We start from the raw sequence: 55,249 nt of genomic DNA, 5'->3' as shown, positions 1-55,249 counted from the left end.
TTGGTATGACGTGCGGCAGGGTGGCCGTCTGCGCGATGAGCGCGACGAGCCCGACGCCGGCGCCGAGGAAGAACACCCCGCGCCACCCCCAGACCTCTCCCAGCCATGCGCCGAGAGGAACAGCGACGACGGTCGCGACGGACACGCCTGCATTGATGATGGTCAGGGCGCGGCCGAGGTGGTCGCCGGGGACCAGCTTGGCCGCCATCGCGGTGGCCATGGCCCAGAAACCGCCGAGCGCCACGCCGAGGAGGACCCGCGCCAGAAGCAGCACGGGAAGACTGGGTGCCAGGGCCACGATGACATTGGACAGGATGGCCAGCGCGGTGAGGCCGATCATGACGAAGCGGCGGTCCATCCGTGGGAGCACCACGGCGATGAGCAGCGCGGCGAACGCGCCGGCGATGGCGGTCACGGTGACGCTTTGGCCCGCGGCACCGATTGATACCTCCAGGTCGTCGGCGATACGCGGGAGCAGGCTCGCCGGAAGGAATTCGGACATGACGATGGCGAAAATTCCGATGCCGAGCGAGATGACGCCTCCCCAGGAGGCAGGTCGGTGGTGTGTGGGTTCTTGTGTGGTTGTGCTGGTCAAAACTTCGTCTCTCTGGTGCGGAAAGTGTGTGCGTTGGGGAACATTGGAAACCGATGTCAGGACAAAGTACTGAGGTGAGCGCGGGCGCTCACCTCAGAACGTTGGGCCGGCTGCTACCAGGAAACGTGGCCGTTTTCGTCCTGCAGCGTGCCGGTGGGGCCGTCCGCGCCGAGGGTTGCGAGGCGAACCACGACGCGGGCGGATTCCTCCGCTGGTCGGCCCACCCCGAAGGCTGCTGTCAGGTCGGTGGCGGTCGTCCCGGGTTCGAGGGCATTGAACTTGATGCCTGGCTGGGATTTGGCGTACTGCAGGGTGAGCATGGTCGCCGCTGCTTTGGATGCCGAGTAGAGCGCCAGAGGCAGATTGAATTCGGGCCGCTCGGGATTGGTCACGGCCCAGAACGATCCCGCGGTGCTGGAGACAGTGACAACATTGGGGTTTTCCGAGTTGCGCAGCAGAGGGAGCGCGGCCTCCGTGACACGGACAATGCCGATGGCATTCGTGTCGAAGGCGTGAAGGGCGGTGGGTCCGTCCAGATCCGTAGGCAGAACTCCGGCATTGTGGATCAGGACGTCAAGGCGGCCTTCGCGCGCCTCAATCGTCGCGAGAGCGTCCCGGACCGAAGAATCATCGGTGACGTCAAGCTGGACAAAGCGGGCACCGATGGCCTCGGCCGCCATCTGGCCCCGCTCCGAATCGCGAGCGCCGATGTAGACGACGTGCCCGAGGTCCAGAAGCTGACGAGCGGTCTCGAAGCCGATGCCTTTGTTGGCCCCTGTGATCAAGGAGATAGTCATGATGTCCTGTCGAAATAGATTGTGTGAATGAGTCGTTGACGACCGTATGCGCACAAACCCGAACCAGCCAGAGCCCTCCCGAGACCGGGGTGTGGCAGGACCCCCCCTAACCCGATCCCGCAGCAACCCCGAACCGGGAGCTCGAACAACTTCAGGATCAGGGGCCGGGACCGACGGCCCGGCCAACGCGCTCGGCGCCTACCTGCGTGCCCGGCGGGAAATGATCACCCCTGCCCAGGCAGGCATCCCCGTCGTGGGCGTCCGTCGTGTCCCCGGACTCCGGCGCGAAGAGGTTGCCATGCTCGCCGGTATCAGCGCCGACTACTATCTGCGCCTTGAACGCGGCCGCGACCGGCATCCGTCGCTGCAGGTACTGGAAGCAATAGCCCGCGTCCTGCAGTTGGATGATGACCACTTCACGCACCTGCTGTCCCTGGTGGCCGAAGTTCCGCGCCAACGTCAGCGCCGCCCGCGCAGGGAGATCGTCCCGCCCGGGGCGTTGAAGCTCCTTGAGTCGCTGAATCAGCCGGCTTTCATCGAAGGGCGCTACTTCGACATCCTGGCGTCCAACCCGCTCGCCAAAGCGCTCTCGCCGAGACTGGACATCGGGAGGAACCAGCTCCTGGACATGTTCCTGGACCCGGCGGAGCAGGCGCTGCAGCCGGAGTGGAAAGACGTCGCAGAGTGCCTGATCGCCAATCTTCGCCAATCTGTCGGCACCGATATCGAGAATCCACGGTTCATCGAACTCGTCGGAGAGCTTTCCCTGACCAGTCCCCTCTTCGCAAAGCTCTGGGCCCGATATGAAGTGCGCGGGCAAAAGGGGACCATGCTCCGCTTCAATCATCCACAGGTCGGCGAACTGCTTCTCAATCGCGAAAGGCTGAGCATCGGCGGTGCCGAAGGTCTCATGCTTGTCGTGTACCACCCGGACGCGGCCTCCCAGGACGCAGACAAGCTGTCACTGCTCGCTTCCGCGGGCCTACCGGTCACCTCCGGGTCGCAGCCTTCCCACGCGACTCCTTCGACCAGCTGACCAGCCATCTGCCTGAGGGGAATGCTGAGATGGGTGGGCTCTTCGATGGATTTCATTCGTCCCAGGGCATGACGTTTCGGGCCCTGCAGTGTGGCTGGCCCTTGGCAGGCCACTGGTGTCCGAAGGATCTGTGGCACGGACAGCGCAGAGGGGTGCTGGGGCTTCGGATGACCCGGAAACGCGGGGGATTGATCCGGTCGCTGTAGTCCAGGGTCGCCCCTGCCAGAACGGCATGTGCGGCGGCGCTGACGAACGATTTCAACCCCCGGGCAGCCGAAGACACGATCGGTGCCATCAGGCTCGTCGGTGCTGAAGACATAGGCGGTGCCCGAGCAGCCTCCTTCTGCGAGGTCGCCTCGGATCTCAGGATGCAGAACTCATTGCCTTCAGGATCAGCAAGTACAACCCACCCCGTACCGGGCCCGTCCTTGCCGCGGAGGTCATCGACTGTCGTGGCTCCGTGAGCCAACAGCACCTCCAGCTCCTGGTCGCGGGTGTGTTCACGCGGCCGAAGGTCCAGATGAAGGCGATTCTTCCCGCACCGCCGCTTGGCCGCCGCGGCGTCCGGCACCTCGATAAACAACAGCCGAGGACCGGTTGCTGAGTCCTGGATCATGCACTCCTCATCGCCGGCCTCGTTGAAATTCCCCTCGATGTCGGTATAGCCGAGCACCGGTTTCCACCAGTCCGTCAGTCGGTGGGATCTAGGGCGCTGAAGGAGGTGTTGATCAGCGTCGAGAGGTCCTCCCTTCCTCTTGATTCCCTCCAGGCAGCTAGCGCCGCCGCAAAGCACTCCATCGCCGCCGCAACCCGGACCTGAGTGACGATTGACGCATCCGGCGCGGCATGGGTTTGTTGCAATTCGCGGACAATATTCGGCCGCCAGTCGAACTGCTTCTCCCGGAACCGGGCGCTGAGTGCCGGTGTCTCGTAGATCAAATCCAAAAATGCCATGACTTCGCCTGTGTCGCGCATGAGGAAGTCCACTACCGCATTCAAAGCGCGCCGCAGCGCATGCCAGTCGTCGTCTGACCGGGCATCGGCGGCCAGGGCTTCGACGATGGTGTCTCCGATCGGATCGAAGAGGAACAGGACGACGTCTTCCTTGTTCGTGAAGTACCGCAGGAACGTGCTTCGGGAGACTCCAGTAGCACCCGCGAGGTCAGCAAAAGTCACCTGATTGAAGCCGGTTGCGCAGAACTCGTTGAACGCAACGCGGGCGAGTTCTGCTCGGACTGCGTGCCTACTGATGGCTCGAACACTGACAGGACTGGGAGGCATGCCTTAACTCTACCCCGTGTCCCACGAGCAGTATTCAAGTGCTAAACTGATACTCAGTGTCACGAATGACGCCGGAGTGCCCAAGGTGCGGTGTCTCCACCCTTTGGCTGCGTGTGGCCCTTCCGAATCGAGATATTTTGACTTACGACAATCTGCCGGGACTCCACATCTCCATCGACGCGGGAATCGCCACGGTGACGCTGGATCATCCGCCGCTGAACCTGATGGATGGTGTCCTGCTGCCCTCACTGCGCGGATTCCTCTACCAGGTGCACGATGACGCCGCTGTCCGGGTCATCGTGTTCCAGTCGGCTGATCCGGACTTCTTCATCGCTCATGGGGACATGGCCTATCTGACAGATTCCGAGGCCCTTCCAGCGGCCACCAATGCGGCCATCGCGGCCGCACCCGGCTGGGAAATCCCGGAGGGCCTGAACATTCTTCAGGCTTTGAGTGAGGACGTGCGGAACCTGCCCCAGGTAACGATCGGCAAGCTCGCAGGTTTCGCCCGCGGCGCCGGCAATGAATTCCTGATGAGCCTTGACATGCGGTTCGCAGCGGTCGGCAAGTCCGGACAGGCCCAGCCCGAGGTTCAGATGGGCATTCTTCCCGGCGGCGGCGGCACCGTAAATATGACCCGCCTCATCGGCCGGGCCCGAACCCTGGAACTCATCCTGGGAGCTGAACTTGTCGACGCGGAGCTCGCCGAGCGGTACGGCCTCATCAACCGGGCACTGCCCGCCGATGAGATCGACGCACACGTTGATGCTCTTGCTCGTCGCATCGCGCGGCTTCGCCCGGAAACCATCGCTGCAGTCAAGACAACCGTCAACGCCATGGCACCGGCAGTGCCATTGGAGGCGTATGCCGTTGAAAACACCTCGCTGTACGCGGCATTCGGCGACGACGTTTTCGACCTGGCCGACAAGCTCCTCGCCGCCGGCGTCCAAACCCGCGAAGGCGAACTGGATTACGAGCGCATCTCCAATAGCATCTAAGCCTCGACCGGAGCTTAGTGCAGCGTGAGAAGGCCCTGCCCATAGCGGCGGGGCCTTTCTCGTGTTGTGACGAGCACACCCACGCTCAACTGTTCAAAACGCCGAGAAACGTGTTGCTCTAGGGGCGCAGGGTGTTCTGCTGTTCGGCTCGAGCAGTAAGGATAAGTTGCGCGGCTAAGACGGTCACTGTCTGCATCACCCCGTCCCCAGATCGGGTCGGCCTAGGCCGCCGACGTCCACTCCGGTGTCTGCGCAGTGCCCCTGAAAAGAGCAGACGGGATGCAACAGAGAAGCAGCTCGACAGTAAGTTGGGTGCTGTGCTCGAACGGGAGCAGTATGCGATTGCAATCAGAGAGCTCCGTCGCCGATAACAGCGCCAATGACAGGCGAGACTTCTTCCGCTCCGAGGCGCCGGAGCGAGCATAAGGCCCGCCCGCCCTGCACTTTGCCCAGCGTTGAGGGAACGCGGCTTCTACTGTGAGTCCCGGACAACTTCCGCCGGGGACCATCCGAGGGTTGGACCCAGGATGGTGGCGATGTCGGTGAGTATCTGGAGATAGTCCTCATGATCGAAACTGAACGGTAAGGCGAAAGCCACCTCATCGACCTCCTGGAAGCCGGCATGCGCGTACAGCTGTTCCGCGATCTGGTCGCTGGTGCCGATAAGGTCCGGGGCGAACAACATCCCTCTCGGCCCCTGCGGTGCCCGGGTACGTGGTAGGCGTTCATGCACGTACTGTTTGTACTTCTCCCGCTGGCTCGGCGACGCCGAATCGGTCGGGATTACCACCAGGCCCTGCGAGACCCGGCCCCCTCCGAGCGCTTCGGGTGATGCCGCCGCTGCTTCACGATAGGCATGGATCTGAGACTGCTGGATCCGGGCAAAGACGGGGTCCTGGTCCTCGTCGGGGAAGATCACGCTGCTGGAGAGCAGATTGAACCCATTCCGCGCGGCCCAGACGGCCGACCTCCTGCTCCCTGCCCCGTACCACAGGCGTTGCCGGAGCCCGGGGGAGTGCGGCTCGACACGGTCGGAAAACTCCTCGACCACGCCCTGCTTTCCGGAGAACGCCCGTATCGGTTCCCCAGCGATGAAGCGGGCAAACCGTTCCACGCGTGCGTAGCTGAAGTCCTCCGACGCCGACGAATTCGGGTACAGCTCGTCCTTCACGGTGTCGTAGTGCATCGGTTCCCCAACACTCAGGCCCGGATTGATCCGCCCGCCCGAAAGCAAATCCACGGTGGCCAGATCCTCAGCCAGGCGCAGCGGGTTTTCCCAGCCCATTGGTGTCACTGCCGTGCCAATCTCAATTCGGGAGGTGCGCTGGCTGGCGGCGGCCATCATCGCGACAGGCGAGGAGATTCCGAACTGCAGGTGGCGGTGGCGCAGCCAGGCGCTATCAAATCCCAGCCGCTCGCCGAGATCGATGATCTGCAGGGTCGACTCGTGCCCCGCGGCCGGATCCGCCGGATCGAACAAACCGATCGTAAGGAATCCGAGCTTGCGTAGCGGGCGCGGGGAGACGGGCATGAGCTTCCTTCGAAGGATCGGTGTACGACTGGTCCCAGACTATGCGCCGGGTCTCGCGACGCATGCGAAGAGGAAGGATAGTTAACTTCGCGTCATCGACGCCGCCCCTCACCACACCTACTGACCGGGGTGTGCATTGAGGGGACGGGAGAAACCACCGCGGGAAGCTTTCGTCTTCGGACGAGGCCGAACTCCTCCAACCAGGTCCGGTCTTGCAGAGCAAAGAATTTCCACCTGTCGCTGAGGCGCGGCCATTTTGACAAGACCGGGCAGGGAAAACTCAGGGCGTCGACAGTGTCCACACTTTAGGTCCTAACTGTGCCGTACCGGCCTAGGATCGGTCTTGATTGCGGATGTTTTCGGGGGAGCGGCGAGTATTCAAGGGCGGGAGTCCGGTTCGAGTCCGACTTCGGGCACAGTGTTTCCCAAGCCGGAGGTGGTATTGCTCGCTGGCTGCGGACAAACCGGCGCAATGTGTGCTGCCCGGGTGCCGGGTCTGGTGGCTGGGTTGCAGTTTTTTCTGGGGCGCGGTGCCTCCTTCCCCGTGCCCGCCCGGCCACACGCCCACACCGCCGACATATAGCGGGGCGTGGGACCGGGCGTTGGGGGGTGACTGAGCTCCGCCCCCGCCCTGACGGGAGAACAGGGTGTTTTGGATTACAACAGGACGAACTGAAAATCACCAAGGCCGGCGTACAGCTCACGGCCGTGGATATCGCCGTGGACCTCACTCGATGGAGGAGCCGCAGCGTTTGCTCTGCTAGTCATCCATCGGATATTCGTTGTTGAGGTATCAACCCGACACAAGGTCTTGGTTTTCTGCCCCGGCAATGGCGACCGCTTGTCAGGAAGTGCTGAGCGCCTCGGACGGGATGGTGCTCAGGTGTTTTCCATCGGTGCGGGTTTGGGTGCGGCAGAACCGCGGTAGGTGAGTTTGCGCAGTGCCAGCTCGGCCGGTCCGCGCAGGCCGCGGCGCTCCATGGCAACGGCGAGGACAACGGTGGACGCCCAGACCGCGACGGCGTAGGCGAGGACGGACCAGCTGGAGAGCTGGGCGCCGAGGCCCAGTCCCCAGGCCGCGAGTACCGGACCCCATGCGAGGGATTGGACGAGGTATCCGCTCATGGAGCGCCGGCCAAGGGCAGAGACCCAGCGGACGGGGCCGCTGGCTGGTGCGGACCTCCGGGACACGCGGTGCGCGATGAGGCCGAACAGTGCGGCGTAGCCGATGCCGGTGAAGGTTCCTGCAAAGAGGCTGATGTGTTGGACGACGGCGTCGGGGGCGATATCGATGACGCCGGTGTGCTGAAACGCCAGGGCGGCGCCCGTCGCCCAGCCGGCGGCGATGCCCCCTACGGCCAGCCGCCGCAGGAGCACAAGGTGTTCACCGGGGTTGTCCAGAATCCGGTGCCGTGAGGCAAGCACGCCCATAAGGAACGCCGCCGGCAGCGAAACGCCCGCAAGGCTGCCAATCAGGATAGCGATCCAGGCGGGGAGCCGTTCGAGCACCGAGATCAGGTAGTTCGGTTCAGCGATGCTGAGAAGCTGAATGTCTTGGGGATTGGTTGCTGGCTGCCCGGTGGTGACCGTGGACGCCAGTGCGCCCATGAGCCCAAGGACGGCGGTGAGTGCCAGCAGCACGCCGATCCAGATCTTTAAGGTGCGGTCGGTCCGGTCGAAGAACAGCGGAACCATGATCAGCCCGATCAGGCCGTACGAACCGATGATGTCTCCTTGCCACAGCAGGGCCGCATGGACGGCGCCGAAGGCGATCATCCACCAGTGGCGCCGGCGCAGGAGGTGCTTGGCATCGGCGGGGCTGGTGCCTTTGGCGGTCTGGCGGGCATACATCTGCCCGATCCCGTAGGCGAAGAGGAATCCGAACATGGTGTAGACGCGGGCATCGACCGCCATCAGGGTGAACCCCTGGGCGAGGCGATCCGCCAGGTTGCCGATGACGGGGTGGATGCCTATGGTCCCGATGGGCGCGGTGTAGAGAAAGTAGGGGGCGTGTGCCAGGGCGATGAGCAGCAGCATGACGCCACGTGCGAGGTCGGGCGCCAGAGACCTCTCCTTCAGCGGAGTGGGGCGCACCGTGACCAGCGTTTGATGCTCCTGCTCCTCACCCCCGGAATCTCGGGCAGTCTGATCGAACCGATTCGTCATGTTAGTTCCTTCATATGGGATTTATTGATGGGCACCGGTCAACTCGCCAGTCCCCTGAGCAGCCAGTGGATTCGAGTCGGAGCCCGCGGTCGATGCTTCCCAACGCGGCCGCAATCCAAGCGGAATGCTTGGCCGGAGCGGCAGCGGGATGGGAGGTTCGTAGGTGTCGAAGCGTTCCGTCAGAGGAGGGACTGCCAGGAACGGTTGCAATAGCTGCGGGACATTCAGGCCGACGCCAACGACCAAGACGGTCAGCGCCACAACTCCATTCCACTGGGGAGGCAGCGTGGGGGAAGCTTGCGGCGTCCACCGCGCGTGCACGACTTCGAGTAGAAACCATGTTCTTACAACCGAGTCAAACTTCAGATGCTTCGACACTTCCGGCAGGCCTGCCGCGCGCCATAGTTACTGCCGGCACGCCACCCGAGCACCGGCATCACAGGGTGGAGGGGCGCAGGATGCGGGTCCGCCCTCGCCCCGAGGCGCGCTGCAAAGGATCCTTCTCCTATGGGCTTTCTCACGCCCACGGGGACAACAGGATCCCCTCAGCCGGTTGCACACCGCCTCATCACGAACAGGTAAAGCTCAGCGCAGGTGTACAACCTCGTGAACGACGGCTGCGGAGCGGCACCGCTCCAATACCTGTCTTAGGCGTGCTGTTTTTTGTGTTCAGCGGGCAGGGACGGCGCTGAGTCCCATGTCGGCGATCGCGAGCAGCTCGGTGGTGGTTCCTCCGTCGCGCGCGCGTGCTGCCATGCCGTTGTGAATGGCCATGATGTAGTTGGCAATCTGCTCGGGGTCAGAACCTTCTGGTACTTCGCCCTCTTCGATGCCTTGGGCGACGCGCTCCGCGATGCGGCGCCGGAGTATTTCCCTGTGCTCAGCGAGGCGGGGTTCGAGCGCGAGGAAACAGCCGGGAGGTGTGTCTTCGCTGGTGTGTGAGAAGGCGCTGAGGTGAAGCATCTCGGTGACGCTTTCGCGAAGCGTCGGCAAGGACAAAGCTTTTTCGGACTGCCGACGCACGCCGGCGAAGTACAAGGCCGCGGCAGCTTCAAAGAGTTGATCCTTGTCTCCGAACGCGGCGTAGAGGCTTGGCGGGGTGATGCCGATGGCTTCGGTCAGTTTCGCGACGGTCGTTCCCTCGTAACCATTCCGCCAAAAATGTTCCATCGCGACAATCAGCGCCGCCTCACGGTCGAATGTTCTCGGTCTGCCTGCCACAGAACCATTATATAGTGTCCGCTAGGAAATGTGCTACGTTTGTGTGGATTTACTAGCGTCCACTACAGAAAGAAGTGTTTCCATGCAGATCAAGGGTTCAACAGTGCTCATCACGGGCGCCAATAGGGGGATCGGCGCCGAGTTCGTCCGTCAGCTCAAGGCCCGCGGAGCGGACAGAATTTACGCGACCGCCCGCGACACGGACTCCATCCAGCCCCCTGGTGGAGTCGAGGGTGTCGAAGTTCTCGAGCTGGATATCACCGATGACGATCAGATCGAGGCGGTGGCCGCACTGGCGGTCGATGTCGATCTGCTGATCAATAACGCAGGCGTGGCGTCGGGGGCTGATCTCCTAGCCGGGGACCTCGAAGTGATCCGGCGGGAGTTTGAGATCAACTTCTTCGGCGCCCTGAAGATGACGCGGGCATTCGCTCCGGTTCTTGGAGCCAACGGCGGCGGTGCAGTACTCAACGTATTGTCAGCTGCCGCGTGGTTCAGCGCTCCCGGAGCAACGTCCTACGCAGCGTCGAAAGCCGCGGCGTGGAGCCTGACCGACGCCACACGCGTTTTATTGGCCGCACAAGGCACCGAGGTGCTTGGTCTGCATATGGCTCTGGTCGACACCGATATGACGGCCGGGATCGATGCACCGAAGACCCGCCCCGCCGATGTTGTCGCCGCGGCTCTGGACGGCATCGAGCAGTCCAGGACAGAGGTACTCGCCGACCCCATCACGGTCGGGCTCAAGTCCGGTCTCCACCTCGATCCCGCCGCACGTTATGGGACCTTACCCAACTCGTGACCTCAACCTGGCTTCGACGGGGCTGGAATGGTGACGGTGGAACTTATCCGGCATACTAAGCCGCCGGTGAAACCGCCATCAGTGAGTTCGAAGCAGGACGCTGGCCGGGCTGAAACTCCGGGCACACCAGTATCTCTGGTAATTCGGGCTAGGGGTGAAAGCCTTCATCACATCGATCGTGTCTACTGAGTCGAGCGTGTTGAAGACTCTCACTGCTCACCGGACGATCGATGTGACGGTGTCGCCTTTGCTGTTCACGTCCAGGACAGGAAGCACGTGTACCGCTCCTACGGATGCTCCGGTTTTGCCTCAGCCATCGACTGGGTGGATGCCAAGGAGCGCCGCGCACAAACGCCCGTCCTTCCGTGGAGAAGGACGGGCGCTCCGGTTGATTGACGAAGAACTATTCAGTGCCGGAAAGTGCCTTGATTTCCCCGGGGGAGAGTTCCAGTTCCGATGCCTTCGCGGAGTCCGACCTCGCCGGAACGGAACGCGGGGGAGAACTGGTTCTGCACTGCGGCGATCTTGCCGTCCAAGATCTCGTGGCCCCCGCCCCCGGTCCCCGGCATGGCTCTGGTCCCTGGTGCTCTGAGTTGCTGTCAGGTCAGGGTGACGACGATCTTGCCGGCCCCGCCCGCGGAGAGCTCGTGCGCCTCCCGAATCGATGCGAGGGGCAGGACGTGGTCGACACGGGGGCTGTACAGGCCGAGCCGGCCGAGGGCGGCAGCGTGGTCGAGAAGGGAGGAGTCGTTCACGGCGTCCACCTTGCGGAGGCCCAGACGTGCGGCCCCCTCTGCGTCGATGACGGTGATGACACGGGAGGTGTCTCCGACAATGTCCACCAGGTCCGGCAGCGACGCCGACGGCGCCGAATGCAAGGCGGCATCGATCCCCTCGGGTGCCAGCGCTTTGACCCGGTCGGCAAGACCCGGCCCGTACGTCGTCGTTGCAACTCCGAGCTTGCCGAGGTGTTCATGGTTTTCAGGCCGCGCCGTGCCGATCACGCGGGCACCGGCGGCCAGCGCGAAGGCGGCGGCAGCGCTTCCCACGGCACCCGAAGCACCCTCGATCAGGAACGTCTTACCTGACAGGTCCCCGAGCGCGTTGAGCACCCCTGCAGCCGTGGCGGAGGCGAGCCCCGCGGCGGCCGCCTGTTCCACCGACCAGTTGGATGGAACCTCACTCCAGGCCGTGAGCACCGCGAACTCCGCAGTGGTATCACTCACGCCTCCAAGTCCGAAAACGAGGTCCCCGACACGTGCGTTCGAGACTCCCTCTCCGACCTCGTCGATGACTCCAACGGCATCGCGTCCAGGTATCGCAGGCAGCCCGATGGGAAGCACCTCCTGGATGACACCAGAACGCAGCAGGTAATCGATTGGATTGACGCTCACCGCCCGCACCTTGATCCGGATGGAACCCGCTGTGGCGTGGGGTTCGGTGGTTTCCTCGATGATCATCACGTTTGGGTTCCCGTACTCGTGATAGCGCGCAGCCCGCATGGGGTCTCCTCAACTTCCCGTGCAGGGCGTTTCCCTGCAGCAGCGCCAGCCTAGAACCTGACGCTAACGTCAGGTGCAAATGACTGCTGGGTGACCGGCCGAGTGCAGCACCGAGGTTGATACGCAGCAGCGGAGCAGCAAGGAGGAGGAATGTATTCAGCACGAGGTAAAGCACGATGGCATCGGATCGACGATGCACCAGGACCCCCATGTCGCGAACACGGGTCGGCCGGGTCGCGGGTACACCCTGCGTCCCGGGCTGCTGCTCGCGCTCGAGCCATGGGTGATGGCTGACACCGCCCGCATTATCACCGGCGCCGACGGGTAGACAGCCTAGAGGGAACGGGCGTTCGAGGCGGTGATGAGTTGATCGAGACGTGCACTCGCCTCGAGCAGTTCTGCGATGCGATGCGCCAGCGCCTCCCGCTCGGACTGCAGCATCGCCTGCTGTTCCTTGGTGGTGCCGCCTGTGTCGATGCAAGGCAACAATTCCGCGATGCGGCGGCTGCTCAGCCCCGCCGCGTACAACGTCTGGAAAAACCTGACACGGTCCACCGCGCTGCTTTCGAACTCGCGCTGGCCGCCGGAGGTGCGCGTGCTCACCAGCAGTCCCTGCTCCTCGTAGTACCGCAGCGCCCGTACACTCACACCGGACTGCCGGGCCAGTTCACCGATGCGCATCGACGCTCCCTTCGCGCGGCGTGTTCGACCATGACCGCCATAGATTTGCACCTGACGTTAGCGTCAGGTTCTAGCGTAATTGTATGACTTCTCTCTTCGATACTCTGCCCCTCAGCGAGCTGCACCTCCCCAACCGGATCGTCATGTCTCCCATGACTCGGGTACGTTCCGGTGTTGAGGGACTCGCCACGGCATCGATGGCAACCTACTATGCGCAGCGGGCGACCGCTGGATTGATCATTTCGGAAGGCATCCAACCGAGCCTGGAAGGACAGTCGAATCCACTCACGCCGGGTCTGTATGACGCCGCGCAAATTGACTCCTGGCGGCAGGTCACATCAGCCGTGCACGTCAACGGCGGCCGGATCTTCGCCCAGATCATGCACGCCGGCAGGATCAGTCACCCCGACACCACCGGCCACCAGGCTGTTGCGCCCTCGGCGGTTGCAGCCCGTGACGCATATGTCTTCACCCCCTCGGGCCCGCAGTTGGCGCCCGTGCCGCGGGCACTTGGGACCAGTGAAGTCCCCGGTGTGGCGGAGTCGTACGCGACGGCGGCGCGGGGGGCCATGGAGGCAGGGTTCGACGGCGTTGAGCTGCACGGCGCAAACGGATATCTGATCGGGCAGTTCCTGTCGAGCAACGCCAACCTCCGCACCGACCGCTACGGCGGAACCGTCACCGGGCGCATCCGCTTTGCCGTGGAAGCCGTGACCGCGACGGCCGATGCAATCGGGGCAGACCGCGTTGGGCTGCGGGTGTCGCCCGGCGCGGGGATCTGGGACGTGAGCGAGTCCGACATACCGGAGCTGTACGGGGCGCTGCTCGAAGAACTGGCCCCGCTTGGCCTGGCATACCTCCACGTGGCCGCAAGCCCGGAAGAAGACGTGATCCGCGGCCTGCGCCGGGCGTGGGCGGGCGCTCTAATCGTCAATCCGTCGAAGCCCGGCAGTGCCGTTCCATCTACGCGCGAAGATGCTGACCGTTGGCTTCTTGAGGGCGCAGATCTGATTTCCTTCGGGCGGGCATTCCTAGCCAATCCCGACCTTGTCGAACGCCTGCGCGCAGACCACCCTCTTGCCGTTGCGGATGTCGACACCTACTACCAAGGCGGCGACGAAGGCTACATCACCTACCAGCCCTTCTCCCATGCGCCATCCGCCCTGATCGCCGCGGAGGGCTAAGGAGACGCCCCCAGCCATGCCGACTCACGCCCATCACCGCAATGTCGCATTGGCTTGCGGTGAGAAAGCGTGTTCGCGCGGCAGGTCGGCTCGGAAGACCGGAATTCCGAGGTTGTGAATCGAACGGAATAGAACCCCCGGCTAGGTGGTCCCCCCAACCATCACGACGAGCGGAAGGAGGTTGCGGCGACCTCCGGTCTCCTCACTGGCGGCTACAGAGACACAGAAAGCGTCCTGGTGGGATCCGGGCGCCGACCATCAGGCCCCGTCACATGGCCATTAGCCCCAGCTGGCTCTTCCTAGTCAGGAGTCAAGCGAACCCCGGGGCCAGCCCCGATTGCCGCCGGCTGGTTCGGGCAGGAGGCAACACTGGAGAGCGTCGGCTGGGACGACTTCCGCACGACAACCTCCGCAGAGTTCGCCGAGTCGAGCTGGGGTCACCTGCACCGTAGCCAGTAATTCGGATCGAGAAGGCCGTCGCTCGCCTGGGCTACGCGCCCAGTTGCGAACGCGAAGCGGCCGTGCTCGAATCCGTTCGAAACCCCATCGAGCGCGGCGAACTCACCGTCCCAAGAGCTCTCAACGTCTAATCACCCGGCAATTCATAGCGAGCCTGAGATCCCCATCCAAGCGAACGCTCACAGCGGCTTGCAGCGCGTTCGAGACACTCTCGCGAGAAATGACGCACTTCCAGAGCCTCAGCTACTGGCCGGAAACGAAGCTTGTGTGGGTGGCAATCGGCTCCCCCACACGCAAGCGGATCGCCCTAAAGTTGGTGGGATCGGGGCACCGATGAGAAATGGCGCCCGCGGTCGTCCCGGTACCGGTCCGGCGAACTCGGAGCGCGCATCAAAGGAGAGCAACGAGATGAGACCACTTCGATACTCGATCAACGTCACGCTCGACGGCTGCTGCCATCACGAGGCGGGTCTCCCCCCGGACGAGGAGTCGATGCTCTACTGGACGGCCGAGATGGAGCGAGCCGATGCCCTGCTATTCGGCCGGGTGACCTACGAGATGATGGAGTCGGCGTGGCGGAAGCCGGTCACCGGCACGTGGCCTGACTGGATGGATGAGTCGCAGATCTCGTTCGCCGAGACCATCGACCGGGCCAAAAAGTACGTCGTGTCGAGCACGCTGAGTGGGGTCGATTGGAATGCCGACCCGGTGCGAGACGACTTGGGGCCAGCGGTGCAGCGGCTCAAGCAGGAGTCGGGCGAGGGACTGTGGGTGGGTGGCGTGACGCTCCCGCTGGCGTTGGCAGATCTGGGACTGATCGACGAGTACGAGTTCCTTGTGCAGCCGGTGCTTGCCGGACACGGACCGACGTTGCTCGCCGGTCTGCGCGAGCGCATCCAGCTCGAGCTCGTGGACCGCCATGAGTTCCGGTCGGGGGCGGTCGCCCTGCGATACCGGCCCACGCGAGTTGCGGCCTGACGTGATTGTCCTGGCACGTTGGCCGCTCCCTCGCGACGGAACGACGGCTCGGGGTCGCGTTGCCCCGCGCTGCGAATAGTGTGAAAACGGATAACGGTCTTCACCAGTATTCAGCGGAGCCTGTCTTACTGATCGCTTTTCGACCAAACTGACTCAACGCCTCAGCATGTGCGGCGGTGGAAACACCGCATCTGCCACCGTCCTTATGCAGACCCGCGGTTGACGGCCCACAAGCATTGTGCGTCGTGAGGTGACCCGTGCAGGCCAACCGTGTCCTCCCCGTCGAGTTGGCTTAAGGCTGCACGCTGAATCGGCCGTCTGTTCGGTGTTCGGGGGGTCGTCGCGATCGTTACGGTGCCGGCCCGTTGTTCTGTCGAGGTGGATGCCACTGGTTGGCGACAGAAAAACCGACCTCACTGCCAATGGTCGGGCTAAGGCCAATTTCCCGTACCTGCGATTCGGATGGAAGGTCGGGCCCCATAAGGATCGCGACCTCGACCGAACCCGTTGTTGCGCTAAGGGCTGCTGTGATTGTGCCCGGGTTGGCCCTCCAGGGGCGCCTCCCTCCAGAGTCGTCTTGTGCCCCAGACAGACGGGCACTTCACGGTCCGAGTACGGCGCCAACACGAACGAACTCGATGCAGTTTCTAGACAACGCAGTACGGAGCAAGCGGTCATGCCCGCGATCGTACCGCTAAACCCGGATAGGGAACCTTCCACTCGATGAGGGTCGAGGAGCGCGAGTAGGCCAGTCCTTCAGCGGACACTTTTGCGGGCGGCTCCGATGCAGCAGTGAGGCGCTCCGCGCGGGAAAAGTGGTGGGTCAGCTCAGGGGGCGAAAGTACTGCCCGTGCGGTCCGGTAAGGGTGACCGCCTGGCCATTCCCGGCCAGGACGACGGCTCCGCCTTGTGGCGCGGTCCCTGCGGGGATTTGGGCGGTGATTTAGGACGTGGATGGGCCGAGCAAACGGGGTCGAACACGACAGACATTTTGAGTCTTCCCCCCACCGTCAAGCATGTAGTTCACGGAGGTTTGTGTTCTACCGGGACCCAACCTGGCAAGTGGATATACTGGCCAGAACTAGCGTCGATCTGTGAGGGTAAGCCCATGAGCATCGATCTTGAGGAGCTCTACCGCGACCTGCATGCCAATCCGGAGCTTTCGTTTCAGGAAGTCCGGACCGCTGAAATTGCTGCAGGGCATCTGGTTGATCTCGGCTTCAAAGTACACCGTAACGTGGGCAAGACGGGCGTTGTTGGCGTCCTGGCAAACGGGCCTGGACCCGTTGTCCTTCTCCGGGCAGATATGGATGCCCTTCCCGTCAAGGAAGCCACAGGTCTGGACTACGCAAGCGAGGCAGTCGGCGTGGACCATGAGGGCAGGGAGGTGCCGGTGATGCATGCTTGCGGACACGATGTTCACGTCACCTGCTTGGTTGGAGCGGTGGAAACCATGGCCGGCAATCGTCAGGAATGGCAGGGCACCCTTATCGCAGTGTTCCAACCGGCCGAAGAATGGGGTGGTGGCGCACAAGCAATGGTGGCGGACGGGCTCTACGATCTGGTACCCAAGCCTGACGTAGTTTTGGGCCAGCACGTGGCACCGTTTCCGGCCGGGTGGTTTGGCATTCGCCCCGGGGTCGTCATGGCCTCGGCCGATTCCCTCAGCATCACGTTGCATGGCAAGGGTGGTCACGGCTCACGTCCCGAAACCACCGTGGACCCGGTCCTCTTGGCCGCTGCCGCCACCGTTCGGTTGCAGGGGATCGTCTCTCGCGAACTGGCCTCCAGCGACGAAGCTGTGGTCACCGTCGGGCAGATTCACTCCGGAACCAAGAACAACATCATCCCTGAGACTGCCTCTTTGGGTCTTAGCATCCGCTCCTTCAGCGATGTCACCAGAGACAAGGTCCTGGGTTCCGTTGAGCGCATTGTGCGCAGCGAAGCAAGAGCCTCAAATGCTCCCAGGGAGGCGGAATTCCATTATGAAGAGCACTTCCCACTTACGGTCAATGACGAAGCAGCAGCAGCCAGGGTCGTTGCCGCACTCGAGCAGAAGTTCGGGCCCGGGAAGGTCATTGACCCGGGTGCCGTATCAGCCAGCGAAGATGTTGGAGTGCTGGCACAGGCTGCCGGTGCGCCACTTGTCTTTTGGTTCCTTGGCGGAGTTGACGCTTCCTCCTCCAAGGACTGGGCCGAAAACGGCCGTATGCCGGAGGACATTCCGTCAAACCACTCGCCCTACTTTGCCCCAGAGATCCAACCTACGCTGAGCCTGGGTACGGAGGCGCTCGTGACGGCTGCCTGCGAATATCTGGATACATCCGCGTCTACAGAGCAGTAGCTGAGATGGAGTCGGCAGGACGGGGAGCTTCTATGGTTTCTGTCAAGCTGCTGATGGAAGGTTCCGTGATTGAGGGTCTCGGTTGAGGACTCCGTCGCGGAGCATGGCGAAGAGTACGTCGGAGCGGCGGTGGGCGAGTGCGATGAGGCACGGTTGTGGCGTTCCCCCGGGCATCGACGTCAGGATCTTGTGAAGAGCATGGACCTCCACGAGGTCTTCAATCTGGGCCGCGACGGCTTCGCGCTGGTGTCGCAGGCACAGAGCTGCTCGGCAAGTTTCGGCAACACGACACCGGCCGCGCTCATGCCCACGACGACACGGTATGTTCCCCCAGGGTGGAGAAAATTGCCTCAGCCGCCCGCCGCGGGCGCTTTTCCAAGCCGGGCATCAACGTGTGCTCGGCCAGCAGTTCGCAGTGCGGTCGGTATCGGAGAGCGGGTCGGCAATTCCGCCGCGGCGGGGTCCAGGATGCCGGCTGATCCGCCACGAGCGAAATTCGTCTTCGCCCGCTCAGGCCGGCCAGGATTACGCGGAGTCTGACCTTGTCGTTGGGTTGTGCCTTACCGAAAAGCTTCTTCCGGGAACGATTCAGGGCCACGGCACGATGGCCGGATTCGCCAACCTCCCTCGTCCAACCCTCACTGTTTGTGCTGGCTGGTCAACGGCGGCAGATGTCACATCCACGATACAAAGGACCCGTCGTCGTGCCTCAATCACTGATTGACTGCCGCCAAGCTGGCCCGGTGACGACACCCCCGAGTCATCAATGACCAAGGACAGAATCGTGCCGGAACCGACCGGCCAGCACACCCTCCAATACTGCAACAGGGCCCGGCGACGAAGGTACCGTTCAGCACCAAAAGTGGTCAGAAGCCGGTCGTGAGTTCCGGAAAAGCCCCATCCGATTCCGGGAGTGGCTTACCTCTGCGAATCAGGCGGGAGCTACTAGGAGAATGGCAGGCCGCTTCCGATAGTTTGCAAGAGTGCGATGCGGTGAAGAGCGATGGGCCGCGTGCGTCGGGCAATCGAAAGCGGCAAATGGGCCTACTGTGTAACAGCTAACCCGTTGTAAGCTGACAGCCTGGAGCGCTGAGCATGTCCAGTGCATCCCTAGACGATTTGTGTTTCCCATAACCTGCTTTCGAATAGTTCAAAAAGTTCGCTGAAACCTATTCTAGGAGGGATTTATGAGCTTTTGGGAATCGCTTTGGAGCATTATTGTTGCTTTCTTGCTCATCGCTTACCTGCTCTTACTCTATCAAATCATTTCCGATCTTTTGCGTGATAAAGATGCTGGCGGCGGTGTAAAAGCACTGTGGCTCCTGTGCCTTTTTGCTGCTCCGTTCGCTTCCGCGCTTATATACGTGATTATACGAGGTAAAGGCATGGCCTTGCGGAGTGAAGTACGCGTACGGCAATCCGTTGAGGACACGGAAAAATACATTCGCGATGTTGCCGGGGCTCCGTCCCCCACGCAGCAGATCGAGGCAGCAAAATCGCTGCTCGCCGCAGGAGATATAACTGAGGCAGAGTACGCCCGCCTGAAGGCCCTTGCCTTAGCGTGACCCCCACCTGTGGGGGCGCGGGGGCACTTGCCCCGGCTCTGAAAGCAAGGTCGGCCGATAAACACTTCGAGCCGGGAGGATGACGCTACTGAGGCAATCCCGCTGTTGGAGGGTGGTCGTTTCGATTCGGTTTGTTTGCGGCCTTCGGCGTTTTGGTGGCCTTGGGTCCTGCGATTAATCAAATTGCGGTTCCCTCTAAGGCTGAACATCGCGGCACTGGTCACATTATCCGGACCTTTACCTGCTCGTGCGCTGCCAGGGCCGCCGCTACCTGTCTTTCCCGACGCCCCGGTTACCCGGCTGCCCCGGCAGAGGGTTGAAGCGCAGTGGAAGGCAGGGCCCATGGGGCCTGCCCCGGGGGCTCGCGGGTGCAGTGGCTCAGTGCCGCTTGCGCTTTGACCGCTGCTCCTCCTCCCGCTCTGATCTGGCGCGCTCTGCAGAACGCTGGGATTTCCCTCCTCCGGCCACTTTTTGGTGCCACTCACGCTGGTACGCCCGGCTGGCCGCGGCATCCTTGCGGCGGGCCAGCGCGGCCATTTCGCGTTGGAGTTTCAGGTAGTTGTTCCAGCGGCGGTCCTCGAGTGTGCCGTCAGCGAGGGCCGCCTGCACCCCCACGCCAAGGCCCTGACGGACCTCATCGGCGAACTCGTCACCCGCAAATTACGGGAGTATCAGCGCGCGGAGGAGTAGAATTTGCTCACCAAGCCGTCGCAGAACGGTCTTCGAGTTGGCAGCGGCGTTGTTTTAGCCGCCATAGGGATTTCCCGTTTACACGCGAGTTTGGGCTGTTACGCTTCTAGTTTGTGTTTTGGTAGTCATTTTTTCCGGCTAGGGAAGCCAATCTCAGCAATGCGAGTCCTTCATGCCGGGGCTCGTATTGGAGCAAAGCTTGCAGTCGAAAGGACCCTAGGCTCGTGAGAACTGCGATCGCAGTATTCCTGTAGAGAGCGACGCCGCCGATCCCATCGAGCGTTGCTGCTTGCGACATTGGAGTCGTCATGACAGTGATAAAAACTTCTGTTAAAACCCTTGCCCTCACCTTCGTGATCGGGCTCTTCGCAACAGCGTCCCCGGCAGTCGCCGCCGACGGTGTTCTTGGCGTCGACAGCGCTTCCTTGGTCGCGCGAGGAGCAGCAGTCGACGTAACTTACTCGTTCGTTTGTGACGCGGACGCTGAGGTCTTCGCCTCCGTAAGGCTGGCGCAGAGAAGCGGCAGGGGCGTCGCCACTGGCAGTGGAAGCCCGTCCGGGGGTCGCGTTGAATGCACGGGTGAGAGGCAGACAATCTCAGTCTGGGTGCTGGCGAATAGTGGTCCGGCGTTCAAGCGCGGCGTAGCAGCAGCGTCCGTAAGCCAATACAGTTGCCGCACCCCCGAGGAACCCTGCACGGTTTCCGAGTTGTACAAGGAGATCAGAATCACCAGGTGATGGCGGGCCGGAAGCTTTCTAGCGCCGAACGTCGCCCGGGACGGGGGGGCTTTCGGCGCTAGTCCGTCTGCTCACGTAAGCATCGTTTACCCGAACGCCCTCGGTCAGGCCCAATACGTCTCCCCGCAGCCCGGCTAGGGCGGCAGCACGCTGACCGGTGTTACCGACCCGTGCAGCGGGCCCGGCGTCGATGACTTGGTACGGGCTCGGCCGGACTCACATACTTCCGTCATCAAGTCCATCTACGCTAGATGATCTCGGGGGGGGGGCGGCATAAGTCTCCCCTCACCAACAGGAACCACCCGTGGGCTTATTTAGTGGACGAAGCGAGGCCGGATTCCTCGCGGTCAAGGTGCTCACATTCAGCAGCAACAACCTGGACAAGGTCAAAAACGGCATCGCGAAGGCCGGCAACTTCGCCAACAAGAGAACGCACGGTAAATATTCACGCCACATCACCGGAGCGCATTCGAAAGCGGCGCAGGCCATCGACAAAGCCAACAGGAACAACGGCCGTGGCGGCAAGGGGCCCACCTTCCCGCCGAACAGGTGATTCAGTCCAGTAACAGGGCTTTCCGGTGATCGATTGGTTCGCCTCCGGGTCATCTGGGCGAGTATGTCCACGCAATTGGAAACGAGCGTCCGTTCAGACCATGAAATTCCGCCTCCCTGGACCCGGTCCGGAGCCGTGCCAGAACTCAAGTGCGGAAGCGTCGCCGTGGATGTGGAGGAATCTGATGGATTCTGCATCCCACGCCTCGCGGTGTGGGATAGGAACACCCGTTGCTTTGGGTCAGTTCATGGTCTTTTGCGGCAGATATGACGATTCATCGACTTGTGTGTCGCTGGTAGGCGTGATTCATTTCTTAGCTTTATGAAGCGGATAATTTCCTAGGGGTGACTCCGCATCGAGCGTGGGCAACTGTCGCTGGTGGTCGAGTTGAAACCTCCGCATCAGCCACCGCGCCATGTCACCCGTAATGTTGCGGGCGCGAATTTCCGCCGCGAGGATGAGCCTCAGTGCCGGAACACCCCAGGGCGAAGTCGCGCCGTACCCGCCTGCGGGCTCAACGGGGTCAGGATGTGAAGTGAAGTAGGTGACGATCGCCCCGCCCGGGCGCAGGCGCTCCGCTGCGAGCACATAGGCGATGAAGGCCGCTCGGGCAGTGCTGCGCCCGGACCCGCTCCACGGCGCCCGTACCATCGTGGAGCGGGTCCGGGAGGGTGGTCACCGCGGCGTGGACTAGCACGTCGATCCCGCCGAAGGTCTCGACGGCATGCCCGAACAGGGTACGCATGGACCCCACATCGGCAGGGTCGGAGTCGAACGAGCTGGAACGGCCGCCGGAAGCCCTGATGGCTTCGGCGGGCTTACTGCCGGACCGGTGTCCTCGCCCATTGGAGTTAAGGGGTGCGCGGCGCCGGGTGCGCCGTTGGAGCGGAGGCGGTGCCCTTTCCAAGGAGGGGCCGGGCCTGGGCGGGGGAGCGGGCGTCCCTTCCAGGTTTCGGGACGACGGATCCTGGAGGGAGTGGGTGGCTGGCCGCTCGACCGCACCAACACTGCAGGTTCTGACCGGCAGTGTCCGGGGTGCATGCTGCCGCGGCATCACCATGGCGGATCAGGCGGCCGTCGGGTGATTCTTTCGTTAAGTTTCCTATGCCGCGCACGGTGCCGGCGGGACGCTTCTGGCCGCTGATTTCGCCTGCCGTTCGGCGGCAAGAAGGGGCTGGAGCAGAAGCGAGGCCTGGCGCTCGGTCAGGTCGTGAGGGAAGCTGATTGCCAGGTGCCCGACGGCGAGGGCCGCGGCCATCCAGTAGGTCCCTTCGGTGCTGCCGATAACCCGGGCGACCATGGCCCGCAGCCGCACCTGATCGATGCGTCCTGCATGGCAGGCGAGAGCGGCCACGGCGGCCGCATAGGCGGTATGCGTTTGAATCAAGGCGTGGCGCTTGGCAGCTGCCTGCAGGGCCGCGGGGGTCCACTCGATGCCAAAGATCCGGGGGGAAGGAAGCGCTTGGGTCGTCATGGTTTTTCCTCAAGGAACTATTGCGGGCGTTGCTGGCGGCACTTACCGGCCGGTGACGCTCGGTTCAGGCGGCGGCGGGTACCGCCCGGCTGACCCGCGCTGGTGCGGATCGGCGCGGGCGAGGTCCCTGGCTGATCCCTACGGGCGGGAGGGCGTGAAGGTGTCGCTGACCGACATCGGGGTGCCGCCGGCGGCGTTGCAGCCGCCGGGCATGTAGATGGATTTGCCGACGGTCACACGTGCCGTGCGGTTCTTGGGCACCGGCGGTCAACGCGGTACCGTCGTTGATGAGGCTCGCCGCGCGCAGGGCGGTCGACGTGCGACGGGGGAGGCGCCTGGTTACCGAATTGGCCGCAGTTGCGTCCGTCGGACCGACGATCGCGCCCAGTGTGATCGCAACACCGAGCGGAAGCCCGAACCCGACGGCCAGCACGGCCGCGACGGCCACGGTCGCCAGCACGAGCGGAACAGCCCGCAGCGCGAAGGCACGTAGATTGCGGCGGATCTCGCGAGGCGAGGTCGTGAGCGATTCCCAGTAGAGCAGGGCGGGCAGGAACAACAGCAGCATTACCTCCGGATGCAGCACGACCTCGCCGAAGGCGGGGATGAACCCGAACGCGATGCCCAGCACGAGCAGCATCAACGGCGTCGGGATGCGCGTCCGCGCAGCGACCGCACCGCCGACGAGCAGCAGCAACCCGATCAGCACCGCGGTTTGCAGGCCTTCCACAAGTCCTCCAAGTGCACGTGGCGCAGATAGCCCGAAGGCCTAGAGAATGCCGTCCCGGGCTGCGGCGTAGATGCTCGGCACGCTCGGGGAGAAGCCGAGCTCACGTATGAGGGTGCCGTCCAGGTGTCCGAACCACGGGTTGGCCAGCGGCTCGGCGGAGCCCTCGATCGGTTGTCCGGCGAGGCGGGCCATCTCGAAGATGGTGACCGGGGCGCCGTCGGTGACGTTGACGATCCGTCCGTCCATAACCCCGGTCAGTGCGAGGCGCACGGCGGCAGCGATATCGCGGTGGTGAGCCACCGAGTAGGACTGCGCGGGGTGCAGGCCGAACTGCGGGGCAAGCGTACGCATGGAGGCGAGGTGGCCGTCGCCCTCTCCGTACACGAATGGGAACCGCAGCACTGCCCAGGTCAGACCGCTGTCGCGGAGCAGCTGCTCGGCGGCAATCTTGCTCGCCCCGTAGGCAGCGGTCGGCGAGCACGCGTCGGTTTCGAGCGCGGGGCGCGTCGCGTCCGCGTTGTAGACGTTCCCGGTGCTGCTCATGATGACCCGGGCACGCGGTGCGTGCTCCTGCATGGCAGTAATCAGGTTGCGGGTGCCGTCGAGGTTTGCGCGCCAGATGGCTGCTTCATCCTGCGTGCGGAACAGCGCCGCCAGGTGGACCACCGCGTCAACGCCTTCGACGGCTGCCCGCAGCGTGCCGGGGTCGGCCAGGTCGCCGCGGAGGGCGGTGGTGCCCGGCGGCAGCGCGGCGTCGCCGCGGACCAGTGCGCGGACCTCGTAGCCGTCTTGCATGAGGCGCGGCAGCAGACGCGAGCCGACGAGACCGGTAGCACCGGTGAGTAGCAAAGTTGCCATGATTATCTCCTTGGTTGATTATCAGTGTAGCTGACGATCAGCTTAGCGGTACGATGGGGGAATGGCAACACATCGAAACCCGCCGTCGCGGCTCAGCGTTCGGCTGACCTACCTTCTCAAGCGCGCACTCCTCGATCTCGAGGGCCTGCACGCCGAGCACCTGGCACTGATCGGGATCAGCGGCCGCGAGCTGGGCGTCATGCTTCTGCTTGACGACGAGGATGCGGCATCTCAGCAGCAGGTGGCCGGACGCCTCGGGGTCGACCGGACCACCATGGTGGGGTTGCTTGACGCGCTTGAGGCCAAGGGGCTCGTGGCGCGCCGCGCCGATGCCGGGGACCGGCGTCGCAACGTCCTGGAACTGACCGTGGACGGGCGCACGGTGCTCACGCAGGCAATCCACGCCAGTGACGAGGCAGAGCGGCAGCTCCTCGCCGAGCTCGACGACGACGAGTCCGCGCAGCTGCGCACACTTCTGACGCGCTTAGCCAGGGACCGCGCGAAGCACTAGGGCCTCCCGCTCCGGCCTCGCCGTCACGCTCACTGACCCCTTGTTTTTTCGTTAGCCACCTGACAATAATTGAAAGGTAGCAGACAAAAAAGGAGGATCCATGTCCGTAGCACGCATTGCCCTCGTTACCGGGGCCAACCAAGGGGTCGGCCTCGAGGTCGCCACCAAGCTCGCCGCACACGGCGTCACCGTCTACCTCGGCTCGCGCGACCTCGCCCGCGGCGAGGCCGCCGCCGCCGGCATCCCGGTCGAAGCAACCGCGATCCAGATTGACGTCACCGACCTCGCGTCGATCGCCGCCGCGGCCGAGCGGATCCGCGCCGAGCGGATCCGCGCCGAGCGGATCCGCGCCGAGCACGGCCGTCTCGACCTGCTCGTCAACAATGCCGGCATCTCGAACACCCGCACGGGCAGCCCGACGCCGCAGGAGATGGCCGCGTCATCGACCGCGAGCATCGCCTCGCTCGAGGAGGTCCGCGCCATCTGGGATGTCAACGTCTTCGGCGTGCTCGCTGTCTACCAGGCGATGCTGCCGCTCCTGCGGGCGTCGTCCGACGCCCGGATCGTCAACGTCTCGAGCGCGGTCGGCTCGCTGGCCTTGAACGTCGACCCGGACTTTCCCTACCGCACGGTCTACGGGCCCGGGTACGCCGCGTCGAAGACGGCAGAGAACGCCATCACGCTGGCGATGATGATCGAGCTCGAGCAGACCGACATCAAGATCAACCTCGTCTCTCCGGGCTTCACCAGCACCGCGCTCAACAACTTCGCAGGCACCGAGTCGATCGAGGACGGCTCCCGCGAGGTCGTCCGCGTCGCGCTCCTTGGCCCCGACGGACCGACGAACACCTTCACGCGCTGGGAGGACACCGCCATCCCGTGGTAATCATGGGGGATGACTGACGAGGCGGACCAGCACGATTCGGTCGGGGCGTGGGCGAAGAAGTACCACCTCACCTCCCGTGCCCTGATCGAGTCGACGCTGCGCGAGTACGACCTCGGGCCGACCCAGTGGTACGTGCTCCACCAGCTCGTCCATGTAGGACCGACCCTGCAGCGCGACCTCAGCCAACTCCTGAGGATCGAGCGCGCGACGCTGAGCGGTATCGTTGTCACCCTTGTCCGCAAGGGCCTTGTCACCCAGACACCCGACGCGGTCGACCAGCGCCAGCGGTTGCTGAGCATTACCGAGGCCGGACGGAACCTGTGGGTGGGGCTGCCCGACCCCGTCGCGCTGGCGCTGGCTGTCTCATTCGACGGCGCCGACGAGGCCGACCTCGCCGTCACACGCCGTGTGCTGAAAGACGCGGTGCGGCGGATCGAGGACCATTTGGCCGCGCAGGACGCGGCCGGGCGCGGACGCTGATCGGCCACGCCCCGAGCGCGGGCAGGGCCGGGTCAACGTCGAGCCGGAGCACGTAGGGCCCCTGGTCAGGTATCGCGTGGCTCACTGCGTCGTCCAGCGGCTGCTTCGACGATAAGGCGGGATGCCAGCCGAGTGCATGTCCGAGCGGATTGGTCGGCCCGCGGTAGGGCAAGCCTTGCATGTAGACCAGGTGGGTGATGCTGCTGACGTTCCTAGGGTTCTTGCGGTGATTGCAACAGGAGGTTTCCGATCAGTTCGCTCGGCTTCCTGAACTCGAGTCTTCTGCGCGGCCGGTCGTTCAGTTCGGCGGCTACCCAGTCGAGGTCGGCGGCACTGTCGCCTTCCACTGTTCCACGCAAGGGAAAGTGACCTTCAAAGAGCTCGAGCGAGGCGGCACGGCGGTCGCGATGCTCTTAGCGGCGATTCTGGTGATCAACCGGGGGCGCAGGGGCCGGAACCCGCCGGCCGCCGGCAGGAGCATGCCACGAGCCCGTCTAATGAGGGCGGGCGTCACTGCGCACTGCAGGCTTGCTCTTGAAGCATGCAGAATGATTGCTTTAGGGGAGCGCGATGCACTCCTCTAAGCGGCTTTAGGATCGATCATGTGCCCGCCAGCTCCGTGATGAGCTACTAAACCCAGGCCCGTATGCCCTTGCTCGCATGTAGGGGCGGCGCGAAAGTGGAGGATTAATGACCCGTGTGACGGACCAGATGGACGTACCTCCTTCCAGGGCGCATCTTGGCTCGTGGCCGACTCCCCTTGAGCCGGCTCCACGGCTCGCCGCTGCCCTCGGCCTCGACCCCGGCGACCTCTGGATCAAGCACGACGATCTCTCCGGGTTGGGCGGGGGCGGTAACAAGGTGCGCAAACTTGAGTGGACCGCCGGCACGGCCCTCGCGCAAGGCGCGGACGTTCTCATCACCACCGGCGCTGCCCAGAGCAATCACGCGCGGCTCACCGCTGCCGCCGGCGCGAAGCTCGGCGTCGACGTGGTGCTGGTCCTTGCCGGGGGCCCGGAACCATTGGGAAACATCGCCTTGGACGCGCTGCTCGGGGCCACTATCCACTGGTGTGGTGACGCATCCGACGAGGAGCTCGCAGCACGCGCCGACGCCGTCGCATCGGCGCTGGCAGGCGAGGGGCATTCGCCTGCCGTCATCCCGTTCGGAGGCTCCAGCGCCCTGGGAGCGACCGGCTACCGGGACGCCGGCACCGAACTCCTCGAGCAGGACCCCTCGGTGGAGCGCGTCGTGGTGGCCGTCGGTTCCGGAGGCACTATGGCGGGCCTCGTCGTCGCCCTCGGCGCGGACCGTGTGCTCGGCGTCGACACAGGCGCCATGGCCGACCCGGCGTCCGCCGTCGCAGGGATGGTGTCGGAGCTCTCCGGCCGCTCACAGGACACAGCGGCCATCCGGATCGACCGCTCCCTGCTGGGGTCAGGCTACGGATCCGTCAGCGATGAGGTCCTTGAAGCCCTGCAGATCGCTGCACGCACCGAGGGTGTGATCCTGGACCCGACCTACACGGCGAGGGCGATGGCAGGCCTCGTTCGTGCCGTCCGTAACGGTGACATTCAACGCGGACACCGAACGGTCTTCTGGCACACCGGAGGTCTACCCGGTTTGCTGGGGCACCAGGACGCCCTGGGAAAAATCTTCGGACTCAGTGGCAAGCAGGCTCACACCTAAAAGGGCCCGCCCGTGTTCTCCTTGCTCGCAAGCGGTGTGTTGAACCTACGGGGGTGTTAACGCCCTGGGTATCCGCTGTCCACGAGTGTCACCAGCAGCCCATCTGAGACAGAAGACGGCGAGACGATTTTCCAAGACACGGACCGCCCCGGAGTTCCAGGGGAGTGAGCGCCCTGGTCCAGACGTTAATTGGGTGCCTTGAAAAGCTTTGGCTTTTCGAAACACGGGTGTCTGGTTGGTTCCCGGGGGAGGGATGAGAATGGCTCTATTCCCGCGTCTACCCTTTGGGCCGGTGGACCAGGAGGACCATGCGCTCGGAGGGGAAGGAATCGACGATGAGGCTTCTGCTGACATCTGGAGGCGTCACCAATGCGTCGATTCGCGGGATGCTGGTGGAGATGCTCGGCAAGCCGATCGAGGGCTGTAATGCCTTATTCATCCCGACCGCGCAATGGGGACATCCCAAGTGCTCACCACAGACGGTGTGGATGACACTTGCCGGCCCCGGGCCCGGCCGGCAGGGTCTGCTCGGGCTGGGCTGGAAGTCAGTCGGCGTTCTGGAGCTGACGGCGTTACCAAGCATCGCAAAAAGCCGCTGGCTGCCCTGGGTGCTAGAAGCAGACGTTCTCCTGGTTGATGGGGGAGAGGCAATCTACCTCGCGCATTGGATGCGGCAGTCGGGTCTGGCAGATCTGCTGCCGTCCCTCACGGACACCGTGTGGGTCGGCGTGAGCGCTGGGAGCATGGTGATGACTCCGCGAATCGGAGTGCAATTTTTGGACTGGAACCCCAGCGAGGGCGACGAAGCGCTCGGTGTGGTGGAGTTTTCGATCTTCCCTCACCTGGACTATCCGGGGTGGTCCGCGAACACGTCCGAGAGCGCGCGTCGGTGGGCTATGGATATTCGTGGACCCGCTTATGCGATCGATGACCAAACGGCGATCTCTGTCGTGGATGGCATTGTGGAAATCATTTCCGAAGGGCGCTGGCACCAGTTCAATTCTGAAAGCGAGCAGAAGCGCTGAGCATCATGCGCTGAGCTGAGGAGCGGTGCGGACAGTGTCAACACCCTGGGGCTCGGACTGGGCCGTACCGGCAGCGGTTCCCACAATTGCTTCACGGTTGACCAGGTCCTTCCCCTGTCACCGGCCATAGGACACCCGCGTCGTAGCGGCTGCGCGCTGCCTCAATGCCGGGCAGATGAACCGCCGCCCATTCCAGGATCGTATCAACCGGCGCTCGAAGGGTCTTGCCCAACGCCGTGATGCGGTACTCCACCGCTACAGGCCGGGCGTCGAGAACGACGCGTTCGACGACGCCATTGCGTTCAAGCCGGCGCAGGGTGCCGGTCAATGATTTCTGCGTGACCGCCGGAATGGCCCGGCGCAATTCATTGAAGCGGGAGGGCCGCTCACACAACTCTCCCAGCACCTGCAGCGACCACTTATCGAGCACCTGATCGAGGAGCTCCCGATGCGGCGCACTCAGCTCGAAGCGCTCCGTGGTTTGGGCATCAGTATCCGGCATGAGACCTAGTCTCGTTGAAGTGTCCAAAACATACCAAGTACCTTCAGGATACCAACCACTAGCTTAAGGAGATTCCTGTGAGCGTTCGCCTGTCGTCCCCCCAGGGCATGATGCCGTCGACCCCTTACCACCACGTCGCCGTTGCGGCCGGCACCCGCCACGTGTACATCGCTGGGCAGGTTGCCACGAACCAGGACGGAGCACCGCAGGCACCAGGCGACCTCGCCGGACAGGTCGCCTCTGCCCTCCGCAACGTCCACCAAGGCCTGACCAGCACCGGCGCCACCTTCAATGACGTTGTACGCCTCACCTTCTACGTGACGGGCTGGGCCCCGGAAAAAATCGATGCCTTGATGGCGGGCGTCGACTCCGTCGCAGAGGAACTCGCACTGCCGTTGCCGATGCCTCCCGCATCATTGATAGGAGTCGAATCCCTCTTCGAACCCGATGTTCTCGTCGAGGTCGAAGCCACCGCCATCCTCGACTGACCTGCCGGCAAGGACCGCTCCCCGGCATCGCCGCGGCGCCGATCGCGCAAGCACCTTGGGCCCTTCCGTGCCGGCCGCAGCGTGGCGGGAGACGACCCGGTATGGGTCTCGGCCGTGGCAGAGGGTGAAGGCCTTACCGCTCCCTCGGCCTAGCTGTACCCGGCCATGAGGTTGGTGACTTCCGGGGTTTGAAATGAGCGGGGACCCCCGGGTTACGAGGCAGGGCTTTGCCGAGGGTTCGAGCCCAGAGGAGTGTACGCGGGAGCGCCGGAGCGTATTTGGGGATTTCGCTTATGCCGTTCGTCCACCGAGACACTCTTTCCGGCCGGCCCGGAAACGAGAATTCCATGTAGGTCCTGGCTCCCTTCAGTGGCTCAGCGCCGCTTCCGCTTTGACCGCTGCTCCTCCTCCCGCTCTGATCTGGCGCGCTCTGCAGAACGCTGGGATTTCCCTCCTCCGGCCACTTTTTGGTGCCACTCACGCTGGTACGCCCGGCTGGCCGCGGCATCCTTGCGGCGGGCCAGCGCGGCCAATTCGCGTTGGAGTTTCAGATAGTTGTTCCAGCGGCGGTCCTCGAGTGTGCCGTCAGCCAGGGCCGCCTGCACGGCGCAGCCGGGTTCCTGGTGATGGGCGCAGTCGGAAAACCGGCAGGCTCTGGCGAGTTCCTCCACGTCCCCGAACATCTGCTCCATCCCGTCCTCGGCGTCGAAAAGCCCGAACCCGCGCACGCCGGGAGTGTCCATGAGCACAGTGCCGTCCGCCAGCGGCACAAGCTCCCGGGAGGTGGTGGTGTGCTTGCCCCTGAAGTCCCCGGAGCGGACTTCGCCTGTGTGCTGCACCTGGTGGCCAACCAGGGCGTTGATCAGCGTGGATTTGCCTGCGCCGGAGGGCCCCAGGAGGACAAGCGTGCTGCGCGGGGGCAGATGTGCCAACAGGTCCTCGATCCCGTCCCCGTTCTCCGCGGAGGTGGTGACCACGTCAACACCTGCCGCCTGCAGGATGACCTGCCCGACGACGTCATCCGTCACGTGCGCCAGGTCCGCTTTGGTGACGATCACCAGGGGAACGGCGCCTGAATCCCAGGCGGCGACGAGCGTCCGTTCGAGACGGTTGTGCGTGAGCGGCCGGTCAACCGGAACCACCACGCCGATCACGTCTATGTTGGCAGCCAGGACCTGGGCGGCGGAGGAGTCCTCGAAGGCGCGCTTCCGGCTGAGCTCCGAACGCCGGGGCAGCACGCCGAGAATCTGGCGATCACCCGCGCGGTTGGGTCCTATCCAAACCCAGTCGCCCGTAACCGGCACGCCGGCATCAAGCGGGTAGGGAAGGTGCAGGAGCTCCATGCCCACGGCCACCAGGACCAGGCTGCGGTCAACCCGCACCACGCGGCCAGGCTCGCAGGGAGTGTCCGCGCTATAAACAGGTGGCGGGTTTTCGTCGAAGTGGCGTGCGACGACGGCGTTGTAGCCGTAAAGGGTTGGGCCGGTGCGAATTGATGTGGATGCAGCAAGACTGTCTGGGCCGTGGCCTGAAGAATTTTTCACTGTGATACCTCGGGAAAAGTCCCCTGGCACCGGCCACTTCCGGGCAAAGGCCCAAGGTGTTGTGGCGTTCCGCGGGCGGTGCCCTATGCGGTACGGAAGCTGGAGACGGGGGCGGTTGTTTTGATGGTTTCAAGGCGCCGGGGGCGCACGGCAATGACAGTCATCAAAAAACACCTCCGCTCTCTTCTGCGGTCCATCGAAGTGATACCGGACCGGTTCCCAACTCTAGCTTCCGCCCGAGGCTTTCGCCATGGCCTTCGCGATCCGGGACCTGTGAACTGCAAACGGTATCCATCACGCCGCTGACTCGGGGGCGCCTGCACTTACTCAAAGGCTCCTTGCTCGTTGTCCATCGCTTGTTCGTGTGCCATGGCGTCGCTGCAGCGCGGGCAGCTCGAACAACAGAGTCACTGAGACGTGCTCGCGGGTTGAGTAGACCCAGGCGAGCCCGAGCGGGACGCCGATGCCAACCAGCAGCAACAGCGGCAGAACGTACCATGCCCCGGCAGAACCGATCGCGTCGGCCAAGGCGAGGGTGATCATGATCGGTCCGAGATGGGCGACGTAGAACACGATCGAGTAGCGTCCGACGAATTCGAGCGCGGCGGTCACCCGTCCGGCGGGGAGCCGGGGGAAGAACCAGCACACGATCACGAGCGCCCCCGCCGCGCCCCATACGAACTCCCCCTGGTACAGCACCTCCCAACCCGCCACGCTCAATACACCAACACTCACCGCGCACGCACCGGCGACAGTAAGGACCCACGGCTTCCCGATGATTCCCGCGATCTCCCGCCAGTGCTGGGCGCACCAGGCCCCGAAGAAGAAAAACGCTGAGAGAAAGGCCATGGCCTCCGGGCGGCTGCCGTCGGTGAGGATGAACGACACGCCCACTGCGGTGCCGGCGATGAGCAGCGGCGGGACGCGCCGCAGCGGATAGGCAAGGGCGTAAAAAACGAGGATGAACCAGAGGTACCAGAGGTAGGTCGGCGAATGGTGGAAGACCCGGGTCACCGCCGTCGGGCTGAGATCGCCGCTTGCAGCGAGAATGATCAGCGACCAGAGAAAATACGGCCAGGCCACCTTGGAGACCTTGCCGACGAAGTACTTCCTCCCGGTCTTGGCCATCGACTGTGGCAGCAGGGTCCCGGACAGGAACGTGAGCACGGGCATGCGGAACGGCTCGAGGAAGAGGTTGAATTGGTCGACGCCCGGAGTCGGGCCGACGGTTATTCGGAGGGCCTCGCCCGCATGCAGCACGACGACCAGCAGGATGGCAACCCCACGGCAACTGTCCAGCCACCGTATGCGCGTGTCCGTGAGAGTACTGATGGCGGCCTCCCCGTCGAGTCTCATCAATCGAACCTGTGGACTGTCCCTGGGTTCGCTTAGGTGAGGTTCGGTGTCGGGATGAATCCGGATGGTCCGTCACAGCAGGTTCTGTCTCGGTGACGGGTCGTCCGCGGCCTCATCGGCCAAGCTGAGTGCTTTCGCTTCATCCAACAGCCGCACCAGATGCTCGTCAGACATACCGGGGGATTGGCTCGGGCATGAAGGGATTCACATGGTTGTGCTCCGGCGTCATCAACATGAACGTCGTCTTTGATGACGCTGCAGCCATAACCATCGATGGTTCAGGACGGGGCAACGATTTGCCCTGGCCTAAGTATCACCAGTCGAGAGGTCAGGGGCAGCGCCGGCGACTTGAAGTTGTCGAAGGAGAGTAAGAAGCGTACGGCACCACTGGCGTCCACGAAGTCGCCGAGTTGGAAATGGTCGGTGTATCCGTCGAAGGAGCCGAAGAGCGCGAAGAAGTCGTCATAGCGATCGATGGTCTCGGTCAAGGGCTCGTGCCACCGTCGTAGAAGCGTCGGATCGCTTCGAGGGTCAGGTTCCATCGGGCCTGGATCCGCGGATGTTTGCCTCGAGTCTGGTTGAGGCTGCCCTGCGCGACGGGGAAAATCATGAAGCCGCAGATCGTGTACGAGCGTCGCAGGAATGCGTCATCGATCTCGTTCGGAAGCTGTGTGTAGAGGTGGCTCAGTTTCCTTCGATGTCGCTTTGCGATTGTGTCGCTTCCAAGGACTATTCTCGAGCCGTCTGCTTCGTACACAAGGTATGGGGAGAGGGCCCGACCAGCGCGAAGGTCGAACGGCCGCTTACATCCTGACGAGACCCCCGTTGATAGCCGGCCACGGGTCCCTCCTAGGGGCAGAGCGCCGCGCTAGTCGCCGCGGCCGGCCTCAGTACTGATGCACAGCCGGTTGCCTTGGGCGTCAGTGGCCACTACCCACATGGGCGCGTGTTCATCATCGAGTGTTGCACCAACGCTAACCAGAGCGTTCAGAGTCGAGGCGCTTTCGCTGAAGGGGACCGTGACGTCCAGGTGAAGACGATTCACGCTGGGACTCTGGGACTCCTGAAACCAGATGGCCGGACCCCTGCCATAGGGATCGGTCAGGCTTCCGTCTCCCCGCATCTTGTAGCCCAGTGCAGTTTGCCAGACTTTCGAAATGGCTTCCGGGGCATCGGTATCGATGGCTATCTCCACTGTGCGCAGGAGTTCCGGGAGAGGCGTGACGCCAGTGGCTTGGGCCTGCTTCGATATCGCGCGGGCCAACGTCACGTCACGCGCCGTCACCCTGTCTCCGGCATCGTGCGAAGTGAGCGTGATGAACAGTGTGTCATACCGCCAGTCCACATCAGGGTGGTGGTTGGATTCCTCTGCCAGCCCACCAATGGTGGAAAGCAAATCCAAGGCAGTGGCGGATGATTTACATCTAAATGCGGTCCGCAAAGCACCCAAACCGTAGCGCCATTCTGGCAACTGGAGCAGATTTGCTTGGATTTGCTCCTGGTTCAGAACATCTCTTGCTTGCATGGTTTTCTCCTCTGGTTTTCGAGTCATTGGGGTCTGCCGCATGGGCCGGGATGGTGGCCAGAAACAGTTCATCGAAAGGCCCGCGGTCGCCCGATCCGGACAAAGCCTGCAGCCCATGCCTGGCTGGATAACTGAGAATATTACGCACACCATCACGGTTGCCGCCATGGCCCGCGTTGCTTGCGTAGCCCAACGGACCCTCACACGTCTATTCATGGCCGAAGTCGGACGCACACCACATTCATGGCTCACACGCCAACGAGTCGCACGCGTGCAGGAACTTCTGAAGAACGCGCGCCTTTCAATCAAGGACGTCGCAGCTGAGTCCGGATTCGGAGCGGCGCCAATGTTAGGACACCACTTCACGCGGCTGATCGGGCTGGCCGACGAAGTCGATCGTGTCCTCAGGCGGCAGGGGCGATGGGGTAGCCCGCGGCATTCATGAGAATATGATGCTCTTGTTACGGTCGGAAACTCTGCGATACAAATCGGTTGCGGGGTGGTTAGACTCAAGCCACGCCGGACGGATTGGAGCTGACCGCCGGCCACAAAGAACGTGTGATTCCCAGAGCGGGGGATGCTCGGCCTCTCCCTGGGGTGTGGTGACCGGATTCCATGAACAGCTGCTTGTTCTGCGCAGCACACTGAAGGGGAGAACGATGTCTTTATTGAAAGGGCTGGCTGCGGCGCTCGGAGACGGTTCGGTGAAGGTCGTGGACCTGACCACTCCGCTGAGTAAGGACACCCCGATACTGAACCTGCCTGAACCATTCGCTAATACCGTCGGTTTGGGCCTTTCACCTGTGAGCAGTTTCGATGACCGCGGGCCTGCGTGGGCATGGAACGACGTAACCGTAGGGGAGCATGCCGGTACCCATGTGGATGCACCGGTGCACTGGATTTCCGGCCGGGACGGCAAGTCGGTGGATCAGATTGAACCTTCTCGTCTGGTCGGGCCTCTGGTCGTGATCGACAAGTCCGAGGATGTGGAACTCAATCCGGACTTCCTGCTGGAACCTGAGCATCTTGAGCAGTGGCAGCAGGAGCATGGGCCCTTTCCTCCTCACTGCTGGATCATTTTCCGGACCGGGTGGTCCGCCCGCGGCGCCAACTCCACCGATTTCATCAACGCCGATGAGACCGGACCTCACACGCCCGGGGTTTCGGCGGCGGGCGCGCGCTGGATAGCGGGTAACAGCAACGTCAGCGGTTTTGGGGTGGAGACCGTCGGCGTCGACGCTGGGCAGGCTGGGATGTTCGATCCCATGTTCCCGGTTCACTTCTATCTGCTCGGCTCTGATAAGTATGGAGTCACCTCGCTTCGAAACGTCGATCAGCTGCCCGTGCTTGGAGCGACTCTCGTCGTCGCCCCATTGCCCATCGTGGGTGGAACAGGCAGTCCGGCCCGTGTTTTCGCACTTGTCGAGTCCTCGTAAGCGGGAACATATGGGTCTCCACACGAGTGGGTAGACCCTAGCGAGGCTGGTCGTCGTACGAGTCTTCGGCGTTGTCGGCAGCGGCAGTTTCGAGGTCACGAATGCCCTGATCAGTGAAGGGGTGCCCTTCACCGCCAGCCGCCATGAGGGCGGGGCCGCGACCATGGCTGACGCCTACTCCAGGATGTCCAACACCGTGGGAGTTGTCAGCACACATCAGGGCTGCCGGCCTTGCCGCTCAGCCCTTCGTCCAGCAGGGACGGCGGGCGGCCCCTTCCCCGCCGGCCACCGCACATCAGGTGAATATTCGTTCGCCATTTGAGTTCTCCACGGGGAACAATGAGTTCCGGGGAGCCCGTCCAATCCTCCGGAAGTGCCTATGTGCAGCATCAATTTGTTCAGCGGCCGCGCCCGGCACGGCGCGAACGCGCCCGCCAGGCCGCAGGCGGGCCGGACATGAGCCCGGCGTCCGGGCAGCCCGCCCAAGACCGTGTCCACCGGTGGACACTCACCGAGGGGCGCGACGGCGTGCTGCGGGTGCGCTGGGACCGGGGGATCCGGATCGAGGAGAACGACGCCGTAAGCCTCATCGCCCGGGTCAATTTGCTGGCCGCGGGCGACCCCCGCCCGATACTGATCGATCTCAACGGCATCATGTCCGTGAGCGTGCGGTCCCTCGCCGCCTTCGCCGGTGACCACGCACCGCTGAGGGTTGCGCTCCTGGGATCCTCCGCCGTCGAGGACCTCCTGGCCGAGTTTTTCCGCCGGGTGCACACCCCGCCCTTTCCCGTCGCGTATTTCCGCAGCCGACGCCGGGCCTTGGAATGGCTCCGTCAGCAGGGCGCCTCCCCGACCCGGTGAAACCCGACCCCGGCACCGCACCGGCACATTCCCGCAGGAGGATCCTCAACCGGATGCAGGAGACTGCTCAGGTGGTGTGCGGGCACAGGTGCACTTTCGCACGTCTGCGAGTCCTTTGCCGAGGGTTTTCCGCAAAGCCGCCCGGATGGGCATCATCTGGCTGCCACCGCCAACGGGCAACATGGAGGCCACGTAGTCTTGGCCATTGACTGTGCCTTCGACTTTTACGGATTTACCTGTGCCCGATGCCTCGGCAGAGCCTGGCATTTGGACGCACAGCCATCAGCTGTTGCTGTCGGCAATGATCTGCGCCGACAGTGCGATGTCGAGGGCGGGGAAGTTGGGGGCATCTGTCGTGCTCGGGCTCCTGATGGAAGGCAGTGCGGGACGAGGCCGCTCATTGAGACGCTTGTTCTAGCTTTCGTACGAATGTTGCGGCACCTTCACCTGAGAAATCTTCCTTATCGACGGGGCGACCCGAGATGGCCATGAGAAGTGCCAACGAGGTTCCTTTGACCTCTGATCCAGAACCGTGCTCAAACCTTGAATCGGAAGCTTGCAGGCGAAATCCAGCTGCGCGTTCCTTGCCGCCGCCCATAGAGATGGCGGTTTTGAGTTGATAACGCAAGGCCGCGTCGATTGACTCACCCGGGTAGGAGCGCCAAAGCCCAAGGGGACGTCGAATGTCCTCTCCATGGACGATTACTTCGACGAGTCGAGTTGCTGGAGCAGCAGGCGGCGTCTTGGTCGCATCGCGTATGCGGCGGAACTCAGTCAGGGTCGCTTCCGGGGTCGCGGCACGTTCCCTGATGATGCCGGTTGCGTTGTCTTTGTCGAAATCGAATTTCGCGGCGATCAGTCGACGCAGAAAGCTGACACGAGTTGTCTTCGCCGAATCCACGAGATGAGCTACAACGTCGTGAATGTCCCAGCCGGGGCAGAGCGAGGGCCGGGCCCATTGCTCTGGGGTGAGCGACTCAAGTTCTCTAATGAGGATCCGGCGTTCGTTGTGAACGGCTGGCCATACCGCGGTCGAAAGTCGGGAAGACATGGGGCAATATAACCACGCGATGATACGACCGGCTACCTAGTACCGATACGCGACAGGGACGACCAGTGGGGACCGCCCCGGCTCCTCAGGAGATGGGGCGTGAGACCTCCTCGGCGGTGAAGCGACTGGCCGCGATGAAGCGGCCGCCGATTACCAAGCCGCACTACCGCGGTCTTGATGTGCGTTCTGATGCCGGCGGTCCGGGCACCTCGGTAAAGTAGGCCATTCGATCCGTTGGAGGTGGAGTCAGAACGCCTATGCAACGCGGGTCCGGCCTCTGGAGGCGCGCAATGCCGCCCGGCGTTCGACAAGGGATTCCTCGAGCGCAACTCCGGTCCGGGCTCGGGGCAGGTTCAGATAATTAGTCGTTGAGTTTGGCCTCAGGGTAGCCGGTGACCCAGTCCTGAAGCTGCTCGGTACTCCAACCCGAGGTGGCGGGGAGGTATGACACCAGACCGTCCAGCAGGGCCAGGGATTCGAAGGTCAGGATGCATTCTTCCTCCCTGGTGTACCGCTCCCACGACGGCCAGGCTTCCGGCGGCACCGACGCCGGGTCGGTCGCTCCCGGTGCCCGTGGCCCGGCGAGATGAGAGAGGATCCACCGCCACAAGGGGATTAGGCTTCCCACCGTCCCGTCCAAGATCTCGTGTGGATCCCTCCCGTCGGCTGCGATCGAATCCCGAAGGCGGTCCAAAGCCAGGGCGCGCTCGTCGAGGAACTCCCGCAGGGACGCGGCAGCTTGCGTCGTGATCTGGTTCAGATAATGGGTCCTGGCAGGCAAGGCATCCACCAAAATAGAACAATTCAGATTTGGAGCCACCCATATCCTCGACTCCCCGTTTGGGCCCACAAATCGTCACCGTGGGGAATTCGCCTTATCTTCCGCATCGTCCACGAACGCTACCTGAATCGTGTATTGCTGATAGAGCTCGATCGCATCTTCCAAGGGCATGCGTCCGAGGTCCAGCGCCGCTTTCAGACCATCAAGTTGAGCATTGCATACCTCTGCTGCAGTGACCTTTGCGGCCACTGCATGCGAGTTACTCAAACTGGTCGATACGGCAGCGGCGACGGACATCAGCATCGCTGCCAGGCAGAGCACTTGCCAAACTATGGAGCTTTGTTCCAGCGTGAGTGCTTCCTGAACCCCCGCGGCGAACTTCGTGCCGCCAAGGGCGGGGCCTGCTGTGAGACCCGCAGCCAGCGCGCTACCAAGGACGCTTGTCATGACCAGCCTGTTCCGGCGGGGTCGTTCATGACGCAGGAACAGCCTGACAGCTGACTGTCGCCGCTCGATGTTTGCGATCAGTTTCTGACGAGCTTCTTGTTCCTCCACGACTTTCTCCCTGAGGCGGTTATTATGGCGTATTCTACCCGTTCTCGAAAGGTGATCGCCGAAGTTTCGTGAGCGGCACCGACATGTAGAAGGCTTATGGCGTCCCCTGGTGGGCCCAGCGGAAACAGCGCCCGAGGCCGTATCCATTCGAGCACTTATGGCGTTACCGACGCGTTATTTTCAGCTTGCCTACTTCACGAAGACGCTTCACCCAAGGTCTCAGGCATGACAAAGGGAATAAGGTCCCCGCCGTCAGCTACGGAAAAAATGGCGTGGTCAATGCGTCCTCGGCAAGGACGAGAAGGTCATCGGAAAAGGCGGTCATTGGCAAAGAGTGGCAACACCATCCTGAGCTCCAACCGTCAGACGTGCAGGCCACCTCTCCACGAACCGCCGCAATTCGTGCGGTTCGGTTGCCGGATCTGGTGGCCGGGGTGGAGTCCTTCTTGGGCGGGTGCCTCCTTCTCTCGCGAAGCTCGGCTTGAGCTTCCTTGCTACTTCATGGGGGAGTGGTGGTGTAGGTGCCTGACTTCACCTGGTCATCCTCATCGCCGACCAGCTCAGGCGAAGCCGTCACCGAGAGTTGACGACTTATGAGCACCATCACCTCGAGCGGACTTAGGTCGTGGCGACCTTCGGTTCGCTCGCGGGAGGCTACAAAGCCACAGAAGGCGGTCACGTAGGATCCGCGGCCCGACCCTCCGACACTGTCATATTCCTCGTGCGCCGCGGCCCACCCCGCCAGGTTCGATGGGAAGAGCCGTGCTCACCGTGATGTCCGCGTTCGCCCAACTCGAGCGCGACCAGCTCGCCGAGCGGACTAGGGCGGGGATGCCTGCGGCCGCGGAACACGGGCGGAGGCCGGCAGGCGGGAAGTCACCACCGATCACGCGAAGGTCAAGCGCGCCCGAGACCTTAAAGCCCAAGGGCTCACGCCGGCTGGCATCGGGAAAATCATCGGCGCCAGCCGGGCAACCTTGTACCGTTAGTTGCGCATTGGCGGCGACGAGCCCGTCTAATGAGGGCGGGCGTCACTGCGCACTGCAGGCTTGCTCTTGAAGCGCGCAGAATGATTGCTTAGGGGAGCGCGATGCACTCCTCTAAGCGTGGATGTCAGTGGGTTGTTGCCATCGTGCACAGGGGAAGCATTCCCCGCCGCATGTTCCAAGCAGCCCTGCGGATAACGACTCGGAGGACTCTAGGGCTCAGAGGGTATGACGACTTATGGGTGCGGGAAAGTATGGCGTGCAAACCCAAGATTGACTGATGTAGGGACCATGTGCTCTAGACAAAAGAGGGTGATGAAGTCTAGACCTGACGACTGTAGTCAGTGCGCTGGTGGCCCTCCGGCTGCGGACATCGTCAGCTGAAACCAACTCGCATCCGAGGAGGTGAACCCCACCATAAGACAGTCGCCCGAGCCTCACCCGCAACAGCAAGCAGTACCACCCACAGGAGGTCAAGATGCCAGGGCTAGTTCGAAAGAGCCTCGATTCGCCCGAGGAGACGCGTCCCTTCGAGGGCGGCACGGGCCAGCTTCAGCTTGTCAACCTGGACCAGGGCGCGGTGGGCCGCGCCACATTCAATCCAGGATGGCGCTGGTCCGAGCACGTTAAACCGATCGCCAAGACTGAAAGCTGTCAGGCCGCCCACATGGGGTATTTCGTGTCCGGCCGAATGAAGGTCGTAATGGACGACGGCGAAGAGATGGAGTACGGGCCGGGTGACTTCGCCACCATGGCCCCCGGACACGACGCGTGGGTACTGGGAGACGAACCATGTGTGGTCATTGATTGGCAGGGATTCGCCGACTACGCCAAACCCTGAACGCAGGGGCCCAGCACGCCAGAGATGAGAAGCCCGCGCCCCCTGAGGCTCGGGCTTCTCACCAACCGTCGACGTGCCCCACCCTTGGCAACGAGCGCGGGGCAGCACCTCATTACAGTGGAGTTCGATCCTCAGTATCACGATCAAGCGCCGCACCCTGTCTATGCGGCGTGCGGCCCATGGGGATGAGACCCTCTCGTAGGGAGAAGTGGGGGTGTGGGCAGTGTCCACACTTTGGCCTTCGGACTCACTCGGACCGGCGCCGGTTCGGGCCGGATTGCGGATGTTTCAACGGAATCGGCGGCTTCCCAGGGCCTGGAGTCCGGTTCGAGTCCCACTTCGGGCACCACAGCTTCAGCGGAACCGTCGAACGGAGTCGAGACCCGGTGGTTCCCCGCGGACGGAGCTGCCCAGGAGACGCTCCTTCCCTGGAGGACCGGCCACGGCCCCTGACGGGCGTGGCACCGCGGAAACTACCCAGGGTGGAGGGGCCTTCTCACTGGAGCGGATGCTTGCGGTTTTGGCTCACGTCCGGTAGGCGGCAGCAGGAGGCCTTGCCGACCCGGAAGGCACTGCTTCCACCGACGGCGAGCGAAGCCGCATCCGCAAGATGACCAGTTGGAACGACGACGCCAACCCGGCACTGATCGACGACGGGGCGTCGATGACGAAGAGCGCCACTCGGTTGTCGAGTGAGACGGCGGACACTACCTGCATGCCCGCAGGGGCCGGTTACGGCAGAAGCGATCGCCGGTTTTCTCAGGCAGCACGCCACAACTGCCGGATCCGGGCGAATCCGGTTCTGCTGCCTCATCCCCGAAGGCTGCGCGAACTTCAGGACGATGCCTCACTCTTCTCCGACAAAGGTGGGCGCTGTGATCCAATCGTCCAGAATTCTAGCTCGACGCATGAGCACCAGTCGGTGAAGGGCGGACCTTTCGACGGGGGACATCCCGGGCCGGGTTCCCGCCGAATACTCCGTTGGGAGGGATCTCCGCACCCTTCATGAGGAAGGAGTCAGCCTGCACGGAGGAGGCGGTTCCCATGGTGACGCTGTAATGCACAAAGCCCCCGACGCCAATGGTGCACTTGTCGCCGACATTGACGGCATCAAGCTTGAACGCTCCGTCTTCCATCGAATGACATTGGATGCAGCTTTGGGCGTTCAAGGTGCAGTCGTCCCCAATGGTGACCAAGCCGCTTCTTTCCGGCATGTCAATTCCGTCATCGAAGACGCGTTTGCCGATGTTGGCTCCGAGCAGGCGCCAAATAAGGGGCTTGTAGGGGGTTCCGTTGAACATTTGGATGAGGCCCCTCACACACAGTTTCCAGTACCGCTCATGGCTCCAAAACTGCGGGTCGTATATGGAGCAGAACAGTGGAGTAAGCGGTTTGAAGGCCAGGGTGGCCCGTTCGACGGCGATTGAAAACACGAGGCTCCATATGAGCATGGTGAGCACGGCCACCATGAAGGCCAGCGGGCCGAAGGGTGTGTCAACAAAGATCAAGGCCAATGCCCCAATGAGGAGCGCCACGAAAAGGTTGAGCCACCGCGTGAGGAGGAACAGGGCGAGGGTGACGGCGTTGTGCCCATTTTTGGCGTACAGCCGCCGACGGAGCTCCTTCCTCGTCTTGAGTGCATCAAAGGAAGTGTCCCGGAGCACGGTTCGGGGAATTTCGAACGGTGGAGACCCGAGTATGCCGACATCCTTCCGGACAGGGCCGTCCGTGGGAACCAGTGTCTTGGTCCCGTAGAGGCAGTTGTCGCCCATCCTGGCACCGGCGGGGTAGGCGATATTGTTACCAAAGAAGCTACGGGCCCCGATGGTCGTGGGAGCGACGCGGAAGGAAGTGCTCGAATAATCGGCGTTCATGATGGACAGGCCGTCGGAGACCATGGTGCCGGACCCGACGGTCGTCAAGAACGGGCTGTCATGCTTGAGCTCGACACCGAAGTTGGATCCGGTCTGCACCAGGCCGGGCTGCTGATATCCCAAGAGCTTCAGGTAGGGGACAATGAGCGAACTGTCGCCTGTGAGTTGCATGAACATCTTGATGTTCGTGAGTCCTACGATGCTCCTTTGAACCGCGTAGCGGATCCCGTACAGGGGGTAGGTGCGTCCGGGAGTCAGGAAGCGGCTGAGCACACGGGGAATGATGGTCACGGCCAATAGGCCGGTGATGATCCCGCCGAAGAGGAGCACGAAGGACAAGGCCAGCAGGTCCAAATAGAACCACGACCCATTAGGAGTGGAATCTTCCGATGCCTGAACGCTGGGCAGGATCAACCCGATCAAGGCGAGTCCGCCAGGGCCGACCACCAGCACCCGATTGACGAGCACCCAGAAGCTGTAGGTCACTCTCCGCCGGGTGCCGCAGTCAGCCCCTTCGACGACCCTGTAGTCAGTGCTGGTCCGTTCCGCCGGGGAACCATGCCAGCTTTGGCCCGCTGGGACCGACTGATAGCGTTGCAGCGCTGACGCATGTCCGAGCTGGGCATCGTTTCCCATTGACGTGTCGATCTCCAGCACCGTGTGTTCGCTAATGAGAGCGTTGCTACCTATGGTGATCCGGCCCGTTTGGATTAGTCCGCGATGAGCGCGATAGCCCGCGAAGGTGGAGTCCTTGCGGATTACTGTGTCATCGCCGATGGTCAGCAGATCCGCGCATACCGGGACGGCCGTGGAGAAAATCGACACCCGGCGCCCGACCTTGGCACCGAGCGCGCGGAGGTACAACGGGTAAACCGGTGTCCCGACGAAAAGGCGCAGCGGATTGACATTAATGAGGGTCTTGACAATCCAGAACCGCACATAGGCCAGACTCCAGACCGGGATCTCCCGGACTGTCCAGCGCCCGATGATCAACCACTTCAGGCCGATGGGCACAACGGCAAGGGCAACAAAGGAACCCACCGCGAATATCGATGACCTTCCCAGGATTCCCAGCTCACTCGTGCCATTTTCAGTCCATTGGAGTGCGGCGTAGATTAGGAACCCGCCGCCGGCCACGTAGACAAGAAACACCAGGGCCTGCAGCGCCCCGCAAAGCAAAAACTGGCGGCTGCTGGCGACGTGAATGGCCTCCTCTGGCTCGGTGCACGGGTCCTCGATGGGTTCGACGTCCATAATTGCGGCTAGTTGGGCAACGGTGGGATTCAGGTACATCTCGCGCATCGACACGGTCGGAAGTTGCGGATGCCGGCGCAGGAGAGCGGAGAATTTTGCCATCAGCAAGGAGTTGGCACCCAGATCGTTGAAGAAGTGCGCGTTTATCGAAACACGGTCCTGATGCAGGATCTCAACGAGTGCGGACGCCAACTTCTTCTCCATAGGTGTCGCCGGCGCTACGTAATCCGTATCCAAGCCCGCGCTATGCCTGCTTTTCGGAGCAGGCAGCCGCTTTCGGTCGGCCTTGTCGCTGACCAGCATCGGAATTTCGGTGAGCTGCTCGAGATACGCCGGCACCATGTAGGCCGGTAGGTGGTCCCGGAGGTGGTTCCGAATGGCATTTTGATCCAGGATGTCCCAGTCGTGGCGCAGCGTGTAGTACGCCACGAGTTCAATTAATCCGGGCGTGGCTTCGTAGGTGCTGACCACTGCTTGGGCGATGCCCGGAATCTGAAGCAGGACGGATTCAATCTCCGTAAGTTCGATCCGATAACCGCGGATCTTCACCTGCGTGTCTATGCGCCCAAAGTATTCAACATTGCCCGCTTCGTTCACCGATCCGAGGTCACCCGTGCGGTAAATCCGGCCTGAGGGATTGTTGGAAATCCCGATGAAGTCCGGGATAAAAGCGCGTTCGGTGAGGTCCGGCCGGTTGACGTAGCCCCTGGCGAGTCCTATGCCTGCCAGGCCAATTTCTCCCATCGTTCCAGGCGGAAGTGCGGCGTCCCTGTCGGGGTCGAGAATCACAACGGAATAGGTCGGAAGCGGCACGCCTAATGTGACGGCGCGATCTGGGTCAGCGATTGTCCAGGTGGCGGTGACTGTAGCTTCTGTAGGGCCATAGACGTTGAGGAAGCGCCGGCCCGGGCGATGCCAGCGGACGATTAGGTCCTGCGGGCAGGCCTCCCCGGAGACAAGAAGGAAGCGAAGCAGCGGCAGGTCAACGTCGATGGTGGCCAGCAGGGTCGGCACGCAGCAAAAGGCCGTTACCTTCCGTGCCACAAGGAATTCGGCAAGATCCATTCCGAGAAGGCTTGGCCCGGGTGGTTTGGGCACGAGCGTCGCTCCGGACATCCACGGAACCCAAATCTCCTCGACCGAGAAGTCGAAAGCTATTGTCATGCCCTGGTAGACACGGTCTTCGGGCTGGATTCCGTAAACGCTCGACGCGACCCGCACAAAATTGCAGATGCTTGCATGCTCGATCGCGACGCCCTTTGGTTTGCCCGTCGAGCCCGAGGTGTAGATGATATAGGCCAGTTCGTCGGCAGGGCCGCCGCTGTCTTCAGCGGGAAGTCTGGAGGGGCTGTACCGATCTAAATACTCAGGGGCACACACCGCCGGTGCGGCGACCTCAGGAACAAGCTCACAAAGATGCGGGCTTGTCAGGACCATTGCAGCGTCGGAGTCGTTGATGATGTAGGCCAGGCGGTCCTGCGGAAAGCTCGGATCCACCGGCACATACGCTGCTCTAATCTTCAACACGGCCAGCATTGCGGCATACGAATCCACCGGCCGGTCGAACATCAAAACAACCTTGTCACCCGAACGGGCCCCATTGGCGGCCAGAAACCGCGCAAGCTGATTGGCTCGGCTGTCGAGTTCAGCATAGGTCAAGGAGATCTCCGCCGACTCAACGGCGAGGACGTGGCCGAGCCCGCGTGCGTTCAACCGGTCACACTTTTCCTCGAAGAGTTCATTCAGCCGTTCACCGGGACGCCAATGTGGGGCCTGGTCCGGTGTCGCGGATGTGAGGATGATCCTCCCGTCCGGATCCGAACCGGCGAAAGTCAAGTCCTGCAGGTCCGCGGCTAGAGAGAATTTTTGGCGCGCGTCATCACTTTTGCTCATGGTGGCTCCCTAACATGCAGGAGGCACATTGACGCTGCTTCTCCCGCGGTATGTTCCGTGACCGACAATGCTAGTAACCCCCACCTCGCGGTAACAGGGTCGTTGGCGTCTTGATTGCTCAGGGGTTGTCGGGAATAGCCTTCTGGGGTATTCAGGCCGAAACGGTCGCCGATCCACCTCATCGAAAACGGTCAGCCTGCGCTTCCGGCGACGCTCGAACGAATTTTCATCCCGCTCGATACCTGCCGCAATTCAGGATCCACGCAGATGGCTTCATGCTGAGCGGTGTAGCTGCTGCAGTGGAGAATGTGTCGAGAGAAGGTTGCGCTACTGCTGAAGCCCGTATATGACCGCCAAGTTGGCAAAGTCAATCTCGTCTGGAACGGGATTGGTCCGGTCATTAGTTGCCTTATGCATGACGTCGCGACGCTCGGTGCGGTGGACGAGCCCAAAGGCATGCCCCATTTCGTGCACGATCGTCGCTAACGCTCCCTGATCGGTCGACCGGTCTAACAGTTGTACGTAGAGGGTGATGGTTCCACCGCTCCGGTACGCGCCCCTGCCACTATCTCTGAACTCCCCGTCGGTGCTTCGGTCGTCCGCTGCGTATTTCTGATTGATGATCACGCAATTCACATTGGCAGGACACGCGCTGGCGGGCAGCGCGCGGATGCAAGGGCTTCGGGACCAGATTTCTGCGGCCTCAACGACCAATCGCTTATATCGCTGGGCTAGGCCGGCGGTCTCAAAGTGGACTTCTACCTCCGCGTCTCCGACGCGCCGCCAGGGCTTCTCGGCGGAATCCTCGGGATCAATGTCCTGCTGCTCGGCCCCCGGCTGCGTTGTGCAGGTGACTGTACCTGCTCCGGAGCTCGGGCTTGTTGGGCTAGGCTGCGCGGAGCACGCCGATACGGCCAGCGCTAGGACCAGTATCCCCCCTGGCACCCACGCAAGTCTCATGATTGTTTGCCTGTCAGCCCGAGAAACAATGAAATCACCTACGAGGTTTCAGCATCGTAGCCTATCCTGCAACCAGCGGTGATCCAGTCTAAGGACGCTCGAAGTTCACTGGTACATCGCTGTACCCTGCCGCCTCATCCTCCGGAGTTTGCCCGCCGCCTAGGAACGCGGCTGGGGGGGCTCCAAGGGACGCACCCACGGGGTCGGATCCGCGTCTGAGCCCCGCCACGGCGAAGGAGTGATCGGCGCCTCGACCCATTCCAGCACCACTGACGGGCCGATCCGCAACTACGGCCTCGAGGAGCTGCAGTGGCGAACGCATCTCGGGTGCCCTGGAGGAAGAGCATCGGCAGCATCAGCCCGTACAGATGCTCATCGCGGAGCTCCTCGCGTCACGCGCGCTGACTATCGGCGCCCTGATCGGTGTGCGGTTCGAGCATCCGAAGCGGATCCTCGCCACTCTCCTTTCCTTCGCCGCCGGATCACTGATCACGGTACGGGCGTTTGAGCTGTTTGAGGACGCCTCAAGCGCGGGGGCATCCTGCTTGCAATGATGGGGCTTGCGGCGGGCGCGATCGTCTCCGCGGTGCTGAGCGCGTTTTTCGACCGGTTGGCGCAGGCCGGGTCAGGCACGGCCCCAGCCGGCGAGTACGAAGGCAGGGGGACTCGACACCGACGCGGCATCGACGAAGGCGCGGTCCTCGTCGGCCTCAATACGTGGCGCCGACGGCATGGCGCTGCTCGCCGCCTCCGCGCCGGCACCTGGATTCATTACGTCTGGGTCATCAACGCCAATGCGAAGTCAGCCGCCTATCCGAACGGGTACACCAGAATTTACCGCGACGGCGTGCGACGGCAGACCCGCAACCTTGATTATCAAGGGAGCGTGATCGTGCCCACCCGCGGGAGCGCCCCGTTCCGAGTCGGAACCCGGGACCTCGATTCCTTCTTTGAGGGCGCCGTGGGCAAGGTCGCGATCTACGGGAAGGAATTATCGGCGGCCCGGATCCTCGCCCACCACAAGACCATGACGAGGAGGTGAGCTACCTGCGCGAGGAGCCTCTCCCTGGCGGGGAGGCTCCTCGTTAGCGGTCCGACAGACAGTGCGGCAGGCTGGATGCGACCGCCTGTCGGGCCAGCCATGTCTTACTTTTGCATTGCCTACTTTTCGCTTGAGTGCCTGTTGAAGATCACATGGCAGGCATCTCCACCCCCGTAGTACTTGCAGTAGTAGAGGGCGTTTTGGCCGGCAACGGTAGCCGACGTTGATGCAGCCCACCCCCAGGGACCGTTCTTCTCCGAAACCGCGACAGCGAGGTAGCCGTTGCGTGCCGGGCCGGCGGACACGCAGTTGTACGTGCCCTGGGACTTGAGGAGGTTGCACTGGTCAAGGCTGCGGTTCTTTGCGTCAGCGGCGTTGGCAGACCACGTTGCCCACCACCCGAAGGTTGCGGGGTAGAAAGCCATGGCGACGTAGCGGTCGGCCGTAACCTCGACCCGGGTGAGGGAGGGGTTTTCGGCCGGGGCCGCTGCGCCTGAGAGGCCGGTGGTCGTGAACAGGGCCGCCAGCAACATCGCGGCGGTGCTGAGCGGACGTCGGCGTCCGTCTGCTGTTTTCATGATTGGCTCCTTGGCCCCGACAGATTCGGGGACCTAGATACAAGGTTGGGAGGCGGAGGGACAGTCACTGCATCCGCTGCGGCAAACAGCCGGTGCGCGTGGGGCATCTCTCTTATGGCCGCGACGCATTGGCCTGTCCGGTGCCGTAAAAATCAAAGAGCGCTTTGACCGCACGGAAGTTCGAGAATCGGCGTATCGGGCGCTAATTGATTCGCATGGGGAGACGCTCCCGTATAAGGCACTGCCTTGAACCTCTAGATAGAAACCCTAATCAATTCAAGCGCAGCGAACATCCCCGTCATGTGGTCGGCACTACCACAATTCGTAGTGCGTGCATCGACGATCGTTTGATAAGGAATCAGTGGGTGATCAAATGTGCTGGAAACGGACCGGTCGGCATAACGAGACGGCGCATCGGATGGACCGCAAGGGGCGATCAGGACAATCGGACCGTGACACCGGCCAGCCGACTGTGATCCAGTGCTGACAATCCTTTCAAGGCAACTGTTCGACCTGGAGAGAACGGCGCTCCCGTGGTGGATACAGAGATAAGTCAGTTATCGGCATGCAGACATAATCTGCTATTGCGCTTTCCGCGGGCTCATTGTGGCGGCGGAAGTGGGCGCGCACTTCGAATCCGTGAAGTTCGGGGAGGATTCTGAATTCATATTGCTCCCTTGCTCGACCGCAGTCAACACGCAGGAAAAAGCCCGTCAAAGGCCCTTGATTTCTCCTCATCCATGTCGTAAGCACACTTCACTGCCCGGGCTGAGAGCGATGCTGCCGGCGGTCTTTTGGGGTGCCATCCTCAGTCACTGCAGTCGAGCCGGTGATCAACTTGTACAAGCAGGACGGCGGCCCGTCGGAGGCTCCGTCACCCTCCTTGGATCAGCCGCCCGCTCAGGAACGCCGCGACCGGGGCCGCAAGGGACGCCCCTACGTCGTCGGAAAGGCGTTTGGCGCCCGCGACGGCGAAGGAGTGATCTCCGCCCTCAACCCATTCGAGCGCTGCCGACGGCCCAATCCGGGCGACGACCCCCTCAAGGAGGTCGGCTGTGGCGAAGGTGTCGCGCGCGCCCTGGAGGAAGAGCATCGGAAGGGTCAGTCCGTAGAGGTGCCCGTCGCGGAGCTTCTCCGGTTTGCCCGGCGGGTGCAGCGGATAGCCCAGATACACCAGTCCTGCCGCAGGCATGCCTTCGGCCACCGCCATCGACGCCATGCGTCCCCCGAACGACTTCCCTCCGGCCCACAATGGCTCCCCGTCGGAGCGCTCGGCTGCAACGCCCATCGCCGCCCGCCAGGCGGCGATAGCCGCAGGCGGCCTGTCGGGAAACTTCCGGCCTGCTTCGCGGTACGGGAAATTGAAGCGCAGCGTTGCTACGCCGCCGTCATTAAGGGCACGGGTGAAGCCCTGCAGGAACGGATGCTCCATGCCCGCTCCGGCGCCATGGGCAACCACGAGGGTGCCCGACGGCGCGGCTGGCCGGGCGTAGACGCCCGAGACCTCGGCTTCGCCAACGTTGATGGTGACGGGAGTCTCGGTAGTTGGCATGCCTCAATAATGCCTGCTGTGTCCGGAAACCGCGCACCCGGCATGCTAAGCCGCGCGGGGCCGTACCGGAAGGTATTCGCAGCCCTCGGGCTTCCTTGCCGGGTCCAATCCCCATGGTTACGGTTGACGGGTCAGCACTCATGCAAGAGAGCGGAAGAAGTGGTCGGCATGAAGGCAAAGACCCCCAAACGGTGCGCGGCAGTGTTCGCCGTCAGCGCCTTCCTGCTGCTGGGCTGCGACAACCCCGCCCAGCAGGAAGAGGCCCCGACCGACGAGGTTGGGCAGGAGAGCGCCCCGCCGCCCACGGGAAACGTCGCCCCTGCGCCCACCGACGGCGCAGCCCCGGACGAGGGCGCCGTCCCCACCGAGTCGGTTCCCGGCGGGTAGGAAAAAAGAAGGCGTGCCTGCGTTTTCTGCTTTTATACTTGCGCATGGTGTCGTCGCTGCTCTTCGGAATGCTCGCGTCAAGCGCGCTGATTATCGGTGCCTTGATCGGGGTGCGGTTCGAACTGCCGAAACGGATCCTCGCCATTCTTCTTTCCTTCGCAGCGGGATCGCTCATCACGGCCCTGGCCTTCGAACTTTTCGAGGACGCCTACGAGCGAGGCGGCATCCTGCTGGCAACGATCGGTCTCGCGGCCGGGGCCATCGTCTTCACGGTCCTGAGCGCGCTGCTGGACCGGTGGGCGCAGGCGGGGTCCAACACAACCCCGGCCGACGAGTTTGAAGGCAGCCCGAAGCTTGACACCGATGCCGCCGCGACCGAGAAGCGGTCGTCGTCGGCCTCCACCCGGGGTGCCGCAGGGATGGCCCTGCTGGCCGCGGTCACGCTCGACGGCGTTCCCGAGAACGTGGCACTGGGTGTCTCACTCGGCGAGGGCACGGGCGGGCTTGCCCTGCTTGCCGCGATCTTCGTCTCGAATCTGCCGGAATCCCTGGTGGGCGCTGCATCGATGCGCAGCCAGGGCAGGTCGACAGGCTCTGTCCTCGGGCTTTGGTCTGCGTGCGCGGCACTGCTGGTCCTTGCCGTGGTCATCGGCGCCGGTCCGCTCTCCGGCAGCGATCCCCAGACCATCTCCATGCCGCTGGCCTTCGCCGCAGGTGCGGTGATCGCCTCGCTCGCCGACACACTGATGCCCGAAGCGTATGAGCATGGCGGGCCGGCCGTGGCGCTCAGCACCGCAGCCGGGTTCGCCCTGTCCTTCGCGCTGTCGCTGGCCTGAGCCCCTTCCGGCGGCGGACACGGTATTCCGCGCACGCAGACATGGCCGCTGACGTGGCGGGCTGCGCGGAGTAGGTTGTTCAAATGGCCCGCGAAGAAACCACCCTCACCGTCGACGGCCCCTCCGGCGCGCGCGATGTCCGCATCTCGAGCCCGGGGCGCGTGCTGTGGCCCGACCTGGGCCTGACCAAGCTGGACCTCGCCCGCTACATCGTCGATGTGGGGGAGGCATTCCTCACAGCGAACGGAGACCGCCCGCTGTCACTGCAGAGGTTTTCCGGCGGAATCGACGGCGACCAGTTCTTCTCAAAGAACCCGCCGAAGGGCGCACCCGACTACGTGCGGTCGGTTCCCGTCGTCTACCCCAGCGGACGCTCGCACCCGCAGCTCGTCCTTGACGAACCGGCAGCGGCGGTGTGGGCCGTGCAGATGAACACGATCGTCTTCCACCCGTGGCCCTCCCGTACCGGCAACACAGACAACCCGGACCAGCTGCGGATCGACCTCGACCCCCAGCCCGGCACCGATTTCGACGACGCCGTACCCGCTGCCCTTGAACTGCGCTCGCTCCTTCGGGAGGCCGGGCTCACCGCGTTCATCAAGACCTCGGGCAACCGCGGGCTCCACGTCTTCGCGCCCATTGAACCGACCCATGAATTCCTCGAGGTCCGGCACGCGGTGATCGCCGCCGCCCGGGAACTGGAGCGCCGCATGCCGGAAACGGTCACAACCGCCTGGTGGAAGGAGGAGCGCGGGGAGAAGGTCTTCGTCGATTACAACCAGGCCAACCGCGACCGCACCATGGCCGGCGCGTACAGCCCCCGTCCGCTGGCCCACGCACCGGTCTCCTGCCCGCTGCGCTGGGAGGAGCTGGAATCCGCGGACCCCCGGACCCTGACCATCGCCACGGTGCCCGGGCGCCTGGCGGAACTGGGCGATCCATGGGCCGCGATGGACTCGTTCGCAGGCACGATCGACACGCTGCTGGCGTGGTGGGAGCGGGACGTCAAAGCCGGTCTGGGTGAGCTCCCGTTCCCTCCGGACTACCCCAAGATGCCCGGGGAGCCGCCCCGTGTGCAGCCAAGCCGCGCACGCAGGCCCAGTTGAGGTGCCTGCCAGCGGCCCGGCGCGCCGGAGCCGAACGGCCCTGCCGGGCGGATGCGCCGGTGCACAGCGCCAGGACGTAGAATTGCCGCATGCCTTTTGACGCTCCGATCCGCGATGCCGTGGTTATCGAGGATGACGACGACGTCCGTGATCTTCTCCACGCGGTGCTCACTGGCGACGGCTTCCGTGTCCACACGGCTCCCGCGGGGCAGGCAGGCGTCGAAATGGTCCGCCAGATCCGGCCGGCGGTTGTGACACTGGATATCGGCTTGCCCGACATCGACGGCTTCGAGGTCGCCCGCCGTATTCGACGGTTCTCAAAGACCCTGATCGTGATGCTCACCGCGCGGGCTGATCCAGGCGACGAGGAGCGGGGGGTTGCCGCAGGTGCCGACGAATACCTGACGAAACCCTTCCGTCCGGCTGATCTCCGCCAGCTCATCCAGACCGGGCTTCAGGAGCGTGAAGTGCCCCTGCCTGCTGTGGACCGCAGGCTCTCGCCGGTGCCCGGCTCGCAGCCGAAGTAGGCAGTTCCACGGCGGGCGGCGGTCCGCCTGACGCAAGCTCACCAATGCAGTGCAGTGCAGTGAAGTGCACTGCGGTGCCGCAGCCCTCAGCGGCTGCGCACTCCCTGCCGCGAGACAAGCCGCGGGGCGATCCACCGGTCTGCGGCGGCTCCCGTCGCCAGCGAATAGACCGCCTTGTGGAGGTAGTCGATAACCTTCTCCCCACCAGGCCAGAGCGACGGCGCGGCTCCGGCGCCCGTTGCGTTCTCGAGCGTCTGGTCGAAGGCCAGTCGGACAACGGTGTGGGCGGCGTTCGCGGTGCCGCCTCGGATGCCGGTTACTGCCCAGACCCCGCGGAGCGCCCCAAGCGTTGCTCCGGTGGCCCAGTGCATCGCCCAGTTCCACCCCTTCGGCTTCGCACCTTTACCGACGGGGCGCCGCAGCAGGATCAGTAAGGTACGCCCTGGAACGTACGAATTGGGCCGACGGGTCAATGCCTGCTCGAGTTTTTCACCGACCGTCATCACGCACGTGCCGGCGAGTCCCGCGAGGGCGCCCCGCACCGCGGCGGATCGAAGCAGCGCCGCGCGCCCCGCCTTCACGCCGGCACACCGCCACGGCGTCGGCCCGGGCCTGGCGGCAGGTCCGCCGGGGCGGCGAAGCTACTGATCATTTCCCTGTGCGTCGTCGTCCTGGTCGGTGTCGACGCCGCTGTTGTCATCGTAGGCGCCGCTGTCCTCGTCCTTGTTTTCGGTCTCCGCGGTCTGCTGCTGCGTTTCACCGGGAGGGGCTTCTTCCCCGCCTGCCGTGTTGTCGCAGCCCAGGAGCAGGAAAGCGCAAAGTGCGAGAACGGCGGCACCGGCTTTTGCTTGTTTCGCTTGCACGGTAACTCCATCTGATCGCCGCTGTTGAGGATCCCTTCAGTCCCTCAACCGTAGGCACGGGCTGCGCGGCGCGGCAAGAAAAAGGTGCTCAGCGCGAGTCGCGGATGAGGTTCGTGATCCGTGCCGTTGACAACTTGCGCCCGGCCTCGTCGGTCATCACGACTTCGTGTGTGGTGAGGGTCCTGCCCAGGTGAAGCGCGACGGCGGTTCCCGTGACCACGCCGGCGGCGATGCTGCGGTGGTGTGTGGCGTTGATCTCGATTCCCACGGCATGCCGGCCGGGGCCGGCATGGATCCCCGCGGCGAAGGAGCCGAGGGTTTCGGCGAGGACCAGGTGCGCCCCGCCGTGGAGAATGCCGGCGACCTGCTCGTTTCCTTCGACCGGCATCGTGGCAACCATGCGCTCGGGGCTCATTTCGAGGAACCGGATTCCCATCTTCGCGGTCAACCGCCCGATGCCGTGCTTGCCCAGCCACTCATGCATTTCGGGTGGAACACCGGCTGCGGTGAGCTCGGCTGCATACGGGCTGTCCTCGGGGCGGCCCACGGGGGCCTGAGTGAAATTGTCGACCATGGCAACTAGGCTGGCACCTGTGAGTGAAATCAACAAACCAGCATCCACCCTGACCGCCCCGCCCCGAACAGAGGGCCCCCGCAACCGGCTGCTGGTCATTGACGGCCACTCAATGGCGTTCCGGGCGTTCTTCGCCCTTCCTGCCGAAAACTTCTCAACCGATACGGGTCAGCACACCAACGCCGTCTACGGGTTCACGGCGATGCTGATCAACCTCATCAAAGACCAGAAGCCAACCCACGTTGCCGTCGCGTTCGACCTCGATACCCCGACGTTCCGCACCGAGGAGTATTCCGAGTACAAGGCGGGCCGGTCCAAGACCCCCGAGGAATTCCACGGCCAGGTGGACCTGATCATCAAGGTCATGGAGGCGATGCGGATCCCCACCATCTCCATGGACGGGTACGAGGCCGACGACATCCTGGCAACGCTCGCCGCCCGGGCCGCCGGAGTCGACTGGGACGTCCAGGTGGTCAGCGGTGACCGCGACGCCTTCCAGCTTGTCAACGACCGCGTGACTGTCCTCTACCCCAAGCAGGGGGTCACGAACATTCCGCAGATGGACGCAAAGGCCATCGAGGAGAAGTACTTCGTGCCGCCCCACCAGTACTCCGACCTCGCCGCCCTGGTGGGGGAGAGCGCCGACAACCTCCCCGGCGTGCCAGGCGTCGGCCCCAAGACGGCCGCGAAATGGATCCGCCAGTACGGCGGGCTCGAGGGCATCCTCGAGAACCTCGACTCAATCGGCGGCAAGGTCGGCGACGCCCTCCGCGCCCATGCCGACGACGTCCGGCGCAACCGCCGGCTCAACCGGCTGCTCACCGACCTCGACCTCCCCGTCGACCTCGACGCCATGGTGTCCCAGCACCCCGACCGCCTCGCCGTCGAGGACCTCTTCGACTCGCTGCAGTTCAACACCCTGAGGAAGCGGCTCTTCGACCTCTTCGGCGAGGAAGAATCCGAGGAGTCGGCCGACGAACTTACCCCGCCGCCCCACGTTGTCCTCACCGACGCGGCCGAACTCACCTCATGGCTCAAGGCGACGAACCAGGCGCTTGCCGCGGTTCACCTTGCCACCGAAGCGACAACCGGCGGCGCCGACGT

56 protein-coding genes and 4 pseudogenes (2 of these 60 only partly in view) are annotated in these 55,249 nt (G+C 63.4%); 30 read left to right on the top strand and 30 right to left on the bottom strand.

Annotation, left to right across the window (positions count from 1 at the left end):
* Together AC4D14_RS04890 and AC4D14_RS04885 are read right to left on the bottom strand one after the other, a co-directional pair.
* Window positions 1-595 carry the 5' end (the start) of an MFS transporter gene (locus AC4D14_RS04890; protein ID WP_490900440.1) on the bottom strand. Its footprint begins 611 nt before the window's first position, so 595 of the gene's 1,206 nt are visible here — the first part of the coding sequence; the start codon lies at window positions 593-595; the stop codon falls past the left edge of the window.
* Between the two features lie 113 nt (window positions 596-708).
* A complete protein-coding gene (locus tag AC4D14_RS04885) occupies window positions 709-1,392 on the bottom strand; it encodes an SDR family NAD(P)-dependent oxidoreductase (protein ID WP_490900439.1) in 684 nt (227 codons plus the stop codon).
* A 91-nt stretch (window positions 1,393-1,483) separates the two neighbouring features.
* On the opposite strand from AC4D14_RS04885, the gene AC4D14_RS04880 reads away from it, so the two are divergent.
* Window positions 1,484-2,428, top strand: a complete 945-nt coding sequence (locus AC4D14_RS04880; protein ID WP_490900438.1) for a helix-turn-helix transcriptional regulator — start codon at window positions 1,484-1,486, stop codon at window positions 2,426-2,428.
* A gap of 52 nt (window positions 2,429-2,480) precedes the next feature.
* On the opposite strand, the gene AC4D14_RS04875 is transcribed toward AC4D14_RS04880, so the two are convergent.
* Together AC4D14_RS04875 and AC4D14_RS04870 are read right to left on the bottom strand one after the other, a co-directional pair.
* Complete coding sequence (locus AC4D14_RS04875) at window positions 2,481-3,101, bottom strand: VOC family protein (protein ID WP_490900437.1); 621 nt, start codon at window positions 3,099-3,101, stop codon at window positions 2,481-2,483.
* Window positions 3,102-3,118: 17 nt separating this feature from the next.
* Entirely contained in the window at window positions 3,119-3,709 is a 591-nt protein-coding gene (locus tag AC4D14_RS04870; RefSeq protein WP_490900436.1) for a TetR/AcrR family transcriptional regulator, read from the bottom strand.
* Between the two features lie 137 nt (window positions 3,710-3,846).
* On the opposite strand from AC4D14_RS04870, the gene AC4D14_RS04865 reads away from it, so the two are divergent.
* Window positions 3,847-4,707: an enoyl-CoA hydratase/isomerase family protein gene (locus tag AC4D14_RS04865; RefSeq protein ID WP_490900435.1), complete on the top strand. Its 861-nt coding sequence runs from the start codon at window positions 3,847-3,849 to the stop codon at window positions 4,705-4,707.
* Window positions 4,708-5,179: 472 nt separating this feature from the next.
* Here the strand turns inward: AC4D14_RS04865 and AC4D14_RS04860 are convergent, their stop codons facing one another.
* The 3 genes from AC4D14_RS04860 to AC4D14_RS04850 form a co-directional block, all read right to left on the bottom strand.
* Window positions 5,180-6,238, bottom strand: a complete 1,059-nt coding sequence (locus AC4D14_RS04860) for an LLM class flavin-dependent oxidoreductase (protein ID WP_490900434.1) — start codon at window positions 6,236-6,238, stop codon at window positions 5,180-5,182.
* A gap of 879 nt (window positions 6,239-7,117) precedes the next feature.
* Window positions 7,118-8,404, bottom strand: coding sequence for a DUF418 domain-containing protein (locus AC4D14_RS04855; protein ID WP_490900433.1), 1,287 nt, complete (start codon window positions 8,402-8,404; stop codon window positions 7,118-7,120).
* A gap of 669 nt (window positions 8,405-9,073) precedes the next feature.
* Window positions 9,074-9,625: a TetR/AcrR family transcriptional regulator gene (locus tag AC4D14_RS04850; protein WP_490900432.1), complete on the bottom strand. Its 552-nt coding sequence runs from the start codon at window positions 9,623-9,625 to the stop codon at window positions 9,074-9,076.
* Between the two features lie 82 nt (window positions 9,626-9,707).
* Here AC4D14_RS04850 and AC4D14_RS04845 point away from each other — a divergent pair, with 82 nt between their 5' ends.
* The gene (locus tag AC4D14_RS04845) at window positions 9,708-10,427 is read left to right on the top strand and encodes an SDR family oxidoreductase (RefSeq protein ID WP_490900431.1); all 720 of its coding nucleotides are present in this window, start codon (window positions 9,708-9,710) and stop codon (window positions 10,425-10,427) included.
* Window positions 10,428-11,026: 599 nt separating this feature from the next.
* Here the strand turns inward: AC4D14_RS04845 and AC4D14_RS04840 are convergent.
* Window positions 11,027-11,929: an alcohol dehydrogenase catalytic domain-containing protein gene (locus tag AC4D14_RS04840; protein ID WP_490900430.1), complete on the bottom strand. Its 903-nt coding sequence runs from the start codon at window positions 11,927-11,929 to the stop codon at window positions 11,027-11,029.
* A gap of 178 nt (window positions 11,930-12,107) precedes the next feature.
* Between AC4D14_RS04840 and AC4D14_RS04835 the strand changes: the two are divergent.
* Window positions 12,108-12,254 (top strand): annotated as a pseudogene (locus AC4D14_RS04835) (type I methionyl aminopeptidase); the annotation flags it as partial.
* Window positions 12,255-12,262: 8 nt separating this feature from the next.
* Here the strand turns inward: AC4D14_RS04835 and AC4D14_RS04830 are convergent.
* The gene (locus AC4D14_RS04830) at window positions 12,263-12,610 is read right to left on the bottom strand and encodes a MerR family transcriptional regulator (protein WP_490900429.1); all 348 of its coding nucleotides are present in this window, start codon (window positions 12,608-12,610) and stop codon (window positions 12,263-12,265) included.
* Window positions 12,611-12,693: 83 nt separating this feature from the next.
* On the opposite strand from AC4D14_RS04830, the gene AC4D14_RS04825 reads away from it, so the two are divergent.
* From AC4D14_RS04825 to AC4D14_RS04795, 7 genes are all read left to right on the top strand, one after another.
* A complete protein-coding gene (locus AC4D14_RS04825; protein ID WP_490900428.1) occupies window positions 12,694-13,794 on the top strand; it encodes an alkene reductase in 1,101 nt (366 codons plus the stop codon).
* Window positions 13,795-14,661: 867 nt separating this feature from the next.
* The gene (locus AC4D14_RS04820; protein ID WP_490900427.1) at window positions 14,662-15,231 is read left to right on the top strand and encodes a dihydrofolate reductase family protein; all 570 of its coding nucleotides are present in this window, start codon (window positions 14,662-14,664) and stop codon (window positions 15,229-15,231) included.
* Between the two features lie 1,108 nt (window positions 15,232-16,339).
* The gene (locus tag AC4D14_RS04815; protein ID WP_490900426.1) at window positions 16,340-17,575 is read left to right on the top strand and encodes an amidohydrolase; all 1,236 of its coding nucleotides are present in this window, start codon (window positions 16,340-16,342) and stop codon (window positions 17,573-17,575) included.
* 1,187 nt (window positions 17,576-18,762) lie between these two features.
* Complete coding sequence (locus AC4D14_RS04810; protein WP_490900425.1) at window positions 18,763-19,140, top strand: SHOCT domain-containing protein; 378 nt, start codon at window positions 18,763-18,765, stop codon at window positions 19,138-19,140.
* Between the two features lie 474 nt (window positions 19,141-19,614).
* Window positions 19,615-19,830, top strand: a complete 216-nt coding sequence (locus AC4D14_RS04805) for a hypothetical protein (RefSeq protein ID WP_490900424.1) — start codon at window positions 19,615-19,617, stop codon at window positions 19,828-19,830.
* A 308-nt stretch (window positions 19,831-20,138) separates the two neighbouring features.
* A complete protein-coding gene (locus AC4D14_RS04800; protein ID WP_490900423.1) occupies window positions 20,139-20,567 on the top strand; it encodes a hypothetical protein in 429 nt (142 codons plus the stop codon).
* Between the two features lie 304 nt (window positions 20,568-20,871).
* Complete coding sequence (locus AC4D14_RS04795; RefSeq protein ID WP_490900422.1) at window positions 20,872-21,120, top strand: antitoxin; 249 nt, start codon at window positions 20,872-20,874, stop codon at window positions 21,118-21,120.
* 1,102 nt (window positions 21,121-22,222) lie between these two features.
* Here the strand turns inward: AC4D14_RS04795 and AC4D14_RS04790 are convergent.
* From AC4D14_RS04790 to AC4D14_RS04780, 3 genes are all read right to left on the bottom strand, one after another.
* Window positions 22,223-22,594 carry a hypothetical protein gene (locus AC4D14_RS04790; RefSeq protein ID WP_490900421.1) on the bottom strand — a complete coding sequence of 124 codons (372 nt, stop codon included), beginning with the start codon at window positions 22,592-22,594 and terminating at the stop codon, window positions 22,223-22,225.
* Between the two features lie 64 nt (window positions 22,595-22,658).
* Window positions 22,659-23,324, bottom strand: coding sequence for a cation:proton antiporter domain-containing protein (locus AC4D14_RS04785; RefSeq protein ID WP_490900420.1), 666 nt, complete (start codon window positions 23,322-23,324; stop codon window positions 22,659-22,661).
* Window positions 23,325-23,363: 39 nt separating this feature from the next.
* The gene (locus AC4D14_RS04780) at window positions 23,364-24,182 is read right to left on the bottom strand and encodes an NAD-dependent epimerase/dehydratase family protein (RefSeq protein WP_490900419.1); all 819 of its coding nucleotides are present in this window, start codon (window positions 24,180-24,182) and stop codon (window positions 23,364-23,366) included.
* 61 nt (window positions 24,183-24,243) lie between these two features.
* Here AC4D14_RS04780 and AC4D14_RS04775 point away from each other — a divergent pair, with 61 nt between their 5' ends.
* The 5 genes from AC4D14_RS04775 to AC4D14_RS04755 all read left to right on the top strand — a co-directional run bounded on the left by AC4D14_RS04775 (window position 24,244) and on the right by AC4D14_RS04755 (window position 28,773).
* Window positions 24,244-24,693, top strand: a complete 450-nt coding sequence (locus tag AC4D14_RS04775) for a MarR family winged helix-turn-helix transcriptional regulator (protein ID WP_490900418.1) — start codon at window positions 24,244-24,246, stop codon at window positions 24,691-24,693.
* A 100-nt stretch (window positions 24,694-24,793) separates the two neighbouring features.
* Window positions 24,794-25,579, top strand: a complete 786-nt coding sequence (locus AC4D14_RS04770; protein ID WP_490900417.1) for an SDR family NAD(P)-dependent oxidoreductase — start codon at window positions 24,794-24,796, stop codon at window positions 25,577-25,579.
* A gap of 9 nt (window positions 25,580-25,588) precedes the next feature.
* On the top strand, window positions 25,589-26,059 hold the full coding sequence (locus tag AC4D14_RS04765) for a MarR family winged helix-turn-helix transcriptional regulator (protein ID WP_490900416.1): 471 nt from the start codon (window positions 25,589-25,591) through the stop codon (window positions 26,057-26,059).
* A 690-nt stretch (window positions 26,060-26,749) separates the two neighbouring features.
* Window positions 26,750-27,748, top strand: a complete 999-nt coding sequence (locus tag AC4D14_RS04760; protein ID WP_490900415.1) for a D-cysteine desulfhydrase family protein — start codon at window positions 26,750-26,752, stop codon at window positions 27,746-27,748.
* A gap of 335 nt (window positions 27,749-28,083) precedes the next feature.
* Window positions 28,084-28,773 carry a Type 1 glutamine amidotransferase-like domain-containing protein gene (locus tag AC4D14_RS04755; protein ID WP_490900414.1) on the top strand — a complete coding sequence of 230 codons (690 nt, stop codon included), beginning with the start codon at window positions 28,084-28,086 and terminating at the stop codon, window positions 28,771-28,773.
* 91 nt (window positions 28,774-28,864) lie between these two features.
* On the opposite strand, the gene AC4D14_RS04750 is transcribed toward AC4D14_RS04755, so the two are convergent.
* Window positions 28,865-29,275, bottom strand: a complete 411-nt coding sequence (locus tag AC4D14_RS04750) for a winged helix-turn-helix transcriptional regulator (RefSeq protein ID WP_490900413.1) — start codon at window positions 29,273-29,275, stop codon at window positions 28,865-28,867.
* Between the two features lie 77 nt (window positions 29,276-29,352).
* Between AC4D14_RS04750 and AC4D14_RS04745 the strand changes: the two genes are divergently transcribed.
* The gene (locus AC4D14_RS04745; protein WP_490900412.1) at window positions 29,353-29,763 is read left to right on the top strand and encodes a Rid family hydrolase; all 411 of its coding nucleotides are present in this window, start codon (window positions 29,353-29,355) and stop codon (window positions 29,761-29,763) included.
* Window positions 29,764-30,137: 374 nt separating this feature from the next.
* On the opposite strand, the gene rsgA is transcribed toward AC4D14_RS04745, so the two are convergent.
* The 4 genes and pseudogenes from rsgA to AC4D14_RS04725 all read right to left on the bottom strand — a co-directional run bounded on the left by rsgA (window position 30,138) and on the right by AC4D14_RS04725 (window position 34,188).
* The gene (rsgA, locus tag AC4D14_RS04740; protein ID WP_490900411.1) at window positions 30,138-31,307 is read right to left on the bottom strand and encodes a ribosome small subunit-dependent GTPase A; all 1,170 of its coding nucleotides are present in this window, start codon (window positions 31,305-31,307) and stop codon (window positions 30,138-30,140) included.
* A 327-nt stretch (window positions 31,308-31,634) separates the two neighbouring features.
* Window positions 31,635-32,663, bottom strand: a complete 1,029-nt coding sequence (locus tag AC4D14_RS04735) for an acyltransferase family protein (RefSeq protein ID WP_490900410.1) — start codon at window positions 32,661-32,663, stop codon at window positions 31,635-31,637.
* A 278-nt stretch (window positions 32,664-32,941) separates the two neighbouring features.
* Window positions 32,942-33,420, bottom strand: a pseudogene (locus AC4D14_RS04730) (DUF6994 family protein).
* Between the two features lie 111 nt (window positions 33,421-33,531).
* The gene (locus AC4D14_RS04725) at window positions 33,532-34,188 is read right to left on the bottom strand and encodes a 4a-hydroxytetrahydrobiopterin dehydratase (RefSeq protein ID WP_490900409.1); all 657 of its coding nucleotides are present in this window, start codon (window positions 34,186-34,188) and stop codon (window positions 33,532-33,534) included.
* Between AC4D14_RS04725 and AC4D14_RS04720 the strand changes: the two genes are divergently transcribed.
* The 4 genes and pseudogenes from AC4D14_RS04720 to AC4D14_RS04705 all read left to right on the top strand — a co-directional run bounded on the left by AC4D14_RS04720 (window position 34,187) and on the right by AC4D14_RS04705 (window position 36,485).
* Window positions 34,187-34,633, top strand: coding sequence for a helix-turn-helix domain-containing protein (locus tag AC4D14_RS04720; RefSeq protein ID WP_490900408.1), 447 nt, complete (start codon window positions 34,187-34,189; stop codon window positions 34,631-34,633). The two genes, AC4D14_RS04725 and AC4D14_RS04720, sit on opposite strands and share 2 nt — an antisense overlap.
* Window positions 34,634-34,847: 214 nt before the next feature.
* Window positions 34,848-35,624, top strand: a complete 777-nt coding sequence (locus tag AC4D14_RS04715; protein WP_490900407.1) for a cyclase family protein — start codon at window positions 34,848-34,850, stop codon at window positions 35,622-35,624.
* An 8-nt stretch (window positions 35,625-35,632) separates the two neighbouring features.
* Window positions 35,633-35,850: pseudogene (locus AC4D14_RS04710) on the top strand (thiamine pyrophosphate-binding protein); the annotation flags it as partial.
* A 230-nt stretch (window positions 35,851-36,080) separates the two neighbouring features.
* Window positions 36,081-36,485, top strand: coding sequence for a DUF7793 family protein (locus AC4D14_RS04705; RefSeq protein WP_490900406.1), 405 nt, complete (start codon window positions 36,081-36,083; stop codon window positions 36,483-36,485).
* Between the two features lie 45 nt (window positions 36,486-36,530).
* On the opposite strand, the gene AC4D14_RS04700 is transcribed toward AC4D14_RS04705, so the two are convergent.
* From AC4D14_RS04700 to AC4D14_RS04685, 4 genes are all read right to left on the bottom strand, one after another.
* Window positions 36,531-36,764: a DUF1905 domain-containing protein gene (locus AC4D14_RS04700; protein ID WP_490900492.1), complete on the bottom strand. Its 234-nt coding sequence runs from the start codon at window positions 36,762-36,764 to the stop codon at window positions 36,531-36,533.
* A gap of 118 nt (window positions 36,765-36,882) precedes the next feature.
* Window positions 36,883-37,536: a maleylpyruvate isomerase family mycothiol-dependent enzyme gene (locus tag AC4D14_RS04695; RefSeq protein ID WP_490900405.1), complete on the bottom strand. Its 654-nt coding sequence runs from the start codon at window positions 37,534-37,536 to the stop codon at window positions 36,883-36,885.
* 361 nt (window positions 37,537-37,897) lie between these two features.
* The gene (locus tag AC4D14_RS04690) at window positions 37,898-38,317 is read right to left on the bottom strand and encodes a hypothetical protein (RefSeq protein WP_490900404.1); all 420 of its coding nucleotides are present in this window, start codon (window positions 38,315-38,317) and stop codon (window positions 37,898-37,900) included.
* 75 nt (window positions 38,318-38,392) lie between these two features.
* On the bottom strand, window positions 38,393-38,872 hold the full coding sequence (locus tag AC4D14_RS04685; RefSeq protein ID WP_490900403.1) for a hypothetical protein: 480 nt from the start codon (window positions 38,870-38,872) through the stop codon (window positions 38,393-38,395).
* Between the two features lie 750 nt (window positions 38,873-39,622).
* On the opposite strand from AC4D14_RS04685, the gene AC4D14_RS04680 reads away from it, so the two are divergent.
* Window positions 39,623-39,931 carry a recombinase family protein gene (locus AC4D14_RS04680; protein ID WP_490900402.1) on the top strand — a complete coding sequence of 103 codons (309 nt, stop codon included), beginning with the start codon at window positions 39,623-39,625 and terminating at the stop codon, window positions 39,929-39,931.
* A 405-nt stretch (window positions 39,932-40,336) separates the two neighbouring features.
* Complete coding sequence (locus tag AC4D14_RS04675; protein ID WP_490900401.1) at window positions 40,337-40,699, top strand: cupin domain-containing protein; 363 nt, start codon at window positions 40,337-40,339, stop codon at window positions 40,697-40,699.
* A gap of 525 nt (window positions 40,700-41,224) precedes the next feature.
* Here the strand turns inward: AC4D14_RS04675 and AC4D14_RS04670 are convergent.
* From AC4D14_RS04670 to AC4D14_RS04655, 4 genes and pseudogenes are all read right to left on the bottom strand, one after another.
* Window positions 41,225-41,416: a hypothetical protein gene (locus AC4D14_RS04670; RefSeq protein ID WP_490900400.1), complete on the bottom strand. Its 192-nt coding sequence runs from the start codon at window positions 41,414-41,416 to the stop codon at window positions 41,225-41,227.
* A 179-nt stretch (window positions 41,417-41,595) separates the two neighbouring features.
* Window positions 41,596-45,720 carry a Pls/PosA family non-ribosomal peptide synthetase gene (locus AC4D14_RS04665; protein ID WP_490900399.1) on the bottom strand — a complete coding sequence of 1,375 codons (4,125 nt, stop codon included), beginning with the start codon at window positions 45,718-45,720 and terminating at the stop codon, window positions 41,596-41,598.
* A 327-nt stretch (window positions 45,721-46,047) separates the two neighbouring features.
* Window positions 46,048-46,347 carry a matrixin family metalloprotease gene (locus AC4D14_RS04660; protein ID WP_490900398.1) on the bottom strand — a complete coding sequence of 100 codons (300 nt, stop codon included), beginning with the start codon at window positions 46,345-46,347 and terminating at the stop codon, window positions 46,048-46,050.
* 421 nt (window positions 46,348-46,768) lie between these two features.
* Window positions 46,769-47,069, bottom strand: a pseudogene (locus tag AC4D14_RS04655) (alpha/beta family hydrolase); the annotation flags it as partial.
* Between AC4D14_RS04655 and AC4D14_RS04650 the strand changes: the two are divergent.
* Complete coding sequence (locus tag AC4D14_RS04650) at window positions 47,049-47,234, top strand: hypothetical protein (RefSeq protein ID WP_490900397.1); 186 nt, start codon at window positions 47,049-47,051, stop codon at window positions 47,232-47,234. The pseudogene AC4D14_RS04655 and the gene AC4D14_RS04650 overlap by 21 nt on opposite strands.
* Window positions 47,231-47,722 (top strand): LamG-like jellyroll fold domain-containing protein, encoded by a 492-nt coding sequence (locus AC4D14_RS04645; protein WP_490900396.1) that lies wholly within the window; start codon window positions 47,231-47,233, stop codon window positions 47,720-47,722. Before AC4D14_RS04650 ends, AC4D14_RS04645 begins: the two co-directional genes overlap by 4 nt.
* A 119-nt stretch (window positions 47,723-47,841) precedes the next feature.
* On the opposite strand, the gene AC4D14_RS04640 is transcribed toward AC4D14_RS04645, so the two are convergent.
* Window positions 47,842-48,300, bottom strand: coding sequence for a DUF4189 domain-containing protein (locus tag AC4D14_RS04640; protein ID WP_490900395.1), 459 nt, complete (start codon window positions 48,298-48,300; stop codon window positions 47,842-47,844).
* An 874-nt stretch (window positions 48,301-49,174) separates the two neighbouring features.
* Window positions 49,175-49,852, bottom strand: coding sequence for an alpha/beta hydrolase family protein (locus AC4D14_RS04635; protein WP_490900394.1), 678 nt, complete (start codon window positions 49,850-49,852; stop codon window positions 49,175-49,177).
* Between the two features lie 168 nt (window positions 49,853-50,020).
* Here AC4D14_RS04635 and AC4D14_RS04630 point away from each other — a divergent pair, with 168 nt between their 5' ends.
* The 4 genes from AC4D14_RS04630 (at window position 50,021) to AC4D14_RS04615 (ending at window position 52,708) form a co-directional block, all read left to right on the top strand.
* Window positions 50,021-50,239, top strand: coding sequence for a hypothetical protein (locus AC4D14_RS04630; protein WP_490900393.1), 219 nt, complete (start codon window positions 50,021-50,023; stop codon window positions 50,237-50,239).
* A gap of 44 nt (window positions 50,240-50,283) precedes the next feature.
* Window positions 50,284-51,075: a ZIP family metal transporter gene (locus AC4D14_RS04625; protein WP_490900392.1), complete on the top strand. Its 792-nt coding sequence runs from the start codon at window positions 50,284-50,286 to the stop codon at window positions 51,073-51,075.
* Window positions 51,076-51,158: 83 nt separating this feature from the next.
* On the top strand, window positions 51,159-52,181 hold the full coding sequence (gene ligD, locus AC4D14_RS04620) for a non-homologous end-joining DNA ligase (protein WP_490900391.1): 1,023 nt from the start codon (window positions 51,159-51,161) through the stop codon (window positions 52,179-52,181).
* Between the two features lie 89 nt (window positions 52,182-52,270).
* Window positions 52,271-52,708 (top strand): response regulator transcription factor, encoded by a 438-nt coding sequence (locus tag AC4D14_RS04615; protein ID WP_490900390.1) that lies wholly within the window; start codon window positions 52,271-52,273, stop codon window positions 52,706-52,708.
* An 86-nt stretch (window positions 52,709-52,794) separates the two neighbouring features.
* Here the strand turns inward: AC4D14_RS04615 and AC4D14_RS04610 are convergent, their stop codons facing one another.
* The 3 genes from AC4D14_RS04610 to AC4D14_RS04600 form a co-directional block, all read right to left on the bottom strand.
* The gene (locus AC4D14_RS04610; RefSeq protein WP_490900389.1) at window positions 52,795-53,289 is read right to left on the bottom strand and encodes a hypothetical protein; all 495 of its coding nucleotides are present in this window, start codon (window positions 53,287-53,289) and stop codon (window positions 52,795-52,797) included.
* Window positions 53,290-53,349: 60 nt separating this feature from the next.
* Window positions 53,350-53,571 carry a hypothetical protein gene (locus AC4D14_RS04605; RefSeq protein WP_490900388.1) on the bottom strand — a complete coding sequence of 74 codons (222 nt, stop codon included), beginning with the start codon at window positions 53,569-53,571 and terminating at the stop codon, window positions 53,350-53,352.
* Between the two features lie 88 nt (window positions 53,572-53,659).
* Window positions 53,660-54,145, bottom strand: a complete 486-nt coding sequence (locus AC4D14_RS04600) for a PaaI family thioesterase (RefSeq protein WP_490900387.1) — start codon at window positions 54,143-54,145, stop codon at window positions 53,660-53,662.
* On the opposite strand from AC4D14_RS04600, the gene polA reads away from it, so the two are divergent.
* Window positions 54,144-55,249: the start of a DNA polymerase I gene (gene polA / locus AC4D14_RS04595; RefSeq protein WP_490900386.1), read on the top strand. 1,657 nt of this gene lie beyond the right edge of the window; only the first 1,106 of its 2,763 coding nucleotides appear in the window; the start codon lies at window positions 54,144-54,146; the stop codon falls past the right edge of the window. The genes AC4D14_RS04600 and polA overlap by 2 nt on opposite strands.

This window comes from Arthrobacter sp. TJ-254 (genome assembly GCF_058269175.1).
Note: the sequence above shows the minus strand (reverse complement) of the source record. Positions and strands in the feature narration are given on the sequence as shown.

Coding starts and splice junctions, on each gene's coding strand:
- AC4D14_RS04885 (WP_490900439.1), bottom strand. CDS start 1,392: ATGACTATCTCCTTGATCACAGGGGCCAACAAAGGCATCGGCTTCGAG.
- AC4D14_RS04870 (WP_490900436.1), bottom strand. CDS start 3,709: ATGCCTCCCAGTCCTGTCAGTGTTCGAGCCATCAGTAGGCACGCAGTC.
- AC4D14_RS04860 (WP_490900434.1), bottom strand. CDS start 6,238: ATGCCCGTCTCCCCGCGCCCGCTACGCAAGCTCGGATTCCTTACGATC.
- AC4D14_RS04855 (WP_490900433.1), bottom strand. CDS start 8,404: ATGACGAATCGGTTCGATCAGACTGCCCGAGATTCCGGGGGTGAGGAG.
- AC4D14_RS04845 (WP_490900431.1), top strand. CDS start 9,708: ATGCAGATCAAGGGTTCAACAGTGCTCATCACGGGCGCCAATAGGGGG.
- AC4D14_RS04840 (WP_490900430.1), bottom strand. CDS start 11,929: ATGCGGGCTGCGCGCTATCACGAGTACGGGAACCCAAACGTGATGATC.
- AC4D14_RS04830 (WP_490900429.1), bottom strand. CDS start 12,610: ATGCGCATCGGTGAACTGGCCCGGCAGTCCGGTGTGAGTGTACGGGCG.
- AC4D14_RS04825 (WP_490900428.1), top strand. CDS start 12,694: ATGACTTCTCTCTTCGATACTCTGCCCCTCAGCGAGCTGCACCTCCCC.
- AC4D14_RS04820 (WP_490900427.1), top strand. CDS start 14,662: ATGAGACCACTTCGATACTCGATCAACGTCACGCTCGACGGCTGCTGC.
- AC4D14_RS04815 (WP_490900426.1), top strand. CDS start 16,340: ATGAGCATCGATCTTGAGGAGCTCTACCGCGACCTGCATGCCAATCCG.
- AC4D14_RS04810 (WP_490900425.1), top strand. CDS start 18,763: ATGAGCTTTTGGGAATCGCTTTGGAGCATTATTGTTGCTTTCTTGCTC.
- AC4D14_RS04800 (WP_490900423.1), top strand. CDS start 20,139: ATGACAGTGATAAAAACTTCTGTTAAAACCCTTGCCCTCACCTTCGTG.
- AC4D14_RS04790 (WP_490900421.1), bottom strand. CDS start 22,594: ATGACGACCCAAGCGCTTCCTTCCCCCCGGATCTTTGGCATCGAGTGG.
- AC4D14_RS04780 (WP_490900419.1), bottom strand. CDS start 24,182: ATGGCAACTTTGCTACTCACCGGTGCTACCGGTCTCGTCGGCTCGCGT.
- AC4D14_RS04775 (WP_490900418.1), top strand. CDS start 24,244: ATGGCAACACATCGAAACCCGCCGTCGCGGCTCAGCGTTCGGCTGACC.
- AC4D14_RS04770 (WP_490900417.1), top strand. CDS start 24,794: ATGTCCGTAGCACGCATTGCCCTCGTTACCGGGGCCAACCAAGGGGTC.
- AC4D14_RS04765 (WP_490900416.1), top strand. CDS start 25,589: ATGACTGACGAGGCGGACCAGCACGATTCGGTCGGGGCGTGGGCGAAG.
- AC4D14_RS04760 (WP_490900415.1), top strand. CDS start 26,750: ATGACCCGTGTGACGGACCAGATGGACGTACCTCCTTCCAGGGCGCAT.
- AC4D14_RS04755 (WP_490900414.1), top strand. CDS start 28,084: ATGAGGCTTCTGCTGACATCTGGAGGCGTCACCAATGCGTCGATTCGC.
- AC4D14_RS04750 (WP_490900413.1), bottom strand. CDS start 29,275: ATGCCGGATACTGATGCCCAAACCACGGAGCGCTTCGAGCTGAGTGCG.
- AC4D14_RS04735 (WP_490900410.1), bottom strand. CDS start 32,663: ATGAGACTCGACGGGGAGGCCGCCATCAGTACTCTCACGGACACGCGC.
- AC4D14_RS04720 (WP_490900408.1), top strand. CDS start 34,187: ATGGTTTTCTCCTCTGGTTTTCGAGTCATTGGGGTCTGCCGCATGGGC.
- AC4D14_RS04725 (WP_490900409.1), bottom strand. CDS start 34,188: ATGCAAGCAAGAGATGTTCTGAACCAGGAGCAAATCCAAGCAAATCTG.
- AC4D14_RS04715 (WP_490900407.1), top strand. CDS start 34,848: ATGTCTTTATTGAAAGGGCTGGCTGCGGCGCTCGGAGACGGTTCGGTG.
- AC4D14_RS04705 (WP_490900406.1), top strand. CDS start 36,081: ATGAGCCCGGCGTCCGGGCAGCCCGCCCAAGACCGTGTCCACCGGTGG.
- AC4D14_RS04695 (WP_490900405.1), bottom strand. CDS start 37,536: ATGTCTTCCCGACTTTCGACCGCGGTATGGCCAGCCGTTCACAACGAA.
- AC4D14_RS04680 (WP_490900402.1), top strand. CDS start 39,623: ATGGGAAGAGCCGTGCTCACCGTGATGTCCGCGTTCGCCCAACTCGAG.
- AC4D14_RS04675 (WP_490900401.1), top strand. CDS start 40,337: ATGCCAGGGCTAGTTCGAAAGAGCCTCGATTCGCCCGAGGAGACGCGT.
- AC4D14_RS04670 (WP_490900400.1), bottom strand. CDS start 41,416: ATGCAGGTAGTGTCCGCCGTCTCACTCGACAACCGAGTGGCGCTCTTC.
- AC4D14_RS04665 (WP_490900399.1), bottom strand. CDS start 45,720: ATGAGCAAAAGTGATGACGCGCGCCAAAAATTCTCTCTAGCCGCGGAC.
- AC4D14_RS04650 (WP_490900397.1), top strand. CDS start 47,049: ATGCTCATCGCGGAGCTCCTCGCGTCACGCGCGCTGACTATCGGCGCC.
- AC4D14_RS04645 (WP_490900396.1), top strand. CDS start 47,231: ATGATGGGGCTTGCGGCGGGCGCGATCGTCTCCGCGGTGCTGAGCGCG.
- AC4D14_RS04640 (WP_490900395.1), bottom strand. CDS start 48,300: ATGAAAACAGCAGACGGACGCCGACGTCCGCTCAGCACCGCCGCGATG.
- AC4D14_RS04635 (WP_490900394.1), bottom strand. CDS start 49,852: ATGCCAACTACCGAGACTCCCGTCACCATCAACGTTGGCGAAGCCGAG.
- AC4D14_RS04630 (WP_490900393.1), top strand. CDS start 50,021: ATGAAGGCAAAGACCCCCAAACGGTGCGCGGCAGTGTTCGCCGTCAGC.
- AC4D14_RS04625 (WP_490900392.1), top strand. CDS start 50,284: ATGGTGTCGTCGCTGCTCTTCGGAATGCTCGCGTCAAGCGCGCTGATT.
- ligD (WP_490900391.1), top strand. CDS start 51,159: ATGGCCCGCGAAGAAACCACCCTCACCGTCGACGGCCCCTCCGGCGCG.
- AC4D14_RS04615 (WP_490900390.1), top strand. CDS start 52,271: ATGCCTTTTGACGCTCCGATCCGCGATGCCGTGGTTATCGAGGATGAC.
- AC4D14_RS04600 (WP_490900387.1), bottom strand. CDS start 54,145: ATGGTCGACAATTTCACTCAGGCCCCCGTGGGCCGCCCCGAGGACAGC.